Annotated in this window: 54 protein-coding genes and 1 pseudogene; 18 read left to right on the top strand and 37 right to left on the bottom strand. The window is 54.9% G+C overall.

Annotation, left to right across the window (positions count from 1 at the left end; all coding sequences use genetic code 11):
* Positions 1-269 precede the first annotated feature (269 nt).
* Positions 270-1,655: an amino acid permease gene (locus L579_RS09820; RefSeq protein WP_021184095.1), complete on the top strand. Its 1,386-nt coding sequence runs from the start codon at positions 270-272 to the stop codon at positions 1,653-1,655.
* An 81-nt stretch (positions 1,656-1,736) separates the two neighbouring features.
* On the opposite strand, the gene ssb1 is transcribed toward L579_RS09820, so the two are convergent.
* A complete protein-coding gene (gene ssb1 / locus L579_RS09815; protein WP_021184094.1) occupies positions 1,737-2,276 on the bottom strand; it encodes a single-stranded DNA-binding protein SSB1 in 540 nt (179 codons plus the stop codon).
* A 214-nt stretch (positions 2,277-2,490) separates the two neighbouring features.
* On the opposite strand from ssb1, the gene uvrA reads away from it, so the two are divergent.
* Positions 2,491-5,319, top strand: a complete 2,829-nt coding sequence (gene uvrA, locus L579_RS09810) for an excinuclease ABC subunit UvrA (protein ID WP_021184093.1) — start codon at positions 2,491-2,493, stop codon at positions 5,317-5,319.
* A 221-nt stretch (positions 5,320-5,540) separates the two neighbouring features.
* Positions 5,541-6,605, top strand: a complete 1,065-nt coding sequence (locus L579_RS09805) for an NAD(P)-dependent alcohol dehydrogenase (RefSeq protein WP_021184092.1) — start codon at positions 5,541-5,543, stop codon at positions 6,603-6,605.
* Here L579_RS09805 and L579_RS09800 read toward each other — a convergent pair.
* The 6 genes from L579_RS09800 to dnaB all read right to left on the bottom strand — a co-directional run bounded on the left by L579_RS09800 (position 6,602) and on the right by dnaB (position 11,607).
* Positions 6,602-6,952, bottom strand: coding sequence for an MmcQ/YjbR family DNA-binding protein (locus tag L579_RS09800; protein ID WP_021184091.1), 351 nt, complete (start codon positions 6,950-6,952; stop codon positions 6,602-6,604). The two genes, L579_RS09805 and L579_RS09800, sit on opposite strands and share 4 nt — an antisense overlap.
* Before the next feature lie 2 nt (positions 6,953-6,954).
* Positions 6,955-7,371: a secondary thiamine-phosphate synthase enzyme YjbQ gene (locus L579_RS09795; protein ID WP_013507498.1), complete on the bottom strand. Its 417-nt coding sequence runs from the start codon at positions 7,369-7,371 to the stop codon at positions 6,955-6,957.
* A 124-nt stretch (positions 7,372-7,495) separates the two neighbouring features.
* Positions 7,496-8,689: an amino acid aminotransferase gene (locus tag L579_RS09790; RefSeq protein WP_021184090.1), complete on the bottom strand. Its 1,194-nt coding sequence runs from the start codon at positions 8,687-8,689 to the stop codon at positions 7,496-7,498.
* Positions 8,690-8,737: 48 nt separating this feature from the next.
* Entirely contained in the window at positions 8,738-9,352 is a 615-nt protein-coding gene (locus L579_RS09785; RefSeq protein WP_013507496.1) for a YitT family protein, read from the bottom strand.
* Positions 9,353-9,580: 228 nt separating this feature from the next.
* Complete coding sequence (locus L579_RS09780; protein ID WP_021184089.1) at positions 9,581-10,072, bottom strand: Lrp/AsnC family transcriptional regulator; 492 nt, start codon at positions 10,070-10,072, stop codon at positions 9,581-9,583.
* A gap of 128 nt (positions 10,073-10,200) precedes the next feature.
* Positions 10,201-11,607, bottom strand: coding sequence for a replicative DNA helicase (dnaB, locus tag L579_RS09775; protein ID WP_021184088.1), 1,407 nt, complete (start codon positions 11,605-11,607; stop codon positions 10,201-10,203).
* Between the two features lie 73 nt (positions 11,608-11,680).
* Between dnaB and L579_RS09770 the strand changes: the two genes are divergently transcribed.
* Positions 11,681-12,664: a quinone oxidoreductase gene (locus L579_RS09770; protein WP_021184087.1), complete on the top strand. Its 984-nt coding sequence runs from the start codon at positions 11,681-11,683 to the stop codon at positions 12,662-12,664.
* A 190-nt stretch (positions 12,665-12,854) separates the two neighbouring features.
* Here the strand turns inward: L579_RS09770 and pspG are convergent, their stop codons facing one another.
* From pspG to L579_RS09755, 3 genes are all read right to left on the bottom strand, one after another.
* A complete protein-coding gene (pspG, locus tag L579_RS09765; protein ID WP_021184086.1) occupies positions 12,855-13,121 on the bottom strand; it encodes an envelope stress response protein PspG in 267 nt (88 codons plus the stop codon).
* Between the two features lie 278 nt (positions 13,122-13,399).
* Complete coding sequence (dusA, locus tag L579_RS09760) at positions 13,400-14,395, bottom strand: tRNA dihydrouridine(20/20a) synthase DusA (RefSeq protein WP_021184084.1); 996 nt, start codon at positions 14,393-14,395, stop codon at positions 13,400-13,402.
* Between the two features lie 98 nt (positions 14,396-14,493).
* Positions 14,494-15,744: a conjugal transfer protein TraF gene (locus L579_RS09755; RefSeq protein ID WP_021184083.1), complete on the bottom strand. Its 1,251-nt coding sequence runs from the start codon at positions 15,742-15,744 to the stop codon at positions 14,494-14,496.
* A gap of 449 nt (positions 15,745-16,193) precedes the next feature.
* On the opposite strand from L579_RS09755, the gene zur reads away from it, so the two are divergent.
* Positions 16,194-16,715, top strand: coding sequence for a zinc uptake transcriptional repressor Zur (zur, locus tag L579_RS09750; protein ID WP_021184082.1), 522 nt, complete (start codon positions 16,194-16,196; stop codon positions 16,713-16,715).
* Positions 16,716-16,784: 69 nt separating this feature from the next.
* On the opposite strand, the gene L579_RS09745 is transcribed toward zur, so the two are convergent.
* The 4 genes from L579_RS09745 to L579_RS09730 form a co-directional block, all read right to left on the bottom strand.
* On the bottom strand, positions 16,785-16,997 hold the full coding sequence (locus L579_RS09745) for a CsbD family protein (protein ID WP_021184081.1): 213 nt from the start codon (positions 16,995-16,997) through the stop codon (positions 16,785-16,787).
* A 164-nt stretch (positions 16,998-17,161) separates the two neighbouring features.
* Positions 17,162-18,487, bottom strand: coding sequence for an MATE family efflux transporter DinF (gene dinF, locus L579_RS09740; RefSeq protein WP_021184080.1), 1,326 nt, complete (start codon positions 18,485-18,487; stop codon positions 17,162-17,164).
* A 90-nt stretch (positions 18,488-18,577) separates the two neighbouring features.
* A complete protein-coding gene (gene lexA, locus L579_RS09735) occupies positions 18,578-19,192 on the bottom strand; it encodes a transcriptional repressor LexA (protein ID WP_021184079.1) in 615 nt (204 codons plus the stop codon).
* 105 nt (positions 19,193-19,297) lie between these two features.
* Positions 19,298-19,666 carry a diacylglycerol kinase gene (locus L579_RS09730; protein WP_021184078.1) on the bottom strand — a complete coding sequence of 123 codons (369 nt, stop codon included), beginning with the start codon at positions 19,664-19,666 and terminating at the stop codon, positions 19,298-19,300.
* Between the two features lie 125 nt (positions 19,667-19,791).
* Between L579_RS09730 and plsB the strand changes: the two genes are divergently transcribed.
* Entirely contained in the window at positions 19,792-22,215 is a 2,424-nt protein-coding gene (plsB, locus tag L579_RS09725; RefSeq protein ID WP_021184077.1) for a glycerol-3-phosphate 1-O-acyltransferase PlsB, read from the top strand.
* Positions 22,216-22,289: 74 nt separating this feature from the next.
* Here plsB and ubiA read toward each other — a convergent pair whose 3' ends face one another.
* On the bottom strand, positions 22,290-23,174 hold the full coding sequence (ubiA, locus tag L579_RS09720; RefSeq protein ID WP_021184076.1) for a 4-hydroxybenzoate octaprenyltransferase: 885 nt from the start codon (positions 23,172-23,174) through the stop codon (positions 22,290-22,292).
* 11 nt (positions 23,175-23,185) lie between these two features.
* Complete coding sequence (ubiC, locus tag L579_RS09715) at positions 23,186-23,698, bottom strand: chorismate lyase (protein ID WP_021184075.1); 513 nt, start codon at positions 23,696-23,698, stop codon at positions 23,186-23,188.
* Positions 23,699-23,846: 148 nt separating this feature from the next.
* Between ubiC and L579_RS09710 the strand changes: the two genes are divergently transcribed.
* Positions 23,847-25,883: a prolyl oligopeptidase family serine peptidase gene (locus L579_RS09710; RefSeq protein WP_021184074.1), complete on the top strand. Its 2,037-nt coding sequence runs from the start codon at positions 23,847-23,849 to the stop codon at positions 25,881-25,883.
* An 89-nt stretch (positions 25,884-25,972) separates the two neighbouring features.
* On the opposite strand, the gene psiE is transcribed toward L579_RS09710, so the two are convergent.
* Complete coding sequence (gene psiE / locus L579_RS09705) at positions 25,973-26,383, bottom strand: phosphate-starvation-inducible protein PsiE (RefSeq protein ID WP_013507480.1); 411 nt, start codon at positions 26,381-26,383, stop codon at positions 25,973-25,975.
* Positions 26,384-26,453: 70 nt separating this feature from the next.
* Positions 26,454-27,152: a UTRA domain-containing protein gene (locus tag L579_RS09700; RefSeq protein ID WP_021184073.1), complete on the bottom strand. Its 699-nt coding sequence runs from the start codon at positions 27,150-27,152 to the stop codon at positions 26,454-26,456.
* A 225-nt stretch (positions 27,153-27,377) separates the two neighbouring features.
* Between L579_RS09700 and L579_RS09695 the strand changes: the two genes are divergently transcribed.
* The 6 genes from L579_RS09695 (at position 27,378) to L579_RS09670 (ending at position 33,627) form a co-directional block, all read left to right on the top strand.
* A complete protein-coding gene (locus tag L579_RS09695; RefSeq protein ID WP_021184072.1) occupies positions 27,378-28,439 on the top strand; it encodes an ABC transporter substrate-binding protein in 1,062 nt (353 codons plus the stop codon).
* 10 nt (positions 28,440-28,449) lie between these two features.
* Positions 28,450-29,268 (top strand): alkaline phosphatase family protein, encoded by an 819-nt coding sequence (locus L579_RS09690; protein WP_021184071.1) that lies wholly within the window; start codon positions 28,450-28,452, stop codon positions 29,266-29,268.
* Positions 29,258-30,103: an ABC transporter permease gene (locus L579_RS09685; protein ID WP_021184070.1), complete on the top strand. Its 846-nt coding sequence runs from the start codon at positions 29,258-29,260 to the stop codon at positions 30,101-30,103. Before L579_RS09690 ends, L579_RS09685 begins: the two co-directional genes overlap by 11 nt.
* Positions 30,104-30,113: 10 nt before the next feature.
* Positions 30,114-30,899, top strand: coding sequence for an ABC transporter permease (locus L579_RS09680; RefSeq protein WP_021184069.1), 786 nt, complete (start codon positions 30,114-30,116; stop codon positions 30,897-30,899).
* Between the two features lie 2 nt (positions 30,900-30,901).
* A complete protein-coding gene (locus tag L579_RS09675) occupies positions 30,902-31,894 on the top strand; it encodes an ABC transporter ATP-binding protein (protein WP_021184068.1) in 993 nt (330 codons plus the stop codon).
* Between the two features lie 107 nt (positions 31,895-32,001).
* Positions 32,002-33,627: a Na/Pi cotransporter family protein gene (locus L579_RS09670; protein WP_021184067.1), complete on the top strand. Its 1,626-nt coding sequence runs from the start codon at positions 32,002-32,004 to the stop codon at positions 33,625-33,627.
* A 444-nt stretch (positions 33,628-34,071) separates the two neighbouring features.
* On the opposite strand, the gene gntU is transcribed toward L579_RS09670, so the two are convergent.
* From gntU to gntR, 3 genes are all read right to left on the bottom strand, one after another.
* Entirely contained in the window at positions 34,072-35,412 is a 1,341-nt protein-coding gene (gene gntU / locus L579_RS09665) for a gluconate transporter (RefSeq protein ID WP_021184065.1), read from the bottom strand.
* Between the two features lie 2 nt (positions 35,413-35,414).
* Positions 35,415-35,951: a gluconokinase gene (gene gntK / locus L579_RS09660; RefSeq protein WP_021184064.1), complete on the bottom strand. Its 537-nt coding sequence runs from the start codon at positions 35,949-35,951 to the stop codon at positions 35,415-35,417.
* A gap of 139 nt (positions 35,952-36,090) precedes the next feature.
* Positions 36,091-37,086 carry a gluconate operon transcriptional repressor GntR gene (gene gntR, locus L579_RS09655; protein WP_021184063.1) on the bottom strand — a complete coding sequence of 332 codons (996 nt, stop codon included), beginning with the start codon at positions 37,084-37,086 and terminating at the stop codon, positions 36,091-36,093.
* Positions 37,087-37,416: 330 nt separating this feature from the next.
* Here gntR and L579_RS09650 point away from each other — a divergent pair, with 330 nt between their 5' ends.
* Complete coding sequence (locus L579_RS09650) at positions 37,417-37,911, top strand: GNAT family N-acetyltransferase (RefSeq protein ID WP_021184062.1); 495 nt, start codon at positions 37,417-37,419, stop codon at positions 37,909-37,911.
* A gap of 78 nt (positions 37,912-37,989) precedes the next feature.
* Here the strand turns inward: L579_RS09650 and ggt are convergent, their stop codons facing one another.
* Complete coding sequence (ggt, locus tag L579_RS09645; protein ID WP_021184061.1) at positions 37,990-39,741, bottom strand: gamma-glutamyltransferase; 1,752 nt, start codon at positions 39,739-39,741, stop codon at positions 37,990-37,992.
* A gap of 190 nt (positions 39,742-39,931) precedes the next feature.
* Here ggt and L579_RS09640 point away from each other — a divergent pair, with 190 nt between their 5' ends.
* Positions 39,932-40,207, top strand: coding sequence for a DUF2756 domain-containing protein (locus L579_RS09640; protein WP_021184060.1), 276 nt, complete (start codon positions 39,932-39,934; stop codon positions 40,205-40,207).
* On the opposite strand, the gene ugpQ is transcribed toward L579_RS09640, so the two are convergent.
* From ugpQ to L579_RS09590, 10 genes are all read right to left on the bottom strand, one after another.
* Positions 40,204-40,947, bottom strand: a complete 744-nt coding sequence (gene ugpQ, locus L579_RS09635) for a glycerophosphodiester phosphodiesterase (RefSeq protein ID WP_021184059.1) — start codon at positions 40,945-40,947, stop codon at positions 40,204-40,206. The two genes, L579_RS09640 and ugpQ, sit on opposite strands and share 4 nt — an antisense overlap.
* Positions 40,944-42,017, bottom strand: coding sequence for a sn-glycerol-3-phosphate import ATP-binding protein UgpC (locus L579_RS09630; protein WP_021184058.1), 1,074 nt, complete (start codon positions 42,015-42,017; stop codon positions 40,944-40,946). The genes ugpQ and L579_RS09630 overlap by 4 nt, the downstream gene beginning before the upstream one ends.
* 1 nt (position 42,018) lies before the next feature.
* Positions 42,019-42,864, bottom strand: coding sequence for a sn-glycerol-3-phosphate ABC transporter permease UgpE (gene ugpE, locus L579_RS09625; RefSeq protein WP_021184057.1), 846 nt, complete (start codon positions 42,862-42,864; stop codon positions 42,019-42,021).
* Complete coding sequence (gene ugpA / locus L579_RS09620; RefSeq protein ID WP_021184056.1) at positions 42,861-43,751, bottom strand: sn-glycerol-3-phosphate ABC transporter permease UgpA; 891 nt, start codon at positions 43,749-43,751, stop codon at positions 42,861-42,863. The genes ugpE and ugpA overlap by 4 nt, the downstream gene beginning before the upstream one ends.
* Before the next feature lie 60 nt (positions 43,752-43,811).
* Entirely contained in the window at positions 43,812-45,128 is a 1,317-nt protein-coding gene (gene ugpB, locus L579_RS09615; protein WP_021184055.1) for a sn-glycerol-3-phosphate ABC transporter substrate-binding protein UgpB, read from the bottom strand.
* A gap of 241 nt (positions 45,129-45,369) precedes the next feature.
* Positions 45,370-46,083, bottom strand: coding sequence for a high-affinity branched-chain amino acid ABC transporter ATP-binding protein LivF (gene livF / locus L579_RS09610; protein ID WP_021184054.1), 714 nt, complete (start codon positions 46,081-46,083; stop codon positions 45,370-45,372).
* 1 nt (position 46,084) lies between these two features.
* Positions 46,085-46,852: a high-affinity branched-chain amino acid ABC transporter ATP-binding protein LivG gene (gene livG, locus L579_RS09605; RefSeq protein ID WP_013507459.1), complete on the bottom strand. Its 768-nt coding sequence runs from the start codon at positions 46,850-46,852 to the stop codon at positions 46,085-46,087.
* Positions 46,849-48,120 carry a high-affinity branched-chain amino acid ABC transporter permease LivM gene (locus L579_RS09600; RefSeq protein ID WP_021184053.1) on the bottom strand — a complete coding sequence of 424 codons (1,272 nt, stop codon included), beginning with the start codon at positions 48,118-48,120 and terminating at the stop codon, positions 46,849-46,851. The genes livG and L579_RS09600 overlap by 4 nt, the downstream gene beginning before the upstream one ends.
* The gene (livH, locus tag L579_RS09595; RefSeq protein WP_013507457.1) at positions 48,117-49,043 is read right to left on the bottom strand and encodes a high-affinity branched-chain amino acid ABC transporter permease LivH; all 927 of its coding nucleotides are present in this window, start codon (positions 49,041-49,043) and stop codon (positions 48,117-48,119) included. Before livH ends, L579_RS09600 begins: the two co-directional genes overlap by 4 nt.
* A 119-nt stretch (positions 49,044-49,162) precedes the next feature.
* Positions 49,163-50,290 carry a branched-chain amino acid ABC transporter substrate-binding protein gene (locus L579_RS09590; protein ID WP_021184052.1) on the bottom strand — a complete coding sequence of 376 codons (1,128 nt, stop codon included), beginning with the start codon at positions 50,288-50,290 and terminating at the stop codon, positions 49,163-49,165.
* A gap of 404 nt (positions 50,291-50,694) precedes the next feature.
* Between L579_RS09590 and panM the strand changes: the two genes are divergently transcribed.
* Entirely contained in the window at positions 50,695-51,081 is a 387-nt protein-coding gene (panM, locus tag L579_RS09585; protein WP_021184051.1) for an aspartate 1-decarboxylase autocleavage activator PanM, read from the top strand.
* A 47-nt stretch (positions 51,082-51,128) separates the two neighbouring features.
* Here panM and rpoH read toward each other — a convergent pair whose 3' ends face one another.
* From rpoH to ftsY, 4 genes are all read right to left on the bottom strand, one after another.
* Positions 51,129-51,986 carry an RNA polymerase sigma factor RpoH gene (gene rpoH, locus L579_RS09580; protein ID WP_021184050.1) on the bottom strand — a complete coding sequence of 286 codons (858 nt, stop codon included), beginning with the start codon at positions 51,984-51,986 and terminating at the stop codon, positions 51,129-51,131.
* Positions 51,987-52,235: 249 nt separating this feature from the next.
* On the bottom strand, positions 52,236-53,219 hold the full coding sequence (gene ftsX, locus L579_RS09575; protein ID WP_021184049.1) for a permease-like cell division protein FtsX: 984 nt from the start codon (positions 53,217-53,219) through the stop codon (positions 52,236-52,238).
* Entirely contained in the window at positions 53,209-53,877 is a 669-nt protein-coding gene (ftsE, locus tag L579_RS09570; RefSeq protein WP_013507452.1) for a cell division ATP-binding protein FtsE, read from the bottom strand. The genes ftsX and ftsE overlap by 11 nt, the downstream gene beginning before the upstream one ends.
* A 5-nt stretch (positions 53,878-53,882) precedes the next feature.
* On the bottom strand, positions 53,883-55,259 hold the full coding sequence (ftsY, locus tag L579_RS09565) for a signal recognition particle-docking protein FtsY (RefSeq protein ID WP_021184048.1): 1,377 nt from the start codon (positions 55,257-55,259) through the stop codon (positions 53,883-53,885).
* Between the two features lie 229 nt (positions 55,260-55,488).
* Between ftsY and rsmD the strand changes: the two genes are divergently transcribed.
* Together rsmD and L579_RS09555 are read left to right on the top strand one after the other, a co-directional pair.
* The gene (gene rsmD, locus L579_RS09560; RefSeq protein WP_036626284.1) at positions 55,489-56,079 is read left to right on the top strand and encodes a 16S rRNA (guanine(966)-N(2))-methyltransferase; all 591 of its coding nucleotides are present in this window, start codon (positions 55,489-55,491) and stop codon (positions 56,077-56,079) included.
* Positions 56,079-56,348 carry a DUF1145 family protein gene (locus tag L579_RS09555; RefSeq protein ID WP_021184046.1) on the top strand — a complete coding sequence of 90 codons (270 nt, stop codon included), beginning with the start codon at positions 56,079-56,081 and terminating at the stop codon, positions 56,346-56,348. The genes rsmD and L579_RS09555 overlap by 1 nt, the downstream gene beginning before the upstream one ends.
* A 29-nt stretch (positions 56,349-56,377) precedes the next feature.
* Here L579_RS09555 and L579_RS24165 read toward each other — a convergent pair.
* A pseudogene (locus L579_RS24165) lies at positions 56,378-56,515 on the bottom strand (IS110 family transposase); the annotation flags it as partial.

Raw genomic sequence — 56,515 nt, 5'->3', positions numbered from 1 at the left:
CGGGGGGCTAACTTGCACGCCACCATGCACCTTTTTGGTTCACGTCAGTCATAAAAAAGACTTTTAACGCTCACTACTTGCACGAATTTACTCTAAAAGCACAAATCAATTAATTTTTGTGCAATTAATGCACGGACTGTGAATTTACCCATAAAATAATTATTCTTTTTTATCATGACGTTAAGTATCACTTTCCGCAAAGCATCCCCCCACTGGCCCAGGAATTGCTAATCCCATGTAGATAAATATTGATACCTGCGGGAGTAGACATGGGCAACCACCAGTCAGAAAGTCAGCTGCACAGAGGCTTGAAAAATCGCCATATTCAACTGATTGCGCTGGGAGGCGCAATCGGTACCGGGCTGTTTCTTGGCATTGCGCAAACCATAAAAATGGCAGGTCCGTCGGTCCTGCTGGGCTATGCGATTGCCGGCGTGATCGCCTTCTTTATTATGCGCCAGCTCGGCGAGATGGTGGTTCACGAACCGGTTGCTGGCTCGTTTAGCCATTTTGCCAACCAATACTGGGGCAATTTTGCGGGCTTCGTAGCAGGATGGAATTATTGGGTGCTTTACGTACTGGTCAGCATGGCAGAGCTGACCGCGGTCGGTATTTACGTCCAATACTGGTGGCCGGAAATCCCGACCTGGGTGTCCGCCGGGGTGTTCTTTGTCGTGATCAATGCCATCAATATGACCAACGTGAAAATTTATGGCGAGGTCGAATTCTGGTTTTCAATCATCAAAGTCGCGGCGATTGTCGGCATGATCGGTTTTGGTGCCTGGCTGCTCGCCAGCGGGCACGGAGGTCCCGAGGCGAGCGTCGCAAATCTGTGGCAGCATGGAGGGTTCTTCCCTAACGGAATCAAGGGACTGGTGATGGCAATGGCCGTAATCATGTTCTCATTCGGCGGTCTGGAGCTGATCGGCATTACTGCCGCCGAGGCCGACAATCCGCAGAAAAGCATTCCGAAAGCCACAAACCAGGTTATCTATCGCATCCTGCTATTCTATGTTGGCGCGCTGGCGGTGTTGCTGTCGCTCTACCCGTGGCAGAAAGTGGTGGAAGGGGGTAGTCCGTTCGTCCTGATTTTCCACGCACTTGACAGTAATCTGGTCGCGACGTTGCTCAACGCCGTCGTGCTTTCTGCTGCGCTTTCTGTTTATAACAGCTGTGTGTTCAGCAACAGCCGCATGTTGTTTGGTCTGGCGAAACAGGGGAACGCTCCCGCCTCATTGTTAAAAGTTAATCGGCGCGGTATTCCTTTTAACGCCCTCAGCGTCTCGGCGCTGGTTACTGCGTTGTGTGTGCTGCTTAACTACCTCATGCCGGGCAAAGCCTTCGAGCTGCTGATGTCGCTGGTGGTCTCTGCACTCGTCATCAACTGGGCGATGATCAGTATCACCCATCTGAAATTCCGCCGCGCCATGCGTATCACCAAACAGAAAACCCATTTCCCCAGCCTGGGCTACCCTCTGACCAATATCCTGTGTCTGCTGTTCCTGGCCGGAATTCTGGTGATTATGTTTATGACGCCTGGCATCGAGATTTCAGTCTGGCTGATCCCCGTTTGGCTGCTGGTGCTGGCCGTCAGCTATCGGTTAAGAAAAAAGAGCAACACAGAAGCACAGCATCAGAAGATAGCGGCCAACTGAATGTCCCTGGCATGGCAATGCATGAAATAAAAAAGAGGCCCTGCGGCCTCTTTCGAAAATCTGTCTGAATGTGTTCCGATCTTAGAACGGAATATCGTCGTCAAAATCCATCGGCGGTTCGTTGTTCGCCGGTGCGCTCTGCTGCTGTGGACGCTGCTGCGCACCGCCGCTGAACTGGTTGCCGCCCTGCGGCTGCTGTGGTTGCCCCCAGCCGTTGTTGTTGCCGCCACCCTGGCCACCCATCGGTGCTCCGCCGGTGCTGGCGCCCTGCTGACGACCACCCAGCATCTGCATGGTGCCGCCCACGTTTACCACGATCTCGGTGGTGTAACGATCCTGGCCGCCCTGGTCCTGCCATTTACGGGTGCGCAGCTGGCCTTCGATGTAGACCTGTGAACCTTTACGCAGGTATTCACCGGCCACTTCCGCCAGTTTGCCAAACAGCACCACGCGGTGCCATTCGGTGATCTCTTTGTTTTCACCGGTTTGTTTGTCACGCCAGCTTTCTGACGTAGCCAGCGTAATGTTGGCAACTGCGCCACCATTTGGCATATAACGTACTTCCGGATCCTGACCCAGATTCCCGACAAGAATCACTTTGTTAACGCCACGACTGGCCATGTTGCTGTCTCCCGATGAGTTAATGCGTCAATACTAAACGATCAATTCTAGCACGTCTGGATCGCGGTTCCCACTTTCGAGCTGGCTTCCAGAATACACAATCAAAACGCAAAATACTGGATATTTATTCAGTTTATTTTTTATGCCATAATACGCGTTTCTTCTGGCCGCTGTCGGCAAGGCGCGGCGAGTGCTGCTAATCCGGGAAAGGTGAATGGATAAGATCGAAGTTCGTGGTGCCCGCACCCATAATTTGAAAAACATCAACCTGATCATCCCTCGCGACAAACTCATTGTGGTAACCGGCCTGTCAGGCTCCGGTAAATCCTCTCTGGCGTTTGATACGCTGTACGCGGAAGGTCAGCGTCGCTATGTGGAGTCGCTCTCTGCCTATGCGCGCCAGTTTCTTTCCTTAATGGAGAAACCGGACGTTGACCATATCGAAGGTCTCTCGCCCGCCATCTCTATTGAGCAAAAATCCACGTCCCATAACCCGCGCTCGACGGTCGGCACCATTACCGAAATCCACGACTATCTGCGTCTGCTGTTTGCCCGTGTTGGCGAGCCGCGCTGCCCGGATCATGACGTCACCCTGGCGGCGCAAACCGTTAGCCAGATGGTCGATCAGGTGCTGGCACAGGAAGAAGGCCGTCGCCTGATGTTGCTGGCTCCGGTGGTGAAGGATCGTAAAGGCGAGCACACCAAAACGCTGGAGAACCTTGCCTCGCAAGGGTATATCCGCGCCCGTATCGATGGTGAAGTCTGTGATCTCTCCGATCCGCCAAAGCTGGAACTCCAGAAGAAGCATACTATCGAGGTGGTGATTGACCGCTTCCGCGTCCGTGACGACCTCGCGACACGTTTAGCCGAATCGTTCGAAACCGCGTTGGAATTAAGCGGTGGCACGGCGATTGTCGCGGATATGGACGACAACAGCGCCGAAGAGATGCTGTTCTCCGCCAACTTTGCCTGCCCGGTGTGCGGCTACAGCATGCGCGAACTCGAACCGCGTCTGTTCTCGTTCAATAACCCGGCGGGTGCCTGTCCAACCTGTGACGGCCTCGGTGTGCAGCAATATTTCGATCCCGATCGTGTAGTACAAAACCCGGAGCTGTCGCTGGCGGGTGGTGCGATTCGCGGCTGGGATCGCCGTAATTTCTACTATTTCCAGATGCTGCGTTCGCTGTCTGAGCATCTGGATTTCGATGTCGAAGCACCGTTTAACAGCCTGAGCGACAAAGCACAGCAGGTGATTCTGTACGGTTCTGGCAAAGAAAGCATCGAATTCAAATACATCAACGACCGTGGCGATACCTCAGTGCGCCGCCATCCGTTTGAAGGCGTGCTGCACAATATGGAGCGCCGCTATAAAGAGACGGAATCCAATGCGGTGCGCGAGGAGCTGGCGAAATTTATCAGCAACCGCGCCTGCGCCAGCTGTGAGGGCACCCGTCTGCGCCGTGAAGCGCGCCACGTCTTTGTGGAAAACACCAACCTGCCGACCATCTCTGACATGAGCATCGGCCACGCAATGGATTTCTTCCGCGATCTCAAACTGAGCGGCCAGCGCGCCAAAATTGCAGAAAAAGTCCTGAAAGAGATTGGCGATCGTCTGAGCTTCCTCGTCAACGTCGGGCTGAATTATCTTTCCATGTCGCGCTCTGCTGAGACGTTGTCCGGCGGTGAAGCACAGCGTATCCGTCTGGCGAGCCAGATCGGTGCGGGTCTGGTGGGGGTGATGTACGTACTGGATGAACCGTCGATTGGTCTGCATCAGCGCGACAACGAACGTCTGCTGAGTACGCTGATTCATCTGCGTGACCTCGGCAATACGGTGATTGTGGTGGAGCACGATGAAGATGCGATTCGTGCCGCCGACCATATCATCGATATCGGCCCCGGCGCCGGGGTGCATGGCGGCCAGGTGGTGGCGGAAGGTGACGTCAACGCCATCATGGCGCATGAAGATTCTCTTACCGGCCAGTACCTGAGCGGCAAACGTGAAATTGCCGTGCCGAAAGAACGCGTTAAAGGCGATCCCGCCAAGGTGCTGAAGTTGACCGGGGCGCGCGGCAACAACCTGAAAGACGTGACCCTGACGGTGCCGGTCGGTCTGTTTACCTGCATCACCGGCGTATCTGGTTCCGGTAAATCGACACTGATTAACGATACCCTGTTCCCGATTGCTCAGCGCCAGTTAAACGGTGCCACCAGCGGTGAACCGGCACCCTATCGCGAGATCGCCGGTCTGGAACATTTCGACAAAGTGATCGATATCGATCAAAGCCCGATCGGTCGTACACCGCGTTCCAACCCCGCGACCTATACCGGCATCTTCACCCCGGTGCGCGAACTGTTTGCCGGTGTGCCGGAGTCGCGCTCGCGTGGCTATAATCCAGGCCGCTTCAGCTTTAACGTGCGTGGTGGACGTTGTGAAGCCTGCCAGGGCGATGGGGTGATCAAAGTTGAAATGCACTTCCTGCCGGATATTTACGTCCCCTGCGATCAGTGCAAAGGCAAACGTTATAACCGTGAAACGCTGGAGATTAAATACAAAGGCAAAAGCATCCATGAAGTGCTGGAGATGACCATCGAAGAAGCGCGTGACTTCTTTGATGCGGTGCCTGCGCTGGCGCGTAAGCTGCAAACCCTGATGGACGTGGGCTTGTCCTATATCCGCCTCGGCCAGTCTGCCACCACGCTGTCCGGCGGTGAAGCGCAGCGCGTGAAGCTGGCGCGAGAGCTGTCGAAACGCGGTACCGGCCAGACGTTGTACATCCTTGATGAGCCGACCACGGGCCTGCACTTTGCTGATATCCAGCAACTGCTGGAAGTGCTGCATCAGTTGCGCGATCAGGGCAACACCATCGTGGTGATTGAGCACAACCTCGACGTGATCAAAACGGCTGACTGGATCGTCGATCTCGGCCCCGAAGGCGGCAGCGGCGGCGGCGAAATCCTGGTGGCAGGTACGCCAGAAACCGTGGCGGAATGCGAAAAATCACATACGGCACGCTTCCTTAAACCAATGTTAAAAAAGTAATTTCTCCCTCAGGCCCGCGATTGCGGGCCTGATTCTTTCTGCCAGATCCCGCAGAGAAATGCAGAAACAGGCAAGAATCAGACATCTTCAGGCATATACGCTTTCCCATCAGGTGACTATCCTTACACAGTTCCTTTTTGGCGTACTCAAGCGCCTTTATCCCTTCCGTTTGCGGAGGGGATCCCCGCAAAAACTCACGACACATCTTAACTGGAGACACCATGAATATTACGCATGCCTATGCCGCACAGGACGCGAAATCTAAACTCGCTCCGTTCGACTATAAGCCTCGCGAGCTGCGCGCTCATGATGTGCAGATTGAAGTGTTGTACTGCGGCGTCTGCCACTCTGACCTTCATACTGCGCGTAACGAATGGAAAAACACCATTTTCCCGGTCGTACCAGGCCATGAAATCGTTGGCCGCGTGACGGCGGTAGGCGCACACACTCATAAATACAAAGTGGGTGATCTGGTCGGCGTGGGCTGTATGGTCGACTCCTGCCGTAGCTGTCCGAGCTGCCAGGAAGGTCTGGAGCAGTACTGTGAAAACGGTTTTGTTGGCACCTACAACGGTGAAGATCGCGAAACCAAAGCCATCACCTATGGCGGCTACTCCACCAGCATGGTTGTGGATGAAAGCTTTGTGCTGCGTGTACCGGAAAACCTCGACCTGGCAGGTGTTGCACCGCTGCTGTGTGCCGGTATCACCACCTACTCACCGCTGCGTCACTGGAACGTGGGTCCGGGCCAGAAAGTCGGTATCGTCGGCCTTGGTGGCCTCGGTCATATGGGTGTGAAGCTGGCGCATGCCATGGGAGCACATGTGGTGCTGTTCACCACGTCACCGTCAAAAATTGAAGACGGCAAACGCCTTGGCGCTGACGAAGTGGTGATCTCGAAGGACGCGGATCAGATGGCCCAGCACCTCAACAGCTTTGACTTCATCCTGAACACCGTGGCGGCGCAGCACGATCTCAACCCGTTTATTGCCCTGCTGAAGCGCGATGGCAACATGACGCTGGTGGGTGCACCGGAGCACGATCACCCGGCACCGCAGGTGTTTAACCTGATCTTCAAACGTCGCAGCATCGCTGGCTCGCTGATTGGCGGTATCGCTGAAACCCAGGAAATGCTGGATTTCTGCGGCAAGCACGGTATCACTTCCGATATCGAACTGATCGCCATGAACCAAATCAACGAAGCCTATGAGCGTATGCTGAAAAGCGACGTGAAATACCGTTTTGTAATTGATATCAACACCCTACGTGAGGAAGCTGCCGCTTAATCCTCATCATGGCTGACGCCCGCCGCGCGTGTGGCGTCAGCCTGTTGCCAGGAAGCATCCACCAGGTAGTAAATCTGCGAATCTTTCAGCGAACCGTCCAGCCACAGGGTGCTCCAGTGGGACTTGTTCAGATGCTCGCTAGGAAACACATCACTATGTTCTTCACGCAATAAATCGGCCAGTGCCGGGGTGGCTTTCAACGAAACCGCCGGACGCCCTTTTACCTCATGCACCATCGCAAATAAAATCCCCTCGCTTTTGATCTGCGTAGCTTTCCAGTCACTGTGCACACTCTGCTCTGCGCCCGGCTTGCTCATGCAATATGTCAGTAAATCCGAAGTGTTCATATTTACTCCCCTTGTAAGGTGGCGACAATGCGCCGCGCGCCGCCGTGAACCCGATGTTCACCGAGCCAGATCCCCTGCCACGTCCCCAACATCAGCCGCCCACGGCTAATCGGTAACAACAAGGATACGCCGAGTAGCGATGACTTAATGTGCGCGGGCATATCATCTGCACCTTCATAATCGTGTTGATAAGGGGCATTTTCTGGCACATGACGCAGAAAATGTTGCTCCATGTCGCTGCGTACCGTGGGATCGCAATTTTCATTGAGGGTCAGTGAGGCGGAGGTGTGCTGTAGCAACAAATGCAGCTGACCAATACGCACATCCGACAGGGCGCGTAGCTGTCCGACGATCTCGTCGGTGACCAGATGAAAACCGCGTGGTTTGGCGCTAAGCGTTAAGGTTTGTTGGTGCCACATGCCTGAATCCTGAATTAAACACACCGTTTAAGTGTGCAGCATGACGGCGAAAGGTAAAGGAAAAAACGGCCTGAAATTGGACGAAAAAAAACCGCCAGCATCAAGCTGGCGGCTTCATCATGGATTACATCACCGCAGCAAAGGCTTCAGCTACCTGATGTACGTTGCGGCTATTAAGTCCCGCCACACACATACGACCGCTGGCAATCAGGTAGACACCGAACTCGTCACGCAGACGATCGACCTGCTGCGCGCTCAGACCGGTGTAGCTGAACATGCCACGCTGTTTCAGCAGATAATCGAAGTTCTGGCCCGGCAGCTTCTCACGCAGTACCGCAACCAGTGCCTGACGCATTTCGATAATACGCAGACGCATCGCTTCTACTTCCGCCAACCAGTTGTTCAGCAGCGCTTCATCGTTCAGAACACAGGAAACCACCTGAGCACCGAAGTTCGGCGGGCTGGAGTAGTTACGGCGCACCGTTGCTTTCAACTGACCCAGCACACGGCCTGCTTCTTCTGCGCTATCGCAAACGATGGAGAGTCCACCGACGCGCTCACCATAAAGTGAGAAGATTTTGGAGAACGAGTTGCTGACCAGCGCTGGCAGACCCGCAGCCGCCACGCCACGAATCGCATAGGCGTCTTCGTTCATACCGGCGCCAAAGCCCTGATAAGCGATATCGAGGAACGGGATCAGTTCCTGTGCTTTCAGCACCTCAACGGTCTGGTCCCACTGTGCATCAGTCAAATCCGCACCGGTTGGGTTATGGCAGCACGGATGCAGCAGCACGATGCTTTGCTTCGGCAGGGTTTTCAGCGCAGCAATAAAGGCATCGAATTTCACACCGTTGGTTTCTGCGTCGTACCACGGGTAAGTGCTGACTTCAAAACCGGCACCGTTGAAGATCGCAATGTGGTTTTCCCAGGTAGGATCGCTGACCCAAACGTTGGAGTTCGGGAAGTAACGTTTGAGGAAATCCGCACCGACTTTCAGCGCACCTGACCCACCCAGCGTCTGGATGGAGGCAATGCGGCCCGCCTTCAGCATCGGGTGCTCGCGACCGAACAGCAATGGTGCGATGGCGTTACGGTAAGGACCAAAACCTTCCATCGGCAGATAAAGCGAAGCCTGATGCGGTGCCGCTTGCAGGCGCTCTTCCGCTGCGGCAACCGCCTGCAGCTGAGGAATGATGCCCTGCTCGTTGTAATAGAGGCCGATGCTCAGATTCACTTTATTCGCGCGCTGGTCCTGTTTGAAGGTTTCCATCAGCGACAGAATCGGATCGCCGGCATAGGCATCAACGTTTTGAAACACGGTGCAGATCTCCATGATTGGTCAAAAAAGTCAGGTAACGATGCATCGTCAAACCCTGTAACGGCCTGGGCGGTGATTCATGGCGATGATCAGATTCAGGATCACCGCGCCCGCTATCGAGGCAAGCAGCATGGGTACGGATACGACAAACAACGAAGCCAACACCACGCAGGTATCGACCGCCATTTGCAGTTTTCCAGCGCGCAGGCCGATGCGGTCCTGCAACCAGAGCGCCAGAATATTGACGCCGCCCAGACTGGCTTTGTGACGAAACAACACTATAAACCCAATCCCCATTACCACGTTACCGAACAATGTCGCATAAAACGGATTTAATGAGGAAAAATGGATGAACAACGGGTGCAGGTGGGTAAACAGTGACACCAGGCCCACGGCGCAGAATGTTTTCAGGGTAAATTCCCAGCCCATACGACGCACCGCCAGCCAGTAAAATGGCAGGTTAATCAGGAAAAAGGCGCTGCCGAAGGAAAGTGGCGTCAGATAGCTAATTAAGAAGGCTATACCGGCGGAACTGCCGGTCAACGCTCCCGCTTGCTTCAGCATGATCACGCCGAAAGAAACCATCAGCGTGCCAAGCACTATCGCCAGGGCATCTTCGATACGGGAGTGGGGAATCTTGGTAGGTTCAACAACGTTATCCATGGATTTATCTCATTGCAATTGATGCGGTTCAAATGCAAAAAACGCACCACATCGGCGACGTCGTGTCGCCGCCGATGGGTGCCAATGATTATCCAATTGATAACTAAGGCGCTTTATTGCAGGTTTTTGTGCATGGCTCAGAGGCTAAATCAGTAATCCATGCACAAATCTGTTATCTGGTGCGCGTTTTTTGCATTTAATCGGCAATAATTGCACCAGACTAGCACATTACGCACTTTTTTGGCGCGTTTTGTGCTCAGAAATTATCATCAAACCGTTCTCTTTTAAACGGCTCAAAACCACCGAGGTTTTGACATGGGCGACACTTTGATGCCCCCCCACCAGTTGGCTGATTAAGGCACTGAGTGAAGCCAGATCCGCTACCGCAACTTTCAGCAAATAATCCGCATCACCCGTGGTTTTAAACGCATCCACGATGGCCGTTTCCTGTTCCACCATACGGTGAAAACTCTCTTCATAATCAGGGGTGTGGTTAATCAGCCGCACCTCAATCAATCCCACCATGCCGAGGCCGATGGCATCGGGCGACAAGCGGGCGTGATAACCGAGAATCAGGTTTGCCTGTTCAAGATTGATGCGTCGGCGTGAACATTGAGACGCCGAAAGGCCCACTAAATCACTGAGTTCCTGGTTGGTGAGGCGGCCGTTAGATTGTAATAATGTCAATATTTTAAGGTCGTAATCGTCTACCTGAGTCATGCTGCTTCCAGAGCGTAAATGGGGGCGCTTTGCTACAGATAACCTGATTAAAGGCGGGGTTGTCCAACACTATTTTCCAATGACGTGAAATGCATGCACAGATCGTGCATGCAGAGGGGAGGAGAGGATTATTCGTCGTCGTATTGTGGGCCTGCGTAGTTATCAAAACGCGACCAGTGACCATTAAAGGTCAAACGTACTGTGCCGATCGGTCCGTTACGCTGTTTACCGATGATGATCTCAGCAATGCCTTTCAGATCGCTGTTTTCGTGATAAACCTCATCACGATAAATAAACATGATCAGGTCCGCATCCTGTTCGATCGAGCCAGATTCACGCAGATCCGAGTTCACCGGGCGTTTATCGGCACGTTGTTCCAGCGAGCGGTTCAACTGCGACAACGCCACCACCGGCACATTCAGTTCTTTCGCCAACGCCTTGAGCGAGCGTGATATTTCGGCGATTTCCAGCGTACGGTTATCCGACAGTGAGGGCACACGCATCAATTGCAGGTAGTCGATCATGATCATGCTCAGACCATCGTTTTCACGATAGATACGGCGCGCGCGCGAACGCACCTCCGTCGGCGTCAGACCGGAAGAATCATCGATGTACATGTTCTTCTTCTCAAGCAGGATGCCCATAGTAGCGGAGATACGTGCCCAGTCCTCATCCTCCAGCTGACCGGTACGGATACGCGTCTGATCCACGCGTGATAATGACGCCAGCATACGCATCATGATCTGTTCGCTGGGCATTTCCAGACTGAAAATCAGGACCGGCTTTTCTTGCAGCATGGCGGCGTTTTCGCACAAGTTCATGGCGAAGGTGGTTTTACCCATCGATGGACGTGCCGCAACGATAATCAGATCAGAACCCTGCAAACCGGCGGTTTTTTTGTTCAGATCCTGATAACCGGTGTCCACCCCGGTGACGCCATCGTGCGGCGTAGAAACCAGCGATTCAATACGCGATACCGTGGCTTCGAGGATTTGCTCGATATTCCTCGGGCCTTCATCTTTGTTGGCGCGCTGCTCGGCGATCTTGAAGACGTTGGATTCCGCGAAATCGAGCAGATCTTCACTGCTGCGCCCCTGCGGATCGTAACCGGCATCGGCGATTTGATTCGCCACTGAGATCATTTCGCGTACCACCGCACGCTCGCGCACGATGTCAGCATAGGCACCAATGTTGGCCGCGCTCGGGGTGTTTTTTGCCAGTTCGGCGAGATAGGCAAAGCCCCCCGCCATTTCCAGCTCGCCACGCGTTTCCAACGATTCCGACAGCGTAATCAGGTCGATAGGCTGTCCGGCTTCCAGCAAACTTTGCATTTCGGAGAAGATTAGCCGGTGCGAGCGGTTGAAGAAATCCTCAGCGACTACGCGTTCGGAGACGTTATCCCAGCGCTCGTTATCCAGCATCAACCCACCGAGTACCGACTGCTCCGCCTCAATGGAATGCGGCGGCATTTTCACGCCCTCCAGTTGACGGTCGCGGGTTTCGTTCGATTTGTTGGTGGGTTTATTTCCTGCCATAGTGAATGCATTACCGATCTTTAGAGTGACGGGCAAGTATAACGTCACAGGATGAACAATCACAGGAGTCAGAATGGCAAAGCGTATTCAGTTCAACGAACATGGCGGCCCTGAAGTACTGCAATGGGTGGATTTTGAACTTGCCGACCCCGCTGAACATGAAGTCCAGGTGGAAAATCGGGCAATCGGTATTAACTATATCGATACCTATGTACGTAGCGGATTGTATCCGGTGGCAGCGAAACCTTCTGGTCTGGGTACGGAAGCGGCAGGCGTAGTGAAAAAAGTCGGTTCTGCCGTTACACGCTTTAAAGTGGGCGATCGCGTGGTGTATTGCCAGTCGGCGCTCGGTGCGTACAGCGAGTTGCACAATGTGCATGAAGATCGTCTGGTGATTCTGCCTGAACGCATCAGCTTCGAGCAGGGAGCCGCCTCGTTCCTGAAGGGCCTGACCGTACAATATCTGTTGCGTCAGACTTATAAGGTCAAAGCGGATGAGACATTCCTGTTCCATGCCGCAGCGGGCGGTGTCGGTCTGATTGCCTGCCAGTGGGCGAAAGCGCTGGGCGCGCACCTGATTGGTACCGTAGGCTCCGCTGAAAAAGCGCAAATCGCCAAAGAGGCGGGCGCATGGGCCACCATTAACTATCGCGACGAGAATATTGCGCAACGGGTGAGTGAACTGACCAACGGCAAAAAAGTGGCTGTGGTGTATGACTCAGTAGGTAAAGATACCTGGGAAGCGTCACTGGATAGTCTGCGTCGCCACGGTCTGATGGTGAGTTTTGGTAATGCGTCCGGTCCGGTCACCGGTGTCGATTTGGGCATTCTGAACAAGAAGGGGTCGCTGTTTGTCACCCGTCCTTCATTGTTTGGTTATATCACCAACCGCGAAGAACTCGACCACGCCAGTGCTGAGCTGTTTTCACTGATTGCCAGCCATGCGATTAAAATCAATGTGCCGGAACAGCAGAAATTCGCGTTACGCGATGCGGCTCAGGCGCATAAGGTGCTGGAAAGCCGCGCGACGCAAGGCTCAAGTCTGCTGATTCCCTGACGCCATAAAGCAAACGGGGCTTCCCGTAGGAAGCCCCTTTTTCTTTTTTATAGTTCGCGCTGGTGTAGGGACAGCGGCGATGAATTTGTTTCGACTCAACGGCAAACATCCTGACAGAAAACATAAGTAAAAAATATGTTTAATTGCAGATTTGGACTAAGCATTGCCAACTCTGTGATCGCCTCCGCATTTAGCGCCAGCCGTTTCTCTCTAACTTACTGATTTTTCTTTTCAGTCGATTCAGCTTCACTTCACCCTGCGGCGTGGTAAAAGCGCGATACACCCAGACAGCCACCACCGCCAACACCAGCCACGGCAACAATTTAATAACAAGTGCAAACAACCCGCCGAGGAACATCAGCACCGTTGCAACAATCAGCGCGGCAATCACGCCCAGCAGCGACACACCGGTCAGCAACAGCATGAGAAAAAAGCCGATAACAAATAATATTTCCACGAAGGTTCTCCTGTGTAGGTTACAGGAAGTGCATTACAAGATGCGTGCCAACTCGCAAACCTTACTAAGACGTTGAAATTATTATAAGTATTATTCAGGGCATATGGCGGGAATAGTGAAATTCACCAAATTTTGGTGTGAATAAAACCGTAGAACCATCCCCGTAGCGGCGCGATTAATCGCGCGTTTTTTTCCTGCAACGCGCACGAAATTGCGCGTTTTTTTCCTGCAACGCGCACGAAATTGCGCGATAAATCGCGCCGCTACGGAGAAAAAAATCAGGCTTCCAGGGGAATTTTATCCGCCACCAGCGCCAGCGCCGCTTCCAGCACGCGAACATCAGCGCCCGGTTTGTGGGCATTTTCGCTAAGATAACGTCGCCACTGGCGTGCGCCCGGAATGCCCTGGAACAGGCCCAACATATGGCGCGTGACGTGACCAAGGTAAGTCCCTTTCGCCAGTTCCGCCTCGATATACGGATACATGCTACGTACCACGGCCACGGGATCTACGGCTGGCGTATCACGACCAAACAACTCACGGTCAACCTGCGTCAGAATGCCCGGATTCTGATAGGCTTCACGCCCCATCATCACGCCATCCATATGTTGCAGGTGGATTTTCGCCTCTTCCAGCGTTTTGATCCCCCCATTGATCGCCATAGTCAGATGGGGGAAATCACGTTTCAGTTGATAGACGCGCGGATAATCAAGCGGGGGGATCTCGCGGTTCTCTTTTGGGCTAAGACCCGACAACCAGGCTTTACGGGCGTGGATGATAAACGTGTCGCAGCCACCCTGCTGTGCGACAGTGCCAACGAAATCGCACAAGAAGGCGTAGCTATCCTGATCGTCAATACCGATACGGGTTTTCACCGTCACCGGAATGCTTACCACGTCACGCATCGCTTTAATGCAATCCGCCACCAGCGCCGCTTCTCCCATCAGACAGGCACCAAAACGGCCATTCTGCACGCGATCGGACGGGCAGCCGACATTAAGGTTGATCTCATCGTAACCACGCGCTTCCGCCAGTTGCGCGCACTGCGCCAGGGCTGCTGGATCGCTGCCACCCAGTTGCAGCGCAACCGGATGTTCATCCTCGCTAAAAGCCAGATAATCACCCTTGCCATGAATGATCGCGCCGGTTGTCACCATTTCGGTGTAAAGCAGCGTGTCACCACTCAGCTGACGGTGAAAATAACGACAGTGACGATCGGTCCAGTCGAGCATTGGGGCAATAGAAAAACGTTGCGAAGAGAAGGTATCGGTCATGAAACGCAGTAAATCCGGGGTTAAGTGATGAGATTCTGCGCAATGATATCACAGGATTGACGGGCGACACAGCCGCCCGTCAGGATGAAGCAGAGACATCAGAAATTAAAGCCGAGCTGCAACATCGCACCCCAGGTATTGTCGTCGCCAACCGAACCGGCCAAATCAAGGTGCACGGTATTGTTAAACGGTGACACACCAAAACCGGCGGTGAACACGTTGGCGTCATTTGACTTCATATCCGCACGATAACCAGCCCGCAATTGCAGCCAGTCCAGTACACGATATTCCCCACCGACTCCAACATATTGACTGCTGTCTTCCGATTTAAAACGCTTGGTTTGTGTCAAATCGACATCGCCAGTCAGTGTGAAGGCACCATAGTTCCAGGCCAGACCGGTGGTGACCAGTGGACGGATTTGGTACGTATCACGGTAGCCATTCACTTCTTTGGTATCGATATCGCGTGAAATCAGGTTCTGGCCAGTCAGGCCGAACGTCCAGTTATCGGCAAAGTCCGTTGCGATACCTGCATCAACGTTAAAACCGGTATCTGAGCTGCGGTAGCGGCTGTTGTTGATATCGCTTTTATCGTAGTTGTACACGCTGGCGGTGTAGTTATACAGCCAGGTTTTTTGCAGTTTCGGCGTAATCCCTACAGAGACAGGATGCCCGGCAATGCTGAACTGATGCGCCATAGCAATACCGTAATCGGTCACTAACGCCGCCAGACCGTTGGCGCTGGAGGTCAACTTATCCTCATCACCCGGCACTGGAATGACAGTGCCATCCGCAACCCCTTGCAGATAATCAATATCGCTTTGTGACACGTTCGCACGGATGTGTGCAGTACCGTAGGCTTTGGTGACAAACGCGAAGGGCAGCGTTTCATTGGGCACCGTAACAGCCAGCGCAACGCCTGCTGAGCCGTCTGCTTTGTTGCCACGCAGATCGCGCAACTGGTTTGCCATATCACCCGCCGCGGCTTTAAGTTCTGGATAGCCGTTGAGGTAGTCCTGGAAGGTTAAGTTATCAATCACGTTCTGATAACGGTCGACGGTGTCCGTGATGTCATCAACACGATTAATCAGTTTGTCTTTATCAGTAACCTGTATCCCAGCTGAAGGGAAAATAATACTCACGTCATCATCAGGTTTTGCTTTGGTCATCAAAGCCGGGTTTGCCAGTACCGCAGAACTCCAGGTGGAAGAAGCGACCCCTGTCCCCCCCATTGCATCGTTACGAGCGTCGTACCAGGTACCTGCGGCCAGGGCCGAAGAGGAAAGAAATACTGCATTCAAAACAACAATATAACCAACACTTTTGCGTCTGAATAATGTCTTCACCATTTGCCTGCCATCACCTTTAAAAGTCGTGACCACGTCATCGACGAAACAATTTACCAGCCCCTTATTGTGAACCTGGGCTAACGATTTATTGCTGTGAAATGAAAGGAAATAGCACTGCTATTCGCAGAATTGACTACTGATGCGTCAATCTGTCGTGTATTTATGCAAAAAAATAAACGGCACTTAAATTAAGACCAGATATTACTTAAGACCTTTTGAACCTTAGTCGCTAAGTCGGTGAGTTGCAAAGCAAAAAATGATAAGCCTCCGTAATGAGGTCAGAGCAAGCAGAATCAATGATGGCAGGGTGAGAAGAGTCTGCGGAAAATTGCGCGGCTAACCCGATGAAAAAATGAAATTTTACTGAGAGAGTTAAGAAGAAAAAGCAATCACAGCAGCGTAAAAATTTGTGTGATAAAATAACATCACTCGCAACCTGGAGAACGCTTATGTCAAATCTGTCGCCCGACCAACTGCTTACTCAGGCGGAGACACTCTGTCTGCAACGCGGTGTACGTCTGACCTCACAACGCGCCGAGGTGCTGCGCCTGATGGCAGAGCAGAATGGATCGATCAGCGCCTATGATTTGCTGGATCAGTTGCGTGTCAGTGAGCCCCAGGCAAAACCCCCCACTATTTACCGTGCACTGGACTTCCTGCTGGAGCAGGGTTTCATCCATCGTGTGGAGTCCAATAACAGCTACGTGGTTTGCCATCATTTCGATGAACCGGCACATACCTCAGTCATGCTGGTGTGCGATCGTTGTGCCGCAGTCAGTGAAAAGCACGCGCATGGCGTGGAAAAGATCATTGCAGGCCTGGCCGAACAGGCCGGTTTTTCCTTGCGACACAGCGTCATAGAAGCACACGGTCTGTGTGAAAATTGTGTTGAAGTAGAAGCCTGTACGCATCACGAAAGCTGTGAGCACGATCATCAGGTGGAAAGTAAGAAGCGGGGTAAAAAAGGATAGATGGCACATCCCTGTGCCAGCCCGATCATCACGATCGGAGGGCAGGAGCATCGTCCTTAAACGGGTCCGTTACCAGCGATAATCCTTGTTGTGACTTTCCCAGTCTTTAACTTCTCGCTCGGCCTGATCTTTTGCGTAGCCGTAGCGTTCCTGAATTTTCCCGACAAGCTGATCGCGTTTCCCTTCAATGACCGTCATATCGTCATCCGTCAGCTTGCCCCATTTTTCTTTCACTTTCCCTTTGAATTGTTTCCAGTTTCCGCTCACTTCGTCTTTGTTCATAACCTTTCTCCATGTTATGTCGAGTGATAGTGGTGGAATACCCAACGCTCAGCGGGTAAAACCAACATAAAGCGCTACTCATTCGCGCTGATAAGGATAATTATAGTAGACATTGCGGAATGGTTAGCACACTTACGGATTATTCTGTATTCAAAGCATCATAGTTAACTGTTTGTAAACCAGCTGTCATGACGCCAGTGACGACGCCAGACCCACCAGAGCGTTATTCCACGCACGGCCAGAAACACCGTCACCGCCAGCCACAATCCATGATTACCTAACCAGGGAAGCGTCAGTAATGACAGGCCATAACCGAGCGCCGCCAGCGCCATGCTGTTACGCATTTCCCGGCCGCGCGTTGCCCCGATAAACATGCCATCCAACAGGTAGCACCACACGCCCACTAACGGCATCACCACCTGCCATAGCAGATAGCGATCGGCCGCATCGCGTAATGCTTCCAGTGAAGTCAGCAGGGCCACGATATGGGTGCCAAATAACGCATAAATCGCCGCAAACAGCAGCGCGACCAACCCCGCCTGACGGCAGGCAGCATGCCAGATGAGCAATAGCCGGCTGCGATCTTTGGCACCGACGGCTTCACCAGAACACGCTTCAACCGCATAAGCAAAGCCATCCTGTGCATACGCGGTGAAAGTCAGAAACATCAACAGCACCGCATTGACTGCTACCACATCCGGGCCAATACGTGCACCGAGTATCGTCAGGGAAGCAAAGCAGATTTGTAGCAGGAAGGAGCGCAGCATAATGTCGCGATTGAGGCGAAACAGACGAGCAGCATCACCGCGCCAACTCTCCCGCAGCATCGCCAAATCAATTCCGCGCAGCTTCAATACACGCGCCACCATCCATAATCCGACGGCAAGGGTCGTATATTCAGCCAGTGCCGTTGCTGCTGCGGCACCTGCTACGCCCCAATGCAGCCCCAACACAAACGCCAGATCCAACAGGATATTGACCAAATTCCCCACCACCAGTAGCACCACTGGCGCACGCGCATATTGCACCCCCAACAACCAACCGAGGATAACCAGGTTTGCCAGCGTGGCGGGAGCGCTCAGCCAGCGAATCTGAATGAACAATTGCGCCTGCTGTTGGACCTCCTGGCTGCCACCCATCAGCACCGCTGCCAGATTACTGACTGGCGTGCGCAGCAAAATAAACAGCACACCGGCCACCAGGGCAATGAGTAAAGGCTGGGTAAGCGCCCGAGCCAGTGCCTTTTTGTTGCCAGCACCAAATGCCTGAGCAGTCAGCCCGGTGGTGCTCATACGTAAAAACAGCAGCAACATAAAGATGAAACTGGTCGCCGTGGTGCCAACCGCCACACCGCCGAGATAAATGGGACTATCGAGATGACCAATGACGGCGGTATCAACCACGCCAAGTAGCGGAACAGTGATATTGGAGAGAATCATAGGCAGCGCCAGCCGCCAGAGTGCTTTGTCAGAGGAGGAAAACAGCTGCATCAGCCCGTCCCGGTTTGCTGCACTACCGTCTTGTCAGAGAATAAAACCACGGCAGCACAGAAGGCTGCCGTAGCGGGGGGAATCAAGGTATCAGAGCCACTCGCCGTTGCGCACAATACCTACCGCCAGCCCTTCGACCGTCAGGGATTGTTCGCGGGTATCGACAACAATCGGCTGGAAGTCGCTGTTTTCCGGCAGCAATTGCACAATTGCGCCCTGCTTTTTCCAGCGCTTCACCGTGACTTCGTCATCGATACGTGCGACGACAACCTGGCCGTTACGCACTTCCTGTGTTTTGTGTACCGCCAGCAGATCGCCATCCATAATGCCGATATCTTTCATCGACATGCCGCTGACACGCAGCAGGAAATCAGCGCTGGGTTTGAACAGGTTAGCATCGACCTGGTAGTGCGCTTCAATGTGCTCCTGCGCCAGCAAAGGTTCACCCGCAGCGACACGGCCAACCAATGGCAGCCCCTCACTGGCTTCTTCTTCCATTAATAAACGAATGCCGCGCGAAGCGCCGGAAACGATCTCAATAACGCCTTTACGCGCTAATGCTTTCAGGTGTTCTTCTGCCGCATTAGGTGAGCGGAAGCCCAGCTGCGAAGCAATTTCCGCACGCGTTGGCGGCATGCCCGTCTGGTTAATATGGTCGCGAATCAGATCATAGACCTGTTGCTGCCTGCTGGTTAACGCTTTCATCCCGCCCCCTGGTTGTTTATACAGTCGCTGTGAGTATATACAGGTATTGGTGAAATGGAAACCAAAACTGAGGGAAAAATCAGCGAGTTGATGAATCCGGAATCCTTATCGCAAATGTGACCAAAGCAGCGCGATCCAGACAAACAGCGCCAGTAAAATAGCCAGCAACACAGCGGCCGATCCCATGTCTTTCGCGCGTCCAGCCAGCGGATGGCGTTCCTGACCAATGCGGTCGACCACGGCTTCAATGGCGCTATTCAGGATCTCCACAATGATCACCAGCACCACGGAACCAATCATGAGTACGCGGGAAATAGCATCAACATCCAGCCAGCACGCCACTATAATTGCCACTAATGCGGCAATGGCTTCCTGGCGAAACGCTGCTTCATGTGTCCAGGCAGCGCGCAATCCCTGCCAGGAATAACCGGCTGCTTTCACTATCCTGAGAAAACCGGTGACGTTATTTGCCATGTCGTTGAACCCTTTACTCGTTTTGACGTCAATGTCTGGGCAGCCGGAGTGGTGCAGCCACAGATTTTCGCGGCGCATTCTGGTATGCTTGCCGCGCTTTGCTAACAAGAGGCTTGAAGTTGTCTATGTCAGGTTGGCGTAAACTTTATTATAAATTATTGAATTTACCACTCTCCATTTTGGTAAAGAGTAAGGCTATTCCCGCCGATCCCGTGTCCGAGCATGGACTGGATCCGACGCGGCCTATCCTGTATGTACTGCCTTATGACTCCAAGGCCGATCTCCTCACACTGCGTTCGCAGTGTCTGAAACACGATCTGCCCGATCCGCTCGCACCGCTGGAAATTGACGGCTCATTGTTGCCGCGACATGTGTTTATCCACGATGGACCGCGTGTTTTCCCGTATTTCGTGCCGAACCTGGAGTCCGTAAAGCTGTTTCATGACTACCTTGATCTGCACCGCAGCAACCCGGAACTGGATGTACAGATGCTGCCAGTATCGGTGATGTTTGGACGTGCACCAGGACGTGAAGTTCAGGGGGAATCCACCCCTCACCTGCGTATTCTGAACGGTGTGCAGAAATTCTTCGCCATTCTCTGGCATGGTCGCGATAGTTTTGTGCGCTTTTCGCCGACCGTTTCACTGCGCCAGATGGCGACCGAACACGGTACGGATAAGTCGATAGCCCAGAAACTGGCACGCGTGGCACGGATCCACTTTGCCCGCCAGCGTCTGGCTGCGATTGGCCCGCGCTTGCCCGCCCGTCAGGATCTGTTTAATAAGCTGCTGCAATCGAAAGCGATTGAAAAAGCGGTGGAAGATGAGGCGCGCAGCAAAAAGATTTCCCACGAGAAAGCACAGCAAAACGCCGTCGAATTGATGGAAGAGATTGCTGCCGACTTCTCGTATGAAGCTATCCGCGTCACCGATCGCGTGATGGGTTGGATGTGGAGTCGTCTCTATCAGGGGATCAACGTGAATGGTGGCGAGCGTGTGCGCCAGTTGGCACAGGATGGACATGAGATCGTTTATGTCCCCTGCCATCGTAGCCACATGGATTACTTGCTGCTTTCCTACGTTCTCTACCATCAGGGACTGGTGCCGCCGCACATCGCCGCAGGTATCAACCTGAATTTCTGGCCCGCCGGGCCGATTTTCCGTCGCCTTGGCGCGTTCTTTATTCGCCGTACCTTCAAGGGTAACAAGCTTTACTCTACGGTCTTCCGTGAATATCTGGGCGAGTTGTTTAATCGCGGCTATTCGGTTGAATACTTTGTGGAAGGCGGGCGCTCACGTACTGGCCGCTTGCTGGAACCAAAAACCGGCACGCTGTCGATGACGTTGCAGGCATTGCTGCGCGGCGGTAGCCGTCCTATCACCTTCGTGCCGATTTATATTGGCTACGAACATGTGATGGAAGTCGGCACCTATGCCAAAGAACTGCGTGGTGCAGCGAAAGAGAAAGAAGGCTTTATGCAGATGGTGCGCGGCCTGCGTAAGCTGCGCAATCTTGGCCAGGGTTATGTGAACTTCGGTGAACCCCTGCCGCTGGTGAACTATCTGAACAAACATGTGCCGGAATGGCGCGAGGCGATTGATCCGATCGAACCTCAGCGTCAGACGTGGATGAACCCCGCAGTGAATGACATCGCCAACCGCCTGATGGTGCGGATTAACGATGCGGGTGCCGCCAATGCCATGAACCTGTGCGTCACCGCGCTACTGGCTTCTCGTCAGCGTTCGCTGACCCGCGAGCAGCTCATTGAGCAACTGGAGTGCTACACCCAATTGCTGCGCAATGTGCCCTACTCACCGGAAGCCACGGTGCCGAATCTCAGCGCTGAAGCCCTGCTGGATCACGCGATGGGCATGAATAAGTTCGAGACTGAGCAGGATAATATCGGTGACATCATCATCCTGCCGCGTGAACAGGCGGTGTTGATGACCTACTATCGCAACAACATTCAACACATGCTGGTGATGCCGTCGCTGATTGCCGCGATTGTGCAGCAGCATCGTGAAATCAGTGAAGCTGAATTGTTGCGTCAGGTCGCGCTGGTCTATCCGATGCTGAAGAGTGAACTGTTCCTGCGCTGGAGCAACAATGAGTTGCCTGAGCTGATTCAATCGCTGTGTAACGAGATGGCGCGTCAGGGTCTGATCACGCAACAAAACGGTCAGGTACAAATGACCACCGCGCGCTATCGCACGCTACAGCTACTGGCGGCGGGTATCCGTGAAACGCTCCAGCGTTTTGCCATCACCTTCTCGATTCTCAGTGCGAAACCCACTATCAGCCGTGGCACGCTGGAAAAAGAGAGCCGTACACTGGCACAGCGTTTGTCGGTGCTGCACGGCATCAATGCCCCTGAGTTCTTTGATAAAGCGGTGTTCACCGCGCTGGTGCTGACCCTGCGCGATGAAAGCTATATCAGCGACGGTGGCGATGCCGATCCAGAGCAGACACAGGCCATGTGGCAAATGCTGGCCGAGTTGGTGACCAGCGATGTGCGTCTGACCATCGAGAGTGCAGTCGCTCACGATTAAGGTGCTAATGAAAAAGCCGTCATCCACTGGATGACGGCTTTTTTACTTCAACAATCGCACGAAAAATCGCGCTGCTACAGCAAATCGATAAACGGCTGAGTATTCAACAGAATACCGATAAACAGCACCAGACCAACGTAGTTGTTATTCAGGAATGCCTGGAAGCAGGGTTCGCGCTCGCGTTGAGCAATCAACTTCTGCTGATGGACAAACAAGCCTGCCGCTAACAGCAGCGACCAGTAAAACGCGCCATTCAGATTCAGCAGCATCCCCACCAGCACCATCAGACCCAGCGTTGCCAGCTGCAACAAGCCGATGATCAACTTGTCATAGCGACCAAACAGAATGGCCGTCGATTTCACGCCTATCTTTAAATCATCGTCCCGATCCACCATAGCGTATTGTGTATCGTACGCGACCGTCCAGCACAGGTTGGCAATAAACACCAGCCAGCAGACTAAAGGTAAGGACTCACTAACTGCCGCCCAACCCATGGGAATGGCCCAGCCAAAAGCAGCGCCCAGCACCACCTGTGGCAGATGGGTATAACGCTTCATGAAGGGATAAACCCAGGCCAGCGCCAGCCCCACCACTGACAACATAATCGTCATGCGATTCATGGTCAGCACCAGCAAAAACGCCAGCAGCGCTAAGCCCACAAACAGCAGCTTCGCTTCTTTTTCCGTCACCAGCCCACTCGCCAGCGGGCGTGCAGCGGTACGTTTCACATGTCCATCGACTTTACGGTCGGCGTAGTCATTAATGACGCAACCCGCAGCACGCATCACAATGACACCCAACACAAACACCAGCAGCACCGGGAGTGGAGGAATCGCCATGCCAGATAACCACAGCGCCCACAGCGTTGGCCACAGCAGCAGCAGCGTGCCAATCGGTTTATCAATGCGCATCAGGCGGCTGTAGGCCTGTAATTTATTTATTCCCAGGGTCTTTTGCACAATCCTTATCCTTAATCCAGCGCGCGATAAAGTGGCGACGCCGGTAAAAACAGTTCAGTTAACAACAGCGGTTTGCCGGAGAGGCGTAAACGGGAACGCCGTCCCCACAGCGCACCGACCTGACCCGGATCGATAAAATCTCGCGTCAGGGTAGAGTCGGCAAACAGATAGCGCCCGAGTGGGCGTGTACCAAGCTGCTGTAGCATCTGCTCAGGGCCATTAAGCGTGCTTTCCGGCACCAGGGTGCGGCCAGCCAGCCAGGGCACACCATCGCCGCATAACAAAATTTCTCGCAGCCAGAAGCGCTGATCTGCGGGTAGCAAATCCCCTTCCTCTTGCAGTTCACCGGCATCAATAAAGGCTTCACGTACCAGTTGCACCGTGACTTGCTGGCAATGCTGCTCAAAGCGTCGTGTCATCGAGTCTTCTTCCATTAGCCAGTCGAGCAAGGGTGCGGTTAGCAGCGGGGAAGAAGCAGGCAGCCAGTGTAGCGCGCGCAATTGCGCCAGCGCATCCTGAGACATAAAAACTCTCCACAGAAAAAAGTGCGCCCAGTGTAACGCACCACCGCCGCAGCGCGAATAACGAAGCGTTGCCGGAAATGCGTTGTAAGTTAATTCAATGCAAAACCGCTATGCTTGTTTCAGTTCACCAGGCTACTAAGGAGATGTCATGACGCCAGAACAACATCAGGATCTGTTAAACGCACTGGAGCAACCCCTAAACGACCAGGCACTCAGCTGGGTCGCCACACAAAACAGCCTTACCACTGCTCAATTCGCTCAGGGCAGCCGTTTCCAACAGGCCCAGCAAGCGACGCTGCATTGGCTGAATGACAAGTCCAACATTCCCTGGGTTACCCACTATCGCGAGAGCCTGTATAACTTCTGGCAGGATGAGGAACATCCGCGCGGTATCTGGCGGCGTACTAACGCGGTCTCCTATCAGAGCGCCGAACCCGAGTGGGAAACCGTGCTGGATTTGGATCAACTCAACCAACAGGAAAACAGCCACTGGAGTTTTCATGGCGCACAGCCACTCTACCCCGACTACGCGCGTGCGCTGATTTACCTCTCCAGCGGCGGCGATGCCTGTGAGATACGCGAGTTTGATCTGGTCAGTAAGACCTTTATCAACGACGGCTTTTTTCTCCCTGTCAGCAAAAGCCGGGTGAGTTGGGTAGATGAAAACACCCTTTTACTCAGCCTGGATGCGGGGGGCGAAACCTTGACCTCTTCCGGCTATCCACGCTGTGTCCGGCGCTGGCAGCGCGGCACGTCCCCTGAATCCGCCCCGTTGATTTACGCAGGTGAGGTCAACGATCTCTCAGTTTCTGCCTGGCGTATTCATACTCCGGGTTATGAGAAAGAGTTGGTGTATCGCGGGATCGATTTTTACCGTCATCAAACCTGGTTACTGAAAGATCAGGGCCAGCTGGAACACATTGCCATCCCGGATGATGCCACTGCCGGTTTTTTCAAAGAGTGGCTGCTGGTTACCCTGACCAGCCGCTGGCAGATAGCGGATGAGGTCTACCCGGCAGGCGCGTTACTGGCGATTAACCTGGACGATTTTCAACAGGGAAAACGCCACTTCACCACCCTGTTTACGCCAGATGCGCACACCACATTGAATAGCTACTCTGCCACGCGTGATTATCTGTTGATCGATAAGATCCGCGACGTGGTGGAAAGCGTCAGCGTGATGGCACTGGCAGAAGGAGAGTGGCAGACGGTTGAAGAGATCAGCCTCAATGATGCCACCAATGTATTCGCGCATGCGCTGGATAATGAGAACAACCGCTACGCACTCATCAGCCACGGTTTTTTACAGCCGCGACGTCTGAGCTACGGTGACTTTGATCGACAAACGCGCGTAGAGGTGAAGCAGGATCCGGCCAGCTTCGACGCCACAGACTTTGCAGTGACGCAACATTTTGCGCTATCGCTGGATGGCACCCCTATTCCCTATTTCCAGGTTAGCGCCAAAAATCTGACGTTGAACGGCGATCATCCGACGTTACTTAATGGCTACGGCGGCTTTGAAGTCTCGCTGACGCCCTCCTATCTGGGCGCGCCAGGGGCGACATGGTTGCAAAAAGGCGGCGTTTACGTTGTGGCAAATATTCGCGGCGGAGGTGAGTATGGCCCGCAGTGGCACCAGGCAGCGTTAAAAGAGCATCGTCACCGGGCTTATGAGGATTTTGCTGCTGTCGCTGCCGACCTTGTCGCGCGCAATGTCACCTGCCCGGCACGTCTTGCCGCACGCGGCGGCAGCAATGGCGGATTGCTGATTGGCAATATGTTGACGGACTACCCCGCATACTTCGGCGCGTTGGTCTGCGAAGTTCCGCTGCTGGATATGGCGAACTATCATCGCTGGCTGGCAGGCGCATCCTGGATTGCGGAATATGGCGATCCGGACAAACCGGAAGAGTGGCAATGGCTGAAAAACTATTCCCCCTTCGACAAGGTTCAGGCCGATAAAACCTATCCTCCCACCCTGTTTACCACCGGAACCCGGGATGATCGCGTGAGTCCGGCGCACGCCCGTAAAATGGTGGCGCGGATGCAGCAACAAGGACATCAGCAGGTTTGGTTATATGAAGAAACCGAGGCCGGACACGGTAACGCGCCAGAGAAAGGGCAGATTGCATTCAAGATGGCGTTAGTGGAGGAGTTTTTGTGGCAAATGTTAATGGGTAACTAAGGGATGCGTAGCGGCGCGATTTATCGCGCAATTTCGTGCGCGCTGAAGGAAAAGCCCGCGCGATAAATCGCGCCGCTACGGACGTGAAATTACTCGCGTTTCAATCTGTTGCTGTTCGCGAGCCACAGCGTCACCACCAGAATCAGAATGGCGGCGGAGTAGCACAGCGTATCGAACGGGTTTTTATGGTCGACGATAATCAACCGAATGATCGCAGTGATGCCGATATAGACGAAATAGCGCAATGGGAAGTGATAGCCAGACTGGAAATACTTCACAATCAACGCGATAAATTCGAAATAGAGAAAGTAGATCACAATCCCTTCGATCAGCAGAAATGACGACGCCTGTTCGCCGGTGCTAAACAGCACGTTGGCCAGATGAATGGTTTCCTTACCCAGGAATACCACCAGAATGATCGCCAGGATCACCAATCCCAGGTTCAATACCCATTGCAGAGCCGTGGCAATCAGTTGCCCCGCCGCTGATTTTTCAGTCATTTTTGCGCCTTAATAAAACGAGTTATCTCTGGCGCTATCATGCGGTAGTGTGATCAAAATCACAATATGGTCAGACATCCACATCCACGCACAGCGCATCATAGCGCCAGTACTCACAGTCGCAGTCGATGACACGTTTGTGCTGATCACGGTTGGTGCGGGTAATCAGCAATCCTGGCGTGCCGCTGGCAACATTTAATGCTGGCGCGGCATGAGCGGGTAATGGCCCCGGCAGGATAGTAAAACGCGCGCCGCCGTAACGAATGCCATAGCGGTGGTTATACAGGTCAGTCAGGGAGCGGGTGAGGTCCTCGTCAAGCAGGCCCGGAAAATAGTGTGGGTTAAGATAGTGCTCCACATACAGCACCGCGCGCCCATCAATGCGGCGCAGACGGCGAATCAGGTAAACCTCATCGCCTTCAGCCAGTTGCAGTTGATGCGCCACCGAGGAGTGCACCGGCGCTTTACGCGCTTCAATCACCTCAGTGCTGGCAATCCGCCCCTGTTGGGCAGCCATCGCGTGGAAATGGCTGTGGTGCAACGGGTTGTACACCAATCGCGGCGGGGCGAGAAACCAACCGCGGCGCAATTCACGGTAAATAACACCCTGTGCCTCCAGCGATCCCAGCGCTTCACGCAAGGTAATACGCGTGGTGGAATATTGTTCGCTCAGGCTGCGTTCCGCAGGCAAGCGCCCGCTGGTGAACTCGCCTGCGTCAATCCGACTGTGCAGCGCGGCTGCGATGACATCTGCCGTTTTCGACAACATCTTTAAAGCCTCATTTTGGGGCGAAGCTGCACTATGACAGTTCGATGACATTCTAATGACAACGTAAACCTGGTCTCAATGCCTTCCGAACATCTGTGTGGATCGGCGCTCTACACCACATTTTACCGCCTTAGTCATAAAACCTTCATCTGCAACAGCTAAATTGGCTCGGTTCTTGCTGGACTAGACCAAGATGTCCCTCAACTTACACCGGGAGCAACTGAGATGAAAGCGTTAATCGCCTCTGTAGTAGCCAGTGCCGTACTGCTTGCGTTGCCAGCCGCGCAAGCCGCCGACAACGACCTCGCCGCGTTGGAAAAAGCCGCGCGCAGTGAAGGTCAAATCAACAGCGTCGGTATGCCAGATAGCTGGGCCAACTGGAAAGATACCTGGAATGACATCAGTAGCAAATATGGCCTGAAGCACAGCGATACCGATATGTCATCGGCGCAGGAGCTGGCTAAATTTGCCGCAGAAAAAGAGAATGCCAGCGCCGATATCGGCGACGTGGGTGCCGCTTTTGGCCCGGTCGCGGTAGCGAAAGGTCTGGCACAGCCCTACAAGCCGACGCACTGGGATCAGGTGCCGGACTGGGCGAAAGATAAAGAAGGCAACTGGATGCTGGCCTATACCGGCACCATCGCGTTCCTCGTCGACAAGCAGCAGGTGAAAGATGTCCCGCATAGCTGGGCCGATCTGAAAAAAGGTAAGTATGTGGTCACTATCGGTGACGTCGGTGTGGCTGCTCAGGCTGCCAACGGTGTTCTGGCGGCTAACTACGCGCTGGGCGGTGACGAGAAGAACCTGAAACCGGCACTGAACTTCTTTGCTGACCTCGCCAAACAGAGCCGTCTCGGCGTGACCGATCCGGTAATTGCCAACATTGAGAAAGGCGAAATCCAGGTTGCTGTAGTGTGGGACTTCAACGGTCTGAACTACCGCGATCAGATCGACAAAAACCGCTATGAAGTGGTGATCCCATCCGACGGTTCCGTGACGTCTGGCTACACCACCATCATCAACAAATACGCCAAACACCCGAACGCCGCCAAACTGGCGCGCGAATATATCTTCTCTGATGCCGGTCAGACTAACCTGGCAAAAGGTTACGCACGCCCGATTCGTGCCAAATACCTCACGCTGCCAGCTGACGTGCAGGCCAAACTGCTGCCGGAATCTGAGTACAAAAATGCCCGACCGATCAAAGACCAGGCTGCCTGGGATAAATCGTCAAAAGCACTGCCGCGTCTGTGGCAGGAGAACGTGATCATCAATATGCAGCAGTAAGGAGAAGGGGATGAAAACAATCCTGGTGGTACTGGATGGGCTGAGCAATCAGGTGGCACAGCACGCAATGGGTTACCTGTTTGCCGAATGCGCGCAGGGCAATGGCCAATATTACACCCTGACCTGCGAGTTGCCGTCGCTGTCGCGGCCGCTATACGAATGTATTCTCACCGGCATCCCGCCGGTGCGTAGCGGCATCATTCATAATGGCGTCAGTCGGTTGAGCAAAGAGCGCAGCATCTTCCATTATGCCCGCGCCGCCGGTTTAACCACTGCGGCTGCGGCGTACCACTGGGTGAGTGAGCTGTATAATCAGACCCCGTTTAACGCAGCGCGCGACCGGCATACGGTCGCGCCTGACCTGCCCATTCAATATGGGCACTTTTACTGGGACGACGGCTACCCGGATTCCCACCTGTTTGAAGATGCCGAAAGCCTGCGTCTGCGCCACGACCCGGACTTTATGCTGATCCACCCGATGAATATTGACGATGCCGGGCACAAACATAGCCTGTCGTCACCACAGTATCGCAACCGTGCGCGCATGGCGGATGGTTATCTGTCGCACTGGATGCCAGGCTGGTTGGCTGCCGGTTACCAGGTGATTGTCACCGCCGACCACGGCATGAACGACGATCGCTCTCACGGCGGGATTCTGCCGGAGGAAACCAACGTGCCGCTGTTTGTGTTTGGTGAAGGCTTCTCAAAACAGCCGGATCTGCAACCACAACAGACCGAGTTGTGCGGCATCGTCTGCACCCTGTTGGGCGTCGAGCATGATAAACCGGTATGCCGTGACCTGCTGGCGGAGCCGCGTCATGAAGGGTAAGGGCCTGGCGCTACTGCTGTTGCTGCCGTTCGCCCTGTTCTGGGTGGCATTCCAGCTCGCCCCTTTGCTGTGGATCGCCATCAACAGCTTCTGGAGCGACATGAACGAAAGCTGGGGACTGGATAACTACAGCGATATCCTGACCTCGCCGTTCTATTTACAGGCTTTTCGCCTGTCGCTGGATATCTCGATCTGGTCGAGCATTTATGGCCTGTTAATCGCGCTGGTCGCCGGATACTCGCTGCATCAGATGGGCAGTGGACGCTTTCAGCGCTTTTTGATGTCGTTTACCAATATGACCAGCAACTTCGCCGGCGTGCCGCTGGCGTTTGCCTTTGTCATTTTACTCGGACTGAACGGCTGCCTGACGTTGCTGCTGCGCCATTACAATTTGCTGGAAAGCTTCAAACTGTTCTCGCGCGACGGCATGGTGATTGTCTACACCTGGTTCCAGATCCCGCTCGGCATTCTGCTGCTCTACCCGGCTTTTGATGGCTTGCGTCAGGACTGGCAGGAATCCGCCGCGTTGCTCGGTGCCAGCCGCTGGCGCTACTGGTGGCATATCGGGCTACCGATTTTGTTCCCGGCCCTGCTCGGCACCTTCGTGATTCTGCTCGCCAACGCCCTTGGTGCTTACGCCACCATTTATGCGCTCACCACTGGCAACTTTAACGTGGTGCCGGTACGTATCGCCGCCCTGGTATCGGGTGATATTTCGCTGGATCCTAATACCGGCGGCGCGCTGGCGATGCTGTTGGTGCTGTTGATGGCGGTGATTACCGTGGTGCAGCAGTATCTGGTGCGCCGCAGTTATCTCAACGCCAAACCGTCCTGAGGAGCGGCCCATGTCTCGCGTCGAAAAACTTTACCATCGCCTGATTGTCTGGCTGCTGCTGGTGATTCTGGCGGCTCCGCTGCTGGCAACGCTGTTGTATGCGCTCTCCTCCGACTGGAGCAACACCATTCTGCCGCAGGGCTACACGCTGAAATGGTTCTTTGAACTGTGGAGCGACAGTCGTTTCCTGACGGCGCTCGGCCATTCGCTGTTGATTTGCTTTGGTGCGCTGTTGTTCTCGTTAGTGCTGGTGCTGCCTGCGATGTTTGTGATCGCTTACTACTTTCCGAAGCTGGACTCGGTTATGAACGTGCTGATTCTGATGCCGTTCGCCGTACCGCCGGTAGTGTCATCGGTCGGCTTGTTGCAGCTTTACTCCTCATCACCGCTGATGCTCACCGGCACGCCGTGGATTCTGATTGGCTGTTATTTCACCATCGCGCTGCCGTTTATCTATCGTGCCATCTCCAACAATATGCAGGCCATCAACCTGAAAGAGTTGATTGATGCCGCGCATCTGCTGGGTGCCAGCACCTGGCAGGCAGCGCTGTTTGTGGTGCTGCCGAACCTGCGCAAAGGGGTGTTTATCGCCGTGCTGCTCTCCTTCTCTTTCCTGATAGGTGAGTTTGTATTCGCTAACCTGCTGGTCGGCACCCGCTATGAAACCTTGCAGGTTTACCTCTACAACATGCGCAACGGCAGCGGCCATTTCACCAGCGCGCTGGTGATCTCCTATTTTGTTGTCGTCCTGCTGGTCACCTGGCTGGCGAATGCCCTCAATCCTGAACGAGGCTGACCATGAGTTACCTGAACGTTACAAAGCTGAATAAAAGCTACGGCCCGACCACCATTTTCGAAAATATCGATTTCAGCGCCGACGAGGGCGAGTTCGTCACTCTGCTCGGTCCAAGCGGCTGTGGTAAATCAACGCTGCTGCGCTGCATCGCCGGGCTGACCTCGGTCGACAGCGGGCAAATTCTGTTGCAGGGCCAGGATATCGTGCCGTTGCCGCCGCAGAAACGTACCATCGGCATGGTGTTTCAGAGCTATGCCCTGTTCCCGAATATGACGGTAGAAAAGAACGTCGCCTTCGGCCTGAAGATGCAAAAACTGGCGGCAAGTGAAATCCAAAGCCGGGTGATGGAAGCGCTGGCGCTGGTGGAACTGACCGACTTCGCCCGCCGCTATCCCCACCAACTGTCAGGCGGCCAGTGCCAGCGCGTGGCGCTGGCACGCTCGCTGGTGACGCGTCCACGTCTGCTGCTGCTGGATGAACCGCTGTCGGCGCTTGATGCCCGTATTCGCCGCCATCTGCGCGAGCAAATCCGCAATATCCAGCAGGAACTGAAGCTCACCACCATCTTCGTGACGCACGACCAGGAAGAAGCGCTGACACTGTCAGATCGCATCGTGTTGATGAATCGTGGAAAAATCGTGCAAAACGGCAATGCCGAAGCGCTATATACTCAACCGGCCGATCTGTTTGCCGCCGGGTTTATCGGTAACTACAACCTGTTGAGTGCCGAGCAGGCAACGCAGTTAACCGGCCAGACGTTCACCGGTCAGGTGGCGATTCGCCCGGAATCGATTCTGATGGGTGCGCCAGAGTCAGGTATTGCGGCCACCATTATCAGCCACAGCCTGCTGGGTAACGTGATCCGTTATCGTGTGCTGGCGCACAATGTGGAACTTTCGGTCGATGTTCTGAACCGTAGCGTGGCAGATTTACACCCCGCCGGGATGCAGATTGGGCTACAGTTAGAGATGTCGACGTTGCGCCAGGTCGCTTAAATTACAGGAAAAATTAGCAACGCAACGTGACGATATCTTGTACAGGTTGCGCTCTCCGTCAGGCTGGCAACCTGCTTTAAAGCCTGACGGTAAAGGAGCCAGCTTACGTGTTAACCCTGTTAAACCTGTTATCTGCCGTGGCCCTGTTGGTGTGGGGCACACACATTGTTCGTACCGGCATTATGCGTGTGTATGGTGCCGATCTGCGTCGGGTACTTAGCCGCAGCGTCGAGAAAAAGCCGATGGCGTTTCTCGCCGGGATTGGCGTCACCGCGTTGGTGCAAAGCAGCAACGCCACCACCATGCTGGTCACCTCTTTCGTCGCGCAGAATCTTGTCAGCCTGACACCCGCCCTGGTGGTGGTGCTGGGTGCTGACGTCGGTACGGCCGTCATGGCACGTATCCTGACCTTCGATCTTTCGTGGTTGTCGCCGCTGTTTATCCTGTTTGGCGTGATCTTTTTCCTCGGTCGAAAACAAACCCGTCTCGGTCAACTGGGACGAGCCAGCATCGGCCTCGGTCTGATCCTGCTGGCGCTGCAACTGATTGTCGCCGCCGCGCGCCCGATTACCCAGGCAGCGGGCGTACAGGTCATCTTTTCCACGCTGACCGGTGATGTGATGCTGGATGCCCTGATTGGCGCGGTGTTCGCCATCATCAGTTATTCCAGTCTGGCGGCGGTGTTGATTACCGCCACCCTGACCGCCACCGGGGTGATCTCCTTCAAAGTCGCGCTTTGTCTGGTGATTGGTGCCAATCTTGGCAGCGGCCTGCTGGCGATGATTAACGCCAGCGGCTCCAATGCCGCCGGCAAACGTGTCGCACTTGGCAGCCTGCTGTTTAAACTTATCGGTAGCATCGTGATTTTGCCGTTCGTTAATACCGTGGCAGACGTATTGGATAAGCTGCCAGTTAACGACGAAGAGTTGGTCATTTTCTTCCATGTGTTCTACAACCTGATCCGCTGCATCGTGATGGTCCCCTTCGCCGATCCGATGGCCCGCCTGTGCCGCCGGATGATTAGCGATGACGCAGAAACCGATACCGTGCTGAAACCGAAACACCTCGACAGCAGCGCGCTGGATACCCCCGCGCTGGCGCTGGTCAATGCGGCGCGTGAGACGTTACGCATTGGCGATGTGGTTGAGCAGATGGTCGAAACCTTCAGCAAGGTGGTGCACGGCGAGCTACGTGAGGAACGCGCGGTGCGACGGCTGGATGATGATGTTGATGTGTTGTACACCGCCATCAAACTCTATCTGGCACGTATGCAAAAGGAGGATCTGGCGGAAGAGGATTCGCGCCGCTGGGCGGAGATCATCGAAATGGCGCTTAACCTGGAACAGGCGGGCGACATTATCGAACGCATGAGTGCTGATGTGGCCGATAAAGCGCTGGCCGCACGCCGTGCCTTCTCACCGGAGGGGCTGGAGGAGCTGGAGACATTGCAGGAGCAGTTGCTGAATAACCTGCGCCTGAGCCTGTCGGTGTTTTTATCCCACGATGTCGCCAGCGCCAAACGTCTGCGCCGTTCCAAACATCGTTTCCGTATTCTGATTCGACGTTTTTCCCATGCCCATGTTGAGCGTCTGCATCGCCAGAACGTGCAAAGTATCGAAACCAGCTCGCTGCATCTGGGATTACTGGGAGATATGAAGCGTCTGAATTCGCTGTTCTGCGCCGTAGCCTACACGGTGCTGGAACAGCCGGATGACGACAGGGATGATGAGTAAACCCGCGCGATAAATCGCGCCGCTACCGACCTTTGCGACTGGTAGCGGCGCAGTTCCATACGCGATGCGGGAAAAACCACGCGATAAATCGCGCCGCTACCGACCTTTGCGACTGGTAGCGGCGCAGCTCCATACGCGATGCGGGAAAAAACCGCGCGATAAATCGCGCCGCTACCGACCTTTGCGACTGGTAGCGGCGCAGTTCCATACGCGATGCGGGAAAAAACCGCGCGATAAATCGCGCCGCTACCGACCTTTGCGACTGGTAGCGGCGCAGTTCCATGCGCGATGCGGGAAAAAACCGCGCGATAAATCGCGCCGTTACCGACCTCTGCGGCTGGTAGCGGCGCAGTTCCATGCGCGATGCGGGAAAAAACCGCGCGATAAATCGCGCCGTTACCGACCTCTGCGGCTGGTAGCGGCGCAATTTATTGCGCTGGGTTGTTATGACAATAAGGTAAAAGCAATCATCCCGACAATCGCCCCGGTGGTGCCGAGGATAGTTTCCATCAGCGTCCAGGTTTTCAGGGTTTCACCTTCCGTCGCGCCGGTAAAGCGGCCAAACAGCCAGAAACCAGCGTCATTGACGTGGCTGATTATGATGGAGCCACCGCCGATACAAATCGACAGCGCCGCCAGTTGCGCGCCGCTGTAGTGCAGCGGTTCGATCACCGGCATCACCAGGCCAACCGTCGTCAGGCAGGCGACCGTGGCTGAACCCTGAATCACCCGCACCGCACCGGAGAGGATAAAACAAGCCAGCGCAATCGGCAGACCCGCGCCAATCAACGCGTGGCCCAGTACCGGACCGACGCCGGAATCCACCAGCACCTGTTTAAACACCCCACCCGCACCGATCACCAGCAGGATAATCCCCGCCGGTTGCAGCGCGCTGCCGCAGACCTGCATCACCTTCTCTTTATCCATGCCCTGACGGTACGCCAGGCCATAAATCGCCACCAGACAGGCCAGCAGAATCGCGGTGAAGGGGTGACCAATAAACTCCAGCCACTCATACAGACGTGAATCCGGCGTAGTGAAGCGCGCACCGATGGTTTTCAGCCCCACCAACAGCAGCGGGAACAGGATCAGCGCCAGACTGAAGCGAAACGACGGCAGTTTGCCCTCTTCCACATCCGGTTGATTGTCTTCCGGCGGGGCGCTGAAGGTGACGCGTTTAGCAATCAGGTTGCCAAACAGCGGTCCGGCGATAATCATGCCAGGGATCGCTGCGCACAGGCCCAGCAAAATCATCCAGCCAAAATCAGCTTGCATTTGTGACGCCAGCAACATCGGAGCCGGTCCCGGCAGCAGAAACGCTGCGGAAGCAGCGACCCCGGCAAACAACGGGATCACCAGTTTCACCAGGTTATCGCCGGTGCGGCGCGCCACGGCAAATGCGATGCTGATCAGCAACACCACCGCCACCTCAAAAAACAGCGGCAGCGCGCAGATTAACCCGGCAATGCCCATCGCGTAATGCGCGCGGCTTTCCCCGAAGGTTTTCAGCATGCGGATAGCAATCTGATCGACCGCGCCGGTTTCATGCAGGATTTTGCCGAACATCGCGCCCAGCGCCACCACAATCGCCAGGAAACCGAGCGTACCGCCCATGCCTTTCTGCATGGTGTCAGCAATTTTGTCGAGCGGCATACCGGAGAACAACCCGGCACCAATGGAGACTAACATCAGGGCGACAAAGGCGTGCATACGCGCTTTCATCACCAAAAACAGCAGCAGCAGGACAGAGCCTGCTGCGGTTAACACCAGCGTTGCGGTACTCATGACTAACCCTTGTTGATTGCTCCCTTGATGGTCGCAACCGTGGCCGCAACTACCTCATCCAGTGAATGATTAATATCAACCACCAGTACATCGGGTTCGTTCGCGCCGGGTTCTTCCAGCGTGGCAAACTGCGTCACCAGCATCTGTGGTTTGAAGAAGTGGCCTTTGCGGGCTTTCAGGCGGGATTCGATGGTTTCGAAATCGCCTTTCAAATAGACAAATTTCAGGTTGTGGTTGCCTTGACGCAGGATGTCGCGGTAGGACTTTTTCAGTGCCGAACAGACAATGATGGAGACTTCCTGGGTACGTTGCATGGCAAAAGCGGCATCGTTCAGCGCCTGCAACCACGGGCGACGATCGTTGTCATCCAGCGGATGGCCTTCGGCCATTTTCATAATGTTGCTGCGCGGATGCAGGAAATCACCGTCAAGAAAGGCGGTGTTGAGTTGGTGTGAAACCTGATTGGCGACGGCAGACTTTCCGCTGCCGGACACACCCATCAGGATAAAAACATGGTGCGACGGGGATGGCGTTGTCATTGTTTTGCGCTCCGGCAGTTAATCTGCCAATGTTACCGATAACAAATTCGATCATCATTGTCGGTACCCGGTCACAGGCTGGCAACCCTTTTACCGGGAAAAGCACGAAAGTGTGAACTGACTCAAAAAATCGCCAGAATCAGATGCTGCCGCCTTCGGCAATTTCAAACCCGACATCCAGTGGCACGGTGACGGAACGATCGCCGCCAATTCGCGCCAGCAGCATCGCCGCCGATTCCCGTCCCATGCGTTCGCGCGGGGTCAGCACCGTCGCGAGACGCGGGTTAACCACCTGGGTGATATCGTGACCGTGGAAACCGGCAATCGCCATTTGCTCCGGGACGCGCAATCCCTGACGTTGGCATTCGAACATCGCCCCGACTGCAAGGTCATCGTTGGTACAGAACAAGCTGTCGGTTTGCGGATAGCATCGTTGCGCCTCACGCAGCAACAAGGCTCCGGCACTGAAGGACGAGGCATCTTCCATCATCACGCTGTGCGGTGTTAACCCGGCTTCACGCATCGCCTGCTCGTAGCCCTGCTGTTTCTGGAGGGTACGTTCATCAAGGCGCGCACCGAGGTAGACGGTGTGGCGATGGCCTTTTTTCAGGATAGCATGGGTCATCTGACGCGCCGCTTCGACGTTGTTAAAGCCCACAGCCATATCGAGGCAAGGTGAAACCGAGTCCATCATTTCGATTACCGGGATGCCTGCCACTTCGAGCATACGCAGCGTACCCGGCGTATGGGTGCGTTCCGTCAGGATCACCCCATCGATGTTCCAGCCCAGCAGCGAACGCAGCTGCAATTCCTCTTTCTGTGCGTTATAGCCGAAGTGCCCCACCAGCGTCTGATACCCCGCCTCATCGGTGACGGTTTCAATCCCGCGCAGCACGTCAGCAAATACCTGGTTGGTCAGCGAAGGCAGCAGCACCCCAATCGCCCGGCTGGTGGCGTTTGACAGCATATCGGGCGCACGATTGGGGATATAACCCAACTCGTCCAGCGCAATGGCGATTTTGTCACGCAGCGCAGCGGAGACCTGCTCTGGATTACGCAGGTAGCGGCTGACGGTCATTTTGGTGATGCCGACGCGATCGGCAACGTCCTGTAGTACCGGTCTTTTTTTCTTCATCGTAAGCGCCTGAGGTCAGAGATACGCTGAGTCTATCATTAAATTGTCATGCGATTGTAAACGGGGCGCGGGAAGCGGGATCGTTGCCAAATGTCGGAGAAAAAGACAAAAAAAAAGCCAGCACCCGAGCTGGCTAAGAAACACTGGAAGCAATGTGAGCAATGTCGTGCTTTCCCGGTTTGTCAGGAGGACGTCCCGGGACCGCATCGCAATAATAATCATTATCATTCGCGTCTGTAAAGTCCTTTTGAGAATTATTTCCAATTGACCAGCGATAAAAAATCCTTGATGTTAAAGGGGATTTTTTCATTTTGCATAAGGAGCCGCACCATGAGTCTGATCACTGTCCGTCATACCACGCCTGATGACGCCGCCGTACTGTTTCAGCTTTACAGTCACGCTGAAACCCAGGCGGATACCCTGCATCTCCCCTTGCAATCGCCTGCGCTGTGGCAGGAGCGACTGCAAAACATTCGTCCGGGTGAGCAACGACTGGTGGCGTGCATTGATGGACAGGTGGTGGGACAACTCACCGTCAGCGTGCTGGAGGCAATGCGCCGTCGTCATACCGCGACTATCGGGATGGGGGTTGATCCGGCGTTTCACCGCCGTGGCGTCGGTTCCGCGTTGATGGCGGCGATGGTGGACCTGTGCGACAACTGGTTGCAGGTGACGCGCATTGAGCTGACGGTGTTTGCCGACAATAAAGCCGCGATTGGGTTGTATCAGAAGTTTGGGTTTGAGATTGAGGGCACCGCGCGCCGTTATGCGATGCGGAACGGCGCGCTGGTGGATACCCATTATATGGCGCGGTTGAAAGGGTAAAGCTAAAAACCGCGCGATGAATCGCGCCGCTACAGACCAAAGATGGCTGTAGCGGCGTGATTTATCACGCAAAAATCATTAATAACCCGCGCTTAAATCATCCACCGAACGCGGATCGGATGCACCATAACGCGTGCCATCCGGCCCAATCATAATGCTCTGGGTACTGCCCATCGCCGGGAGCACCTTCACATGCTGACCTTTGCTCTCCAGCAAACGCAAGGTATCCGGGCTAAAGCCCTTCTCCACACGCAGCTGATCCGGCAGCCACTGATGATGGAAACGTGGCGCATTGGTCGCCTCGGCCACATTCATACCAAAATCGATGCTGTTGACCACCATCTGCAACACCGTGGTGATAATGCGGCTGCCGCCAGGGCTACCGGTCACCAGCCAGGTTTTGCCATCCTTCACCACAATGGTCGGTGACATCGACGACAGTGGACGCTTGGCAGGTTGTACCGCATTGGCTTCACCACCAACCAGACCATAGACGTTCGGTGTCCCCGGTTTAGCGGAGAAGTCATCCATCTCGTTGTTCATCAGGATACCGCTCTGCCCGGCCACAATGCCGCTACCGAAGTAGGTATTCAGCGTGTAGGTCACCGCCACCGCATTGCCGTCCTTATCCACCACGGAGAAATGGGTAGTTTGATTGCTCTCGTACGGCTCCAGCTTGCCCGGTTTGATTTCGCTCGACGGGCGCGCCTTGTTGACATCAATCTGCTGCGCCAGCGATTTCGCGTAAGCTTTGCTGGTCAACGCCTGCTGCGGCACCTTCACAAAATCCGGGTCACCGAGATATTCCGAGCGGTCGGCATAGGCGTATTTTTCTGCCTCGGCCATCACCTGCATCGCATCGGCGCTACCAAAGCCCATCTTCGCCAAATCGAAGTTTTCCAGGATATTAAGGATTTCGATGATATGAATGCCGCCTGATGACGGCGGTGGCATTGAGAAGACCTGATAGCCGCGATAGCTGCCGCTGACCGGTTTGCGCTCAACGGCGCGATAGGCTGCCAAATCAGCTTTGCCAATCAGACCACCATGTTGTGCCATCTCACCGGCAATTTCGTCGGCAATTTTGCCTTTGTAGAAGGCATCCGGCCCCTGCTGCGCAATCAGTTGCAGGCTGTGCGCGAGGTTTTTCTGCACCAGACGATCGCCCTTCTGATAAGGCTGGCCGTCGGCTTTGTAGAAAATGGCCCGGCTGTTGTCGTGATTGATCAGGTTTTCTTTGCCATAGGTGGCGAGGTCATCCGCCAGCGCATCGTTAACAATGATGCCGTTCCGCGCCAGTTTGATTGCCGGGGCCAGCAAGGTGCTTAACGGCAGCGTGCCATATTTATGAGCGGCCAGCGCAAAACCCGCCACCGTGCCTGGCGTACCCGATGCCAGATGGGAAGTGAGTGATAACTTACTGTCGGCGTTGCCTTGTTTATCAAGAAACATATCGCGCGAGGCACGCGCCGGAGCCATTTCGCGGAAATCGATGGCGGTGGTCTGCCCGGAGGCGGTACGCAGCAACATAAATCCGCCGCCACCGAGGTTTCCGGCCTGTGGATGGGTCACCGCCAGCGCGAAGCCGACCGCAACCGCGGCATCCACCGCATTGCCACCCTGTTTGAGAATCTCCACGCCCACGTCAGTGGCGGTCGCATCCACCGAGGCCACCATGCCATGTTTCGCCTTCACCGGATGGAAGGTATCGCTATCCACGCCGTAAGAGACGGGAGGTGCGCTGTTTGGTGCCGCCTGTCCCCCCTGCACCACGGTAAAACTCATCAACAACGCCCAGCCGAGCTGGCGTACACTGCCTTGTATCCGCATGCCACTACCATCCTTTTCAGTTGTTTATAATTGTTTACATTGACGCAAGTGTTTACAAACACTGAAAAAGATTAGCAGCTAACTCAAATTAGGTGCACTCCTGGATTGGCCCTTTTTAATATCGCATAAACTTATGGTTGCTGCGGTTACGCCAGACACACAGCACCGCGGCATTAATGGAGGAGTGATCATGAAAAAATGGCTGATTGTTTTCGCTGCCCTGCTGCCGTTAAGCAGCATGGCGAATATGCTGAATAACACCAACGAACCCTTTAAACCGGGCTACAACCCAAGCCAGCAACGGATGCAGACGCAGATGCAAATCCAGCAGCAGCAGGAGAAACTGAAGCTGCAACAGGATCAGCAACAGCAGAAACAGGATTTACAGCGCAAAATGCAGGAACATCGCGATAGCGCCCAGCAGCGCATCATCAAAACGCAGCCGGGCCAGCAGAAGACCAATTAACGGAAGTCGGGACCAATAATGTCGATGCGGTCGGTACAGATCGCATCGACGCCCCACCCCAGCAGCTCGCGCGCCCGCTCGGGCTGATTCACGGTGTAAACCAGGATATGCAGACCTGCCGCTTTCAACTGCACGGTGCGCTCGGCATTCAGCAATTTGTGGTTGAGGTGAATGGAGACGCAATCCAGGCTTGAGGTCAGCGCTTGCCAGTCATCATGCCAGCTATCCAGCAGCAAGCCGCGCGGCAGCTCTGGCACCGCCTGCATGGCGGCTTCCAGCGCCTGATACGAGAAGGAAGAGAGCAGCGGCGCAGTTTGCCCCTGCCACAATTCACGCGCGGCTAACGCCACATCGCGCCCCGTCTCCACCTCTTTGCCAGTGGTCGGTTTGATCTCAATATTCGCCATCATCTGATGCTGACGGCAGCGCGCGGCCACGTCGCTCAGCAGCGCCAGCGGCTCACCGGCAAATTTGTTGCTGAACCAGCTACCGGCATCCAGTTGCGCCAGCTTATCCCACGGCAAATCGCCCGCCACGCCCCAGCCGTTGCTGGTGCGATCGAGGGTGTCATCGTGCAGCAGGAAAATCTGGCGATCGTCTGAGAGTTTGGCGTCAAACTCAATCATTTGGTGGTGATAATGCGCCCCCACATCAATGGCGGCGAGGGTGTTTTCCGGGGCCAGTTTACCGCCGCCACGATGGGCGACGATGTGCGGATACGGCCAGTTGTGCTTACTCATTCCAGACGCTTTCCATGAGTTGAATCGAAGAAATGTAACGCCTCCGACGGCAAATGCAGCCATAGGCTGCTGCCCGCCGGCGGGCGTTCGCTGTGCGGCAAACGTACCACCAATCGCGCCTCACCGATACGACCATGCGCCAGATTATCAGCACCGAGCATTTCCAGTGTCTCCACCACCAACGGAATCCCCCCCGCCTCTCGGCTTGTTAGCTGGATATGCTCAGGGCGAATGCCCAGCGTCAGTGGCCGATTGGCCCACTTCGCCTTGCTTTCCGCCAGCGGCAGCGCGTGCAGGGCATCGAGGGTAAAACGGGTGCCGTCGCTGTTGATCTGCCCCGGCAGCAGGTTCATCGCCGGTGCGCCGATAAAAGCGGCGACAAACTGGCTGGCCGGGCGTTCGTACACCTCAACCGGCGTGCCCACCTGCTCGACAATGCCTTTGTTCATTACCATCACGCGCTGTGCCAGCGTCATCGCCTCAACCTGGTCATGCGTCACGTACAGGCTGGTGGTTTGCAGGCGACGGTGCAGCTGTTGCAGCTCCAGCCGCATCTGCACGCGCAGGCGGGCATCAAGGTTTGACAACGGTTCATCAAACAGGAACACCGCCGGTTCACGCACGATGGCGCGCCCCATCGCCACACGCTGGCGTTGACCGCCGGATAACTCACGCGGGCGACGGGTCAGCAGATGATTCAGTTCGAGGCTACGCGCCGCTTCCAGTACGCGCTGGCGAATCTGTTCTTTGCCCATACCACGGATTTTCAGGCCATAGGCCATGTTCTCTTCTACCGTCATATGTGGGTAGAGCGCGTAGTTCTGGAACACCATCGCGATACCACGATCTTTCGGCTCCAGATCGGTAACACGTTGGTCGTCAATATAGATATCGCCAGAGCTGACGCGCTCCAGCCCGGCCACCATACGCAGCAGCGTGGATTTACCGCAGCCGGAAGGCCCAACCATCACCATAAACTCGCCATCGTTGATGGTGATATTCAGCGGCTGAATGATCTGATTTTTGCCGTCATACGATTTGGTGACGGTCTGAAGGGTTACGCCTGCCATTTTATTTCTCACTCTCCACCAGGCCACGCACAAAGGCACGCTGCATGACTAAAACCACCACCACCGGTGGGATCAGGGTTAATAACATTGCCGCCATCACTTCATTCCACTGCGTCGGACCGCCGCTGGTATTGATCATACTTCTCACCCCGGCCACGGCTGTGCCGAGGCTGGCATCATTGATGATCAGCAGCGGCCACAGATACTGGTTCCAGCCGTAGATGAAGGTAATGACAAACAGCGCGGCCAGATTGGTTTTCGACAGCGGCAACACGATGTCCCAGAAGAAGCGCAGTGGACTGGCACCGTCGATGCGTGCCGCTTCAATCAACTCATCCGGTAGCGACATAAAGAACTGGCGAAACAGGAAGGTGGCGGTGGCCGAGGCCATCAGCGGCAACGTCAGACCGCTGTAGCTGTCGAGCATATGCAGCGTCGCAATCACCTCCACCGTCGGGAAGATACGCACTTCCACCGGCAGCATCAGGGTGATGAAAATCAGCCAGAAAAACAGCGAGCGCAGCGGAAAGCGAAACCACACCAGCGCAAATGCCGACAGCATCGAGACGGCGATTTTGCCCACGGTGATACTCAGCGCCATCACCAGGCTGTTGAACAGCATCAGGCCAAACGCCGGGCCACTGCCGTTAACGCCCTGAGTCCAGATGCGCGCGATGTTGTCCCACAGGTGGGTGCCGGGGATCAGCGTCATCGGTACCTGATAGACCGCGTTGTTGTCCAGCGTTGCCGCGACAAAGGCGACATACAGCGGAAACAGGATCGTCAGTACGCCCAGCACCAGCAGCGTGTGGCTGAAGATATCCAGCCCGCGTCGGTTCTCAATCATTGGTATTGCACCTTACGCTCGACAAAGCGGAATTGCAGGATAGTGAGGCCAATCACCAGCAACATCAGCACCACCGATTGCGCTGCCGACGAGGAGAGATCCAGCCCGGTAAACCCTTCGCGATAAATTTTGTAGATAAGCGTGGTGGTCGCCTGTACCGGCCCACCGCCAGTGGCGGCATCGATCACCGGGAAGGTGTCGAAGAAGGCATAGACCAGGTTGACCACCAGCAGGAAGAAACTCACTGGGGTGATCAACGGCAGCGACAGGTTAAAGAAGCGCCGCACCGGCCCGGCACCGTCAATCGCCGCTGCTTCCACCAGCGATTTGGGGATCGATTGCAGCGCCGCAAAGAAAAACAGGAAGTTGTAGCTCATCTGCTGCCAGATCGATGCCAGCACGATCAGGAACATCGCCTGGCCGCTGTTTTGCGCGTAGTTCCAGTTGTAACCGATCTGGTTAAGGAGATGGCTGAACAGGCCGAGTCCGGGGTTAAACAGGAACATCCACAGCACTGCCGCGACCACCGGGGCCACCGCATACGGCAGCAGTAGCAAGGTTTGGTAGAGTTTTTTCAGCCGCACCACATAATCCACCAGCGCCGCCAGCAGCAGGGAAAACAACATGCCGCACACCGTGACCAGCGCGCTGAATTCAATGGTGGTCCAGAAAGAGGCCAGGTAGTACTCATCACTGAACAGCCGTCTGAAGTTATCCAGTCCAACAAAAGTGCTGGAGATACCAAAGGGATCAAGGCTTTGCAGTGAGTACCACAGCGCTTCACCGGCTGGCCACAGAAAGAAGATGGCGGTGATCACCAGCTGTGGCAGTACCAGAAGATAGGGCAACAAACGGGAGCGGAAAACCGGGCGTGATGATGAGGACATAACGGACTCGTTCAGGCAAAAAGATCGGGGCAGACACGCGGCCTGCCCCATTACGGCGGGTTACTTCACCTGCTGCTCAAAACGGCGCAGCAGTTCGTTTCCGCGTTTAACTGAGTTATCCAGCGCTGCCTGCGGCGATTGTTTGCCGGTCCACACGCTTTCCAGCTCCTCGTCCACGATGGTGCGAATCTGCGGCATATTGCCCAGACGCATCCCTTTGGTGAACGGCAGCGGATCTTTGTTCAGCATCTGGCGCGTCGCGATATCGGCACCCGGGTTCTTGTCGTAGAAGCCCTGCTGTTTGGTCAGCTCGTACGCTGCGGTGGTGATTGGCAGATAACCGGTTTTCTGGTGCCACTCGGCGGCGATTGCCGGTTGCGCCAGGAACTGCATAAACTCCGCCACACCTTTGTAAGTGTTGGCATCTTTGCCCTTCATCACCCACAGGCTGGCACCACCGATGATGGCATTCTGCGGTGCATTCGGCACGGTTGCGTCATACGGCATCATGCCGACACCAAAGTTGAATTTGGCGTAGTGTTTGATATCCGCCAGTGAACCGGAAGACGCGGTGGTGATGCCGCAATCGCCGTTGTAGAACTTCGCGGTGGATTCATCTTTACGGCCAAAGTAGGTGAAATCACCCTTCTTGTTCATGTCTTCCAGCATCTGGATATGACGAACCTGCACCGGCTTGTTGAACTCCAGCTCAGCGTCTGTACCGTCAAAACCGTTGTTTTTGGTCGCCACCGGCAAGCCGTGCCAGGCGCTGAAGTTTTCAATCTGAATCCAGCCCTGCCAGCCGCTGGCGTAACCGCAGGTCAGGCCCGCTTTACGCAGCGCATCGGCGTCTTTTGCCAGTTCCTGCCAGGTTTTTGGTGGCTGATCCGGGTTCAGACCGGCTTTTTTGAAGGCGTCTTTGTTGTAGTACAGCACCGGGGTGGAGCTGTTGAACGGCTGAGAGATTAAATGGCCGCTGGAATCGCTGTAGTAACCTGCGACAGTGGGGACGAACTGTTTTTCATCAAAGGCGATTCCGGCATCCTGGAACACCTGATGCACCGGCACAATGGCTTTGGACGCCATCATGGTGGCAGTACCCACTTCATACACCTGCAAAATGGCCGGTGCTTTACCGGTACGCACAGCGGCAATCCCCGCCGCCAGGCTTTGTTCATAGTTGCCTTTGTAGACCGGGACGATTTTGTAGTCTGGGTGAGCCTGGTTAAAACGTTGTGCCAGAGAATCAACTTCTTTGCCTAACTCGCCTTCCATAGAGTGCCAGAAAGGAATTTCGGTGGCAGCCAGTGCATGACCACTGAGCATCAGACCGAGCAGGGCACTCATCAGGCGGGGACGAAGCGTAAAAGCGGACATAATGTTTTCCTGTGCATGTAGGTACGCGCGAAATCACGCATTTTTTGTTCGCGAAGTAACATGACACGGGAAAATGACGGAAAAATAACAGGTTAATGACGGGAATGTGACAAGGCTGAGTGCAGCTTGTTGCCCTCATTCCGACCTTCTCCCGCAAGCGGGAGAAGGAGACGTGCAATATATAAGTTTGGCTCGATCGATTCCCTCTCCCGCTCGCGGGAGAGGGTTAGGGTGAGGGCACTCAGGCACCTAAATAGGCGCTTCTTACGGCCTCGTTGGACAACAGCGCTTCGCCAGTATCCTCCAGCACCACATGCCCGTTCTCCAGCACGTAGCCACGGTCGGCCAGTTTCAGCGCCTGGTTGGCGTTCTGCTCGACAAGGAAGATGGTCATCCCTTCTTTACGCAGTTGCTCGATGGTGTCGAAAATCTGCTGAATGATAATCGGTGCCAGGCCGAGCGATGGCTCGTCCAGCAACAGCAGACGCGGCTGGCTCATCAGCGCACGGCCAATCGCCAGCATCTGCTGCTCACCACCGGACATGGTACCGGCACGTTGCACCTTACGCTCCGCAAGACGCGGGAACAGATCATAGACGCGCTCAATACGCTCCTGATACTGGCTACGGCTGGCAAAGAAGCCCCCCATCGCCAGATTCTCTTCCACCGTCATGCGCGAAAACACCCGACGCCCTTCCGGGACAATGGCGATCGCCTCACGCATGATGCGTGCGGTTTGCCAATCGGTAATGGTTTTGCCATCAAACGTAATGGTGCCTGCGGTTGCACGCGGCTCGCCACACAGCGTACCGAGCAGCGTAGTTTTGCCTGCACCGTTGGCACCAATCAGGGTGACAATTTCGCCCTGATTGATATACAGGCTGACGTTATGCAGCGCCTGGATTTTACCGTAATGGGCGCTGACGTTTTCAATGGTTAACATTGGGTTGGCCATATTACGCCTCTCCTAAATAGGCACGGATCACGTCCGGGTTATTACGAATCTCTTCCGGCGTGCCGTTGGCCAGCGGCGTTCCCTGATTGACCACGTAAATACGGTCAGAAATGCCCATCACCAGCTTCATATCATGTTCGATCAACAACACCGACACCTTATGCGTACCGCGCAGTTCGGCAATCAGTTCGTCCAGTTCGTGCGTTTCTTTCGGGTTCAGACCGGCCGCCGGTTCATCCAGCATCAGGATTTCCGGGCGCGTGACCATACAGCGCGCGATCTCCAGACGACGTTGCTGACCATAAGCAAGGTTACCCGCCTGACGGTTCGCCAGCTCCAGCAGGCCGATACGCTCCAGCCAGGTGGCGGCGCGATCCAGTGCTTCGCTTTCGCCTTTGCGGAACGCCGGGGTTTTGAATAACCCGGAGAATACGCCGCTTTTCAGATGCTGATGTTGCGCCACCAGCAGGTTTTCAATCACCGTCATCTCACGAAACAGGCGCACATGCTGGAAGGTACGCACAATGCCCATCCGTGCAATTTTCTGCCCCGGTAAGCCGGCCAGATTTTGATCGCGCAGTTTGATGCTGCCGCCAGTGGGTTTGTAGAAACCGGTCAGGCAGTTGAACACCGTGGTTTTACCCGCGCCGTTTGGACCAATCAACGAAACGATTTCCTGCTCACGCAGTTCCAGCGCCACGTTGTTGACTGCCAGCAGGCCACCAAAACGCATCATCAGGCCTTCTACGGCTAATAAAGGCTGACTCATGCCTGCTCTCCTGCTTTACCCTGTTTCAGTTTCAGCTGCGGACGCTTCATCGGCAGCAGCCCCTGCGGTCGCCAAATCATCATCAGCACCATTAAGCCACCCAGTACCAGCATGCTGTATTCGTTGAGATCACGCATCAGCTCACGCGATACCACCAGCAACACGGCGGCGAGGATCACCGCAAACTGCGAGCCCATGCCCCCCAGCACCACAATCGCCAACACAAACGCCGACTCGACAAAGGTGAAGGATTCCGGGCTGACAAAGCCCTGGCGCGCAGCAAACAGCGTACCGGCAAAACCGGCAAAGGCCGCGCTGATGGTAAACGCCGTCAGCTTGATACGCGTCGGGCTAAGACCAAGAGAACGGCAGGCGATTTCATCTTCGCGCAACGCTTCCCAGGCACGGCCCAGCGGCATACGCAGCAGGCGGTTGATGATAATCAGCGTCAGCACTACCAGCAGCAGCGCCACCAGGTAGAGGAAAATCACGCGGTCATTGGGATCGTATTTCATGCCGAACACCTCGTGGAAGGTGCCCCAGCCGCCCTCGCTGACCTTGCGACCAAACTCCAGGCCGAAGAGGGTCGGTTTCGGGATCTGCGCGATACCGTTTGGACCGCCGGTAATCGAGGTGTTGTTCAGCAGCAGGATACGGACGATTTCGCCAAAGCCGAGGGTGACAATCGCCAGATAGTCACCACGCAGACGCAGCACCGGGAAACCGAGCAGTAAGCCAAACGCCCCGGCCACCAGACCCGCCAGCGGCAGGCTCTGCCAGAAGCCAAAACCGTAGTAGTGGTTCAGCAAGGCGAAGGTATAGGCACCGATGGCATAGAAGCCGCCGTAGCCCAGCACCAGCAGGCCCGACAAGCCCACCACCACGTTAAGGCCGAGGCCCAACATCACGTAGATCAGCGTCAGGGTGGCGATATCCACGCTACCGCGCGAAACCAGGAACGGCCAGATCACCGCAGCCACGATCATCAACACCATCACCAGCTTCTGCTTCGGCGTTGAACCATCAAAGCCCGGCAGCACCAGGCCATTGCCGCTGCGTTTGAATTTGCCGTGGAATAACGGACGCAGCAACTGGAACAGGAATACCACGCCGCAACCGACAAAAATCCAGTTCCAGCGCACCGTTCCGGCGTTGGATACCACCAGTTTGGTGCCATCAAGATCAAGGCGCATACCCATAAAGAAGGTGGCAAGCACCAGCAACATCACCGTAGAGATAACGGCGTTAACCAGTCCGAGGCGCTTCATACTTTTTCCACCTCCGGACGGCCAAGGATGCCGGTTGGCATCACCAGCAGCACGACAATCAGCAACGCAAAGGAGACCACGTCTTTATATTCGGTAGAGAGATAGGCCGAGGTCAATGCTTCGGCAATGCCCAGCACCAGACCACCGATCATCGCCCCCGGAATGCTGCCGATCCCGCCCAGTACTGCGGCAGTGAAGGCTTTCATCCCGGCCATAAAGCCGATAAACGGGTTGATGGAACCGTAGAACTGCCCCAGCAGTACGCCAGCCACTGCCGCCATCGCCGCACCAATCACAAAGGTCAGTGAAATCACGCGATCGGTATTGATACCCAGCAGGCTGGCCATTTTCAGGTCTTCTGCACAGGCACGGCAGGCGCGCCCCATACGTGAATAACGGATAAATACCGTCAGTGCCAACATGGCGATAAAGGTCACAACCCAAATCATCAACTGCATGGTGGAGAGCGTGGCGGCAAAACCGTTGCTTTCACCCAAGGTCCATTGCCCGGTGATCAAGCTCGGCAGCGCGAGATCGCGCGAACCTTGCGTCAGGCTGACGTAGTTTTGCAGGAAGATCGACATCCCGATGGCGGAGATCAGCGCGATCAGGCGCTTGGAGGAACGCACCGGCTTATACGCCACACGTTCGATACTCCAGCCGTAGGCGCTGGAGATAATGATCGCCATGACAAAACCGGCGGCAATCATCAGCCAGGTGGTGTCGATGCCCATCATCATTAGCGCGGCGATGACGATAAAGGAGACATAGCTACCGATCATGTACACCTCGCCGTGGGCGAAGTTGATCATACCGATAATGCCGTAAACCATCGTGTACCCAATGGCGATCAGCGCGTAGGTGCTGCCCAGGGTCACTCCGTTGAACATCTGCTGGAGGAAATAGAGGAACTGCTCGGACATAACAAGTACCTTAGAAACACGTCCGTGATGGTAAATCGTTACCGCGACTGGCGGTAAATTAACCGGTTTGATTAAGGGCGGCCTGAAGGCCGCCCCTGCGATCGTGCTGGATGCAACGATTACTTGATCGCGGTTGATGAGCCGTCTTTATGCCATTTGAAGATGCCGAATTCGAAGCCTTTCAGGTCACCTTTCTGGTCCCAGCTCAGGTTGCCCATCACGGTCGGAACCGGTGCGCCTTCTTTCAGGTTCTTGGCGATCGCATCAGGCTCGTCGCTCTTGCTGCGCTCGATACCGGCCACCAGCGACTGAATCGCGGCATAGGTGGTCCAGACGAACGGACCGGTCGGATCTTTGCGGTTCGGTGCGGTGTTGGCTTTGATGGCGTCAACAATCGCTTTGTTGTCCGGCAGCTGGTCATAACGCTTCGGCAGGGTCACGTACAGACCTTCAGATGCATCACCAGCAATGTTAGACAGTGAGGCGTTGCCCACCCCTTCCGGTCCCATAAAGCCCGCGTTCAGGCCTGCGGCTTTTGCCTGGCGCAGAATCTGACCCAGCTCCGGGTAGTAACCACCGTAGTAAACGAAGTCGACGTTGTCTTTCTTCAGACGCGCAATCAGGGTGGAGAAATCTTTATCGCCAGCGGTGATACCTTCGAACAGCACCACGTTGCCGCCTTTGGCTTTCAGGGTTTTCTGCACCGACTCCGCCAGACCCTGGCCGTATTGCTGCTTGTCATGCACCACAGCGATACGTTTTGGTTTGATGGTATCGAGGATGTAGTTTGCCGCCGTCGGGCCCTGATCGGAGTCGAGGCCGGTGGTGCGCATCACGTCAGCATAACCACGCGCGGTCAGTTCCGGTGCGGTCGCTGCCGGGGTGATCATCAGCACGCCTTCGTCGTTATAGATGTCAGACGCTGGCTGGGTAGAAGAGGAGCAGAGGTGACCGATAACGTATTTGATGCCATCGTTCACGACTTTGTTGGCAACCGCTACCGCTTGTTTCGGGTCGCAGGCATCGTCATATTCCACGCCAACCAGTTTATCGCCGTTGACACCGCCTTTGGCATTGATGTCTTTAATGGCCTGTGCCGCACCGGTAAATTGCATGTCGCCGTATTGGGCTACCGGACCGGTTGCTGCGCCGACGATGGCAATTTTGATGTCTTTTGCCAGCGCCGCATGGCTCATCGCCAGCGCTACGCAGCCCGCCAATAATGCGCGTCCTTTACTCATTTTCATGCGAACTTCCCCATCTGTTGTGTCGTGTCTGTTGTGAGTTGGATTATTTTCTGCCAGTGAAAGAGGAAAACTGATTCTGGAATAATGAGTTAGCGCACTTTTCTGGCATTTATTGGTAATAAGGCTTTATTTTTCAGGTTATTAAACAGGAAGTTTCTTCTGTAAATCAACTGACATATTCAGTTATAGCTGGGTTGAACAGCAGAATCGTCTGGTTGTTATGGCCGTATTTTCGCCGACTTGCCAGCTAATTATGCTGGCTATTTAACCAACCATCACTCTGTTCAACTATCATCCTGGCAAACAGGCTGTTGTTTGACCTATTTTCATCAAAAAAAAGTGACAGCGCTCTGACTGTCTAAATTCGCTACACTATGCCCTTTGCACTAGTACAGGTACGGGGAATGAAGCTCACTATTCAGCGCTTAACATCGTTGACGACGCAGGATCGAATCGACCTGACCAAAGTCTGGCCGGAAATCGATATTTCACAGCTGGAAGCCCAGCTGAGCGAGACGCAGCGGATGTATGCCGCGCGCTTTAATGATCGTCTGCTGGCGGCACTGCAACTGACCATTCAGGGCGCGCAGGGAAAAATTACCCAGCTTCAGGTGCGGGAAGTGACGCGTCGTCGCGGCGTGGGGAAATATTTGCTGGAGGAGACGCTGGCGCAGAACAGCGCGCTGGCTGAGTGGTGGGTGGCCGATGACGGCGCTGATGAACAGGACGTTCGTGCTGCGTTTATGCAGGCTTGCGGCTTTCGCGCGCAGGGTGATGGCTGGACACGATAAAAACGTAGCGGCGCGATTTCTCGCGCCGCTACAGGTTATGTGCTTTATCAGGCTTCAATCGCCATACGTAATTTCTTCATGGCGTTCTTTTCCAGCTGGCGTACACGCTCTGCGGAAACGCCGTATTGGTCGGCCAGTTCCTGCAAGGTGGTTTTGTTCTCTTCATCCAGCCAGCGCGCACGGATGATGTGCTGACTACGCTCGTCCAGGCCCTGCATCGCGTCGGTCAGTTTATCGGCGGCGTGTGCATCCCAGTTGTCCTCTTCAATGCCATCAGCAAAGTCAGACGTTTTATCCTGGAGATACAGCACCGGGGCCATGGTTTTGCTTTCGCCGTTTTCGTCGTCAGACGACATGTCGAAAGTCATATCCTGTGCCGCCATGCGCGATTCCATTTCACGCACATCTTTGCTGCTCACGCCCAGCTCGCGCGCTACCATCTCGACTTCGTCCTGGTTAAACCAGCCCAGACGCTGCTTGGTTTTACGCAGGTTAAAGAACAGCTTACGCTGCGCTTTAGTGGTAGCGACCTTCACAATACGCCAGTTACGCAGCACGTATTCGTGAATCTCAGCTTTAATCCAGTGCACGGCAAACGACACCAGACGCACACCCACTTCAGGATTGAAGCGACGCACCGCCTTCATCAGGCCGATGTTCCCTTCCTGAATCAGGTCTGCCTGTGGCAAGCCGTAACCGGAATAGTTACGAGCGATATGAACAACAAAGCGCAGATGAGACAGGATCAGCGTCTTAGCCGCATCCAGATCGCCCTGGTAATGCAGCCGTTCAGCCAGCGCTTTTTCCTCTTCTGCCGACAGCATCGGCCAGACGTTGGCAGCCCGAATATACGATTCCAGGTTACCAAGAGGAGCAATAGCTAAAGTTTGCATTTCTTTGGTCATTCAAACCCTCACAAATTCAGTGGAATATTGCTGCACGTTCCCATGAGCAGACGATACATTAAGTCAACGTCGCCGGAAATCCGAAAGCAATCTGTGCTACCCGAACTTAGAGATCAAAGTTATCCACAAGTTCCATCGTAACAGTGAATATTTTACACACAGATGACAGGAAGGGAAGCGGAGAAAAAATCCTCTGCGCCCGATTGTCGGCAGCAGAGGACTATTATACCAAAAAAATGTGTCAGGCGTTTACTGGGGCGTAAATCGGCGTAAATGTTGTACCGTTGCCAGCCAGGCAGCGATCCAGCCGATGATGGCAGCAATTAACAACAGCAGCAGCGCTTCATCCCAGGAAAATCCTTCCAGATCAAAGCTGGTGCCGAATACCTGCGCCACCTGCGCGACCACCGATTGCAGACGCAGTACCAGCACTTCAGACAAAATCAGCGATAACACCGCGCCACTTAAACCCAACATCGCCCCGCCATACAGGAACGGGCGCAGGATAAAGCCGTCAGTCGCACCCAGCAATTTCTGAACGTTAATGGTATCGCGGCGCGCAAAGATGCTGAGACGCACGCTGTTGCCAATCACCAGGAATACCGCGATAACCATTAACAGACCAATGATCTCAGCAATTTGCCCTACCAGCCCGGACAACGCCGCCAGACGGGCAAACCAACTGTCATCCATGCGCACTTCATCGACGCCCTGCACTTTGGACACCCGATCACGCAGGCTCGCCAGTGTATCGGCGCTCTGGAAATTCAGATTCGGCGTGATAATCGCCACAGCTGGCAACGGATTCTGCTCCAGCATATCCATCGCGCCGCCAAAACCGGACCAGTTGCGGAATTCGTTCAGCGCCTCTTCCCGCGTCAGATAGTCTACGTTCTTCACGCCGTCCAACTGCTTCAGCTGCGCGGTGACGTTTTCCGCCGCGGTGTCATCCAGCGTTTTGGAGAGATACACTGTCAGCTGCGGAGCCGGATACCACTGGGTTGCCGCCTGGCTGACGTTTTTCCACACCATATAGCAAACGCTCGGCAGCGTCAGCGAGATGGCAATCACCATTACCGTCAGCAACGTCGCCAACGGCTGACGCCACATATCAGACAGCGTGCCGCGCAGCGCATAGCGCCACTGCTCCTGCCAGCCGCCCTTCAGCGCTTTGCTTTTTGAAGGCTGTTTCGCTTTCGGCGCCGGTGTGCGCTTATTGCGTTTATTGACCATCATGGCCTCCGTGCAGGCGTCCCTGATTAAGCGTCATCATGCGATAGTTACGACGGGCAATCAGGCCCATATCATGGGTAGCCATCAGCACCGTTACACCAACGCGGTTGAACTCTTCAAACAGGCGCAGTATATCTTCCGACAACGCTTCATCAAGGTTACCGGTCGGTTCATCCGCCAGCAGTACGGCGGGTTTATTCACCACCGCGCGCGCAATGCCGACGCGCTGCTGTTCACCACCAGAGAGCTGAATCGGGAAACTTTTCGCTTTGTCGAGCAGGCCCACTTTATCCAGTGCCGCAGAGACGCGACGACGAATATCCTCACCGCTGGCTCCCGAGATGATCAGCGGGATCGCCACGTTGTCATACACCGAACGGTCCATCAGCAGATGGTGATCCTGGAAGATCATGCCAATCTGACGACGCAAAAAAGGCACTTCGCTATTCCGCAGCCGGGAGATGTCGTGCCCACTGAACCAGATTTTCCCGGCGCTCGGGCGCTCAATACCACAAATCAGCTTCAGTAAGGTACTTTTCCCCGCGCCAGAGTGGCCGGTCAGAAACGCCATTTCACCGGGGCGCAGATGAAAATCCACCCCCTGGAGCGCCTGACGTCCGCCCAGATATGCCTTACTGACCTCTTCAAAGCGAATCATCCCAATTAGTCCTCTCGGGCAAACAGTGCCTCAATAAAGTCTGCGGCCTTAAACGGCCGTAAATCCTCGATGCCTTCCCCGACACCGATATAACGAATCGGAATGCCAAACTGATCGGCAACCGAGAAGATCACACCACCTTTCGCAGTGCCATCCAGTTTTGTCAGGGTGATGCCAGTCAGGCCCACCGCTTCATGGAACAGTTTCGCCTGGCTGATGGCGTTCTGCCCGGTGCTGGCGTCAATGGTCAGCATCACTTCATGCGGCGCATCTTCATCCAGTTTCTTCATCACGCGGGTGATTTTCTTTAACTCTTCCATCAGGTGCGATTTGTTTTGCAGACGTCCGGCGGTATCGGCGATCAACACATCGACATTACGCGCTTTCGCCGCCTGAATGGCGTCAAAGATCACGGATGCGGAATCCGCACCGGTGTGCTGGGCAATAACCGGGATGTTGTTGCGCTGACCCCAGACCTGCAACTGCTCAACCGCAGCCGCACGGAAGGTATCGCCCGCCGCCAGCATCACGGATTTGCCTTCGGCCTGATACTGGCGCGCCAGCTTGCCGATAGTGGTGGTTTTACCAACGCCGTTGACCCCAACCATCAGGATGACAAACGGCGTTTTGCCTGATACATCCAGCGGAGCATCGACTTTATCGAGAATTCCGGCCATTTCCGCTTTCAGCAAACCATACAGCGCTTCGGCATCCCGTAGTTGTTTACGGTCTGCCTGCTGCGTCAGATTGGTGATGATGCGGCGCGTGGTTTCAACACCAACGTCAGCAATCAACAGCTGCTCTTCCAGTTCCTCAAACAAATCGTCATCGATTTTCTTGCCACGGAACAGGCTGATGAACCCGGAACCAAGATTAGCGCGCGTTTTTACCAGGCTACGTTTCAGACGGGCAAAGAAGCCCTCTTTGGTTGGACGTTCCTGCTCCTGCGCCACCAACGGCGCAGCGGCCAGCGGCAGATCGCTGACGGTATCCTGCGCGACTTCCGGCTCGACTTCGGGTTCCGCTTCTGGCGCTTCTTCCGCCAGCGCCAGCGCTTCGAGTTCTTCATCGCTCAGCGCGGTGTCTTCTTCGTCCTGCTCGACCTCGGCAACCGGCTCAACTTCAGGTGGCTGCTGGGTTTCTGGCAGGACTTCTTCGGCGACGACAACGTCCGGCGCTTCAGCCGGCTGCTCTGCCACCTGCTCGGTGACGGCAACGGTTTCTTCCGCCTGCGCTTCGGCGCGATCTAACGCGCTCTCTTCAACGGCTGGCTCCTGCGCCACCTCAGCGGGTTGTTGCTGCTCTTCGGCAGGCTGTTGCGTCTCTTCTTCTTTGCCAAAGCCCAGCCAGGAAAAAAAGCCGCGTTTTTTCTCTTTTGCCATTGTGTAACCACACTCCTCGATGGCTTATTCCCGGTAGCACGCTGTTCCCAGGGGATAAAAAATTCAATTTGAAGGCTTTAGCCGCGTAAAAATCAGTGAATTACACGCGCCATACCAACTCACTAGTCTAACACTTTCCAGCCAGCGCACCACAGCACCCTTTTTTACGTTTCTTCTGCCTTCCACGCCCGTTAAACTACGCAACAAATTATGACGAGTTGTGAGCAAAATGAGTAAATCCCCCCGCAGCAGCGGCGCTGCTGGTCAGATCCGCATCATTGGCGGTCAATGGCGCGGCCGTAAATTGCCGGTGCCCGACAGCGCGGGCCTGCGCCCGACCACCGACCGGGTACGCGAAACCTTGTTTAACTGGCTAGCCCCGGACATTCAGCAGGCACGCTGCCTGGATTGCTTTGCTGGCAGCGGTGCGCTCGGTTTGGAAGCGCTGTCGCGCTTTGCCGGCTCTGCCACCCTGTTGGAGCTGGAGCGCCCGGTGGCACAACAATTGACGCAAAATCTGCAAACGCTGCGCGCCAGCAATGGCAAAGTGATACAGACCAATACGCTACAATGGCTGAGTCAGACGGGTGAGCCCTTTGATGTGGTGTTTGTCGATCCGCCATTCCGTAAGGGATTGTTGCAGGAGACGCTGACGCTGCTGGAGCAAAACGGTTGGCTGGCAGCCGAAGCGCTGATTTATGTCGAAAGTGAGGTGGAGCATGGCGCCCCTCCGGTTCCCGCCTGCTGGGATCTGTATCGTGAGAAAATTGCCGGCCAGGTCGCTTATCGTTTATATCAACGCCAACAAGGAGATGTGTGATGTGGCTTAATCTGGGACGTTTATTAATGATCTGCGTCTGGGCCTTTTTGCTGTTAAATCTGGTCCAGCCATTTCCAACGCCGCTGCGCTATTTCGTGCATGTGGCGCTGTTCTTTATGATCATCATGCACGGTTTGCAGCTGGTGTTGCTGCGCGCCACGCAGCCGAAGGAAGCGCCCAAGCTGGGACGCGCCACACAATTAAAGATTTTCTTCTTTGGCGTGTTTGAACTGCTGGCGTGGCAGAAAAAACATTATCCGAAAGGATAATGTTTCTTACGTAGCTACCGTCTTGAACGTCAAGCGGTAGCTGCGTAATTTTCATCCCACTTCATCCGCGTTTTCAGCACCCCGAAGCACTGATGAACCAGCTTGCGCATCACCGCTCCAAGCGCAGCCTTGCTGGCTTTGCCCTTCGCGATTAGCCTCTGGTACAG

The sequence above is a fragment of the Pantoea sp. AS-PWVM4 genome (genome assembly GCF_000468095.1).
Lineage (GTDB): Bacteria > Pseudomonadota > Gammaproteobacteria > Enterobacterales > Enterobacteriaceae > Pantoea > Pantoea phytobeneficialis.
Note: the sequence above shows the minus strand (reverse complement) of the source record. Positions and strands in the feature narration are given on the sequence as shown.

What these genes read in the sequence shown, in the direction of transcription:
- livG (WP_013507459.1), bottom strand. Translation starts at nt 46,852, where the DNA reads ATGAGTCAGCCTTTATTAGCCGTAGAAGGCCTGATGATGCGTTTTGGT.
- L579_RS09785 (WP_013507496.1), bottom strand. Translation starts at nt 9,352, where the DNA reads ATGGATAACGTTGTTGAACCTACCAAGATTCCCCACTCCCGTATCGAA.
- L579_RS09680 (WP_021184069.1), top strand. Translation starts at nt 30,114, where the DNA reads ATGTCTCGCGTCGAAAAACTTTACCATCGCCTGATTGTCTGGCTGCTG.
- ugpA (WP_021184056.1), bottom strand. Translation starts at nt 43,751, where the DNA reads ATGTCCTCATCATCACGCCCGGTTTTCCGCTCCCGTTTGTTGCCCTAT.
- ftsX (WP_021184049.1), bottom strand. Translation starts at nt 53,219, where the DNA reads ATGGTCAATAAACGCAATAAGCGCACACCGGCGCCGAAAGCGAAACAG.
- uvrA (WP_021184093.1), top strand. Translation starts at nt 2,491, where the DNA reads ATGGATAAGATCGAAGTTCGTGGTGCCCGCACCCATAATTTGAAAAAC.
- gntK (WP_021184064.1), bottom strand. Translation starts at nt 35,951, where the DNA reads ATGACAACGCCATCCCCGTCGCACCATGTTTTTATCCTGATGGGTGTG.
- ugpQ (WP_021184059.1), bottom strand. Translation starts at nt 40,947, where the DNA reads ATGAGTAAGCACAACTGGCCGTATCCGCACATCGTCGCCCATCGTGGC.
- lexA (WP_021184079.1), bottom strand. Translation starts at nt 19,192, where the DNA reads ATGAAAGCGTTAACCAGCAGGCAGCAACAGGTCTATGATCTGATTCGC.
- ugpE (WP_021184057.1), bottom strand. Translation starts at nt 42,864, where the DNA reads ATGATTGAGAACCGACGCGGGCTGGATATCTTCAGCCACACGCTGCTG.
- ftsY (WP_021184048.1), bottom strand. Translation starts at nt 55,259, where the DNA reads ATGGCAAAAGAGAAAAAACGCGGCTTTTTTTCCTGGCTGGGCTTTGGC.
- L579_RS09555 (WP_021184046.1), top strand. Translation starts at nt 56,079, where the DNA reads ATGTGGCTTAATCTGGGACGTTTATTAATGATCTGCGTCTGGGCCTTT.
- ftsE (WP_013507452.1), bottom strand. Translation starts at nt 53,877, where the DNA reads ATGATTCGCTTTGAAGAGGTCAGTAAGGCATATCTGGGCGGACGTCAG.
- L579_RS09600 (WP_021184053.1), bottom strand. Translation starts at nt 48,120, where the DNA reads ATGAAGCGCCTCGGACTGGTTAACGCCGTTATCTCTACGGTGATGTTG.
- ubiC (WP_021184075.1), bottom strand. Translation starts at nt 23,698, where the DNA reads ATGTCTCAGGATGCGCTGGCGCAATTGCGCGCGCTACACTGGCTGCCT.
- rsmD (WP_036626284.1), top strand. Translation starts at nt 55,489, where the DNA reads ATGAGTAAATCCCCCCGCAGCAGCGGCGCTGCTGGTCAGATCCGCATC.
- L579_RS09805 (WP_021184092.1), top strand. Translation starts at nt 5,541, where the DNA reads ATGAATATTACGCATGCCTATGCCGCACAGGACGCGAAATCTAAACTC.
- plsB (WP_021184077.1), top strand. Translation starts at nt 19,792, where the DNA reads ATGTCAGGTTGGCGTAAACTTTATTATAAATTATTGAATTTACCACTC.
- L579_RS09690 (WP_021184071.1), top strand. Translation starts at nt 28,450, where the DNA reads ATGAAAACAATCCTGGTGGTACTGGATGGGCTGAGCAATCAGGTGGCA.
- L579_RS09700 (WP_021184073.1), bottom strand. Translation starts at nt 27,152, where the DNA reads ATGTTGTCGAAAACGGCAGATGTCATCGCAGCCGCGCTGCACAGTCGG.
- livH (WP_013507457.1), bottom strand. Translation starts at nt 49,043, where the DNA reads ATGTCCGAGCAGTTCCTCTATTTCCTCCAGCAGATGTTCAACGGAGTG.
- zur (WP_021184082.1), top strand. Translation starts at nt 16,194, where the DNA reads ATGTCAAATCTGTCGCCCGACCAACTGCTTACTCAGGCGGAGACACTC.
- ssb1 (WP_021184094.1), bottom strand. Translation starts at nt 2,276, where the DNA reads ATGGCCAGTCGTGGCGTTAACAAAGTGATTCTTGTCGGGAATCTGGGT.
- L579_RS09590 (WP_021184052.1), bottom strand. Translation starts at nt 50,290, where the DNA reads ATGAAAATGAGTAAAGGACGCGCATTATTGGCGGGCTGCGTAGCGCTG.
- dinF (WP_021184080.1), bottom strand. Translation starts at nt 18,487, where the DNA reads ATGCAGCTGTTTTCCTCCTCTGACAAAGCACTCTGGCGGCTGGCGCTG.
- rpoH (WP_021184050.1), bottom strand. Translation starts at nt 51,986, where the DNA reads ATGACCAAAGAAATGCAAACTTTAGCTATTGCTCCTCTTGGTAACCTG.
- L579_RS09640 (WP_021184060.1), top strand. Translation starts at nt 39,932, where the DNA reads ATGAAAAAATGGCTGATTGTTTTCGCTGCCCTGCTGCCGTTAAGCAGC.
- L579_RS09780 (WP_021184089.1), bottom strand. Translation starts at nt 10,072, where the DNA reads ATGACTCAGGTAGACGATTACGACCTTAAAATATTGACATTATTACAA.
- L579_RS09820 (WP_021184095.1), top strand. Translation starts at nt 270, where the DNA reads ATGGGCAACCACCAGTCAGAAAGTCAGCTGCACAGAGGCTTGAAAAAT.
- dusA (WP_021184084.1), bottom strand. Translation starts at nt 14,395, where the DNA reads ATGACCGATACCTTCTCTTCGCAACGTTTTTCTATTGCCCCAATGCTC.
- L579_RS09770 (WP_021184087.1), top strand. Translation starts at nt 11,681, where the DNA reads ATGGCAAAGCGTATTCAGTTCAACGAACATGGCGGCCCTGAAGTACTG.
- livF (WP_021184054.1), bottom strand. Translation starts at nt 46,083, where the DNA reads ATGGCCAACCCAATGTTAACCATTGAAAACGTCAGCGCCCATTACGGT.
- L579_RS09795 (WP_013507498.1), bottom strand. Translation starts at nt 7,371, where the DNA reads ATGTGGCACCAACAAACCTTAACGCTTAGCGCCAAACCACGCGGTTTT.
- ugpB (WP_021184055.1), bottom strand. Translation starts at nt 45,128, where the DNA reads ATGTCCGCTTTTACGCTTCGTCCCCGCCTGATGAGTGCCCTGCTCGGT.
- gntU (WP_021184065.1), bottom strand. Translation starts at nt 35,412, where the DNA reads ATGAGTACCGCAACGCTGGTGTTAACCGCAGCAGGCTCTGTCCTGCTG.
- L579_RS09685 (WP_021184070.1), top strand. Translation starts at nt 29,258, where the DNA reads ATGAAGGGTAAGGGCCTGGCGCTACTGCTGTTGCTGCCGTTCGCCCTG.
- psiE (WP_013507480.1), bottom strand. Translation starts at nt 26,383, where the DNA reads ATGACTGAAAAATCAGCGGCGGGGCAACTGATTGCCACGGCTCTGCAA.
- L579_RS09800 (WP_021184091.1), bottom strand. Translation starts at nt 6,952, where the DNA reads ATGAACACTTCGGATTTACTGACATATTGCATGAGCAAGCCGGGCGCA.
- ggt (WP_021184061.1), bottom strand. Translation starts at nt 39,741, where the DNA reads ATGCGGATACAAGGCAGTGTACGCCAGCTCGGCTGGGCGTTGTTGATG.
- L579_RS09745 (WP_021184081.1), bottom strand. Translation starts at nt 16,997, where the DNA reads ATGAACAAAGACGAAGTGAGCGGAAACTGGAAACAATTCAAAGGGAAA.
- L579_RS09630 (WP_021184058.1), bottom strand. Translation starts at nt 42,017, where the DNA reads ATGGCAGGCGTAACCCTTCAGACCGTCACCAAATCGTATGACGGCAAA.
- L579_RS09675 (WP_021184068.1), top strand. Translation starts at nt 30,902, where the DNA reads ATGAGTTACCTGAACGTTACAAAGCTGAATAAAAGCTACGGCCCGACC.
- L579_RS09695 (WP_021184072.1), top strand. Translation starts at nt 27,378, where the DNA reads ATGAAAGCGTTAATCGCCTCTGTAGTAGCCAGTGCCGTACTGCTTGCG.
- gntR (WP_021184063.1), bottom strand. Translation starts at nt 37,086, where the DNA reads ATGAAGAAAAAAAGACCGGTACTACAGGACGTTGCCGATCGCGTCGGC.
- L579_RS09755 (WP_021184083.1), bottom strand. Translation starts at nt 15,744, where the DNA reads ATGGTGAAGACATTATTCAGACGCAAAAGTGTTGGTTATATTGTTGTT.
- dnaB (WP_021184088.1), bottom strand. Translation starts at nt 11,607, where the DNA reads ATGGCAGGAAATAAACCCACCAACAAATCGAACGAAACCCGCGACCGT.
- L579_RS09730 (WP_021184078.1), bottom strand. Translation starts at nt 19,666, where the DNA reads ATGGCAAATAACGTCACCGGTTTTCTCAGGATAGTGAAAGCAGCCGGT.
- L579_RS09650 (WP_021184062.1), top strand. Translation starts at nt 37,417, where the DNA reads ATGAGTCTGATCACTGTCCGTCATACCACGCCTGATGACGCCGCCGTA.
- L579_RS09710 (WP_021184074.1), top strand. Translation starts at nt 23,847, where the DNA reads ATGACGCCAGAACAACATCAGGATCTGTTAAACGCACTGGAGCAACCC.
- panM (WP_021184051.1), top strand. Translation starts at nt 50,695, where the DNA reads ATGAAGCTCACTATTCAGCGCTTAACATCGTTGACGACGCAGGATCGA.